Source organism: Pseudoalteromonas sp. MMG010, from assembly GCF_018100905.1.
Taxonomy (GTDB): Bacteria; Pseudomonadota; Gammaproteobacteria; order Enterobacterales; family Alteromonadaceae; genus Pseudoalteromonas.
In genome coordinates this window covers 57672-108970 of sequence record NZ_JAGJEG010000012.1, presented here as the reverse complement: position 1 = coordinate 108970, position 51299 = coordinate 57672, and the positions used below count along the sequence as shown (strand labels likewise).

At 38.1% G+C, this 51299-nt stretch carries 40 protein-coding genes (1 of these 40 only partly in view); 23 read left to right on the top strand and 17 right to left on the bottom strand.

What is annotated here, in order from left to right; translation table 11 throughout:
• Positions 1 to 88 precede the first annotated feature (88 nt).
• The gene (gene gppA, locus J8L70_RS12805; RefSeq protein ID WP_211055986.1) at positions 89 to 1585 is read right to left on the bottom strand and encodes a guanosine-5'-triphosphate,3'-diphosphate diphosphatase; all 1497 of its coding nucleotides are present in this window, start codon (positions 1583 to 1585) and stop codon (positions 89 to 91) included.
• Positions 1586 to 1630: 45 nt separating this feature from the next.
• On the bottom strand, positions 1631 to 2908 hold the full coding sequence (rhlB, locus tag J8L70_RS12800; RefSeq protein ID WP_211055985.1) for an ATP-dependent RNA helicase RhlB: 1278 nt from the start codon (positions 2906 to 2908) through the stop codon (positions 1631 to 1633).
• A gap of 91 nt (positions 2909 to 2999) precedes the next feature.
• Here rhlB and trxA point away from each other — a divergent pair, with 91 nt between their 5' ends.
• Positions 3000 to 3326, top strand: a complete 327-nt coding sequence (gene trxA / locus J8L70_RS12795; RefSeq protein ID WP_211055984.1) for a thioredoxin TrxA — start codon at positions 3000 to 3002, stop codon at positions 3324 to 3326.
• Between the two features lie 181 nt (positions 3327 to 3507).
• Entirely contained in the window at positions 3508 to 4767 is a 1260-nt protein-coding gene (gene rho / locus J8L70_RS12790) for a transcription termination factor Rho (protein WP_211055983.1), read from the top strand.
• Between the two features lie 74 nt (positions 4768 to 4841).
• Here the strand turns inward: rho and J8L70_RS12785 are convergent, their stop codons facing one another.
• Positions 4842 to 7646: a tetratricopeptide repeat protein gene (locus J8L70_RS12785; protein WP_211055982.1), complete on the bottom strand. Its 2805-nt coding sequence runs from the start codon at positions 7644 to 7646 to the stop codon at positions 4842 to 4844.
• A 74-nt stretch (positions 7647 to 7720) separates the two neighbouring features.
• On the opposite strand from J8L70_RS12785, the gene J8L70_RS12780 reads away from it, so the two are divergent.
• Positions 7721 to 8290, top strand: coding sequence for a DNA-J related domain-containing protein (locus J8L70_RS12780; RefSeq protein ID WP_211055981.1), 570 nt, complete (start codon positions 7721 to 7723; stop codon positions 8288 to 8290).
• Positions 8291 to 8292: 2 nt separating this feature from the next.
• Here J8L70_RS12780 and dbpA read toward each other — a convergent pair whose 3' ends face one another.
• Positions 8293 to 9681, bottom strand: coding sequence for an ATP-dependent RNA helicase DbpA (gene dbpA / locus J8L70_RS12775; protein ID WP_211055980.1), 1389 nt, complete (start codon positions 9679 to 9681; stop codon positions 8293 to 8295).
• Between the two features lie 196 nt (positions 9682 to 9877).
• On the opposite strand from dbpA, the gene J8L70_RS12770 reads away from it, so the two are divergent.
• The 3 genes from J8L70_RS12770 (at position 9878) to J8L70_RS12760 (ending at position 14518) form a co-directional block, all read left to right on the top strand.
• Positions 9878 to 11956, top strand: coding sequence for a TonB-dependent receptor (locus tag J8L70_RS12770; protein ID WP_211055979.1), 2079 nt, complete (start codon positions 9878 to 9880; stop codon positions 11954 to 11956).
• Between the two features lie 127 nt (positions 11957 to 12083).
• Positions 12084 to 13481, top strand: coding sequence for a M20/M25/M40 family metallo-hydrolase (locus J8L70_RS12765; protein ID WP_211055978.1), 1398 nt, complete (start codon positions 12084 to 12086; stop codon positions 13479 to 13481).
• Positions 13482 to 13573: 92 nt separating this feature from the next.
• Entirely contained in the window at positions 13574 to 14518 is a 945-nt protein-coding gene (locus tag J8L70_RS12760; RefSeq protein ID WP_211055977.1) for a tetratricopeptide repeat protein, read from the top strand.
• 43 nt (positions 14519 to 14561) lie between these two features.
• Here the strand turns inward: J8L70_RS12760 and J8L70_RS12755 are convergent, their stop codons facing one another.
• Both J8L70_RS12755 and J8L70_RS12750 read right to left on the bottom strand, forming a co-directional pair.
• Positions 14562 to 16523, bottom strand: coding sequence for a S9 family peptidase (locus J8L70_RS12755; protein WP_211055976.1), 1962 nt, complete (start codon positions 16521 to 16523; stop codon positions 14562 to 14564).
• A gap of 99 nt (positions 16524 to 16622) precedes the next feature.
• Positions 16623 to 17531: a DUF808 domain-containing protein gene (locus J8L70_RS12750; RefSeq protein ID WP_211055975.1), complete on the bottom strand. Its 909-nt coding sequence runs from the start codon at positions 17529 to 17531 to the stop codon at positions 16623 to 16625.
• Positions 17532 to 17647: 116 nt separating this feature from the next.
• Here J8L70_RS12750 and J8L70_RS12745 point away from each other — a divergent pair, with 116 nt between their 5' ends.
• From J8L70_RS12745 to J8L70_RS12725, 5 genes are all read left to right on the top strand, one after another.
• Positions 17648 to 17938, top strand: coding sequence for an MliC family protein (locus J8L70_RS12745; protein ID WP_211055974.1), 291 nt, complete (start codon positions 17648 to 17650; stop codon positions 17936 to 17938).
• A gap of 60 nt (positions 17939 to 17998) precedes the next feature.
• On the top strand, positions 17999 to 20026 hold the full coding sequence (locus tag J8L70_RS12740) for a methyl-accepting chemotaxis protein (protein ID WP_211055973.1): 2028 nt from the start codon (positions 17999 to 18001) through the stop codon (positions 20024 to 20026).
• A 61-nt stretch (positions 20027 to 20087) separates the two neighbouring features.
• Positions 20088 to 21554, top strand: coding sequence for a 4-hydroxy-3-polyprenylbenzoate decarboxylase (ubiD, locus tag J8L70_RS12735; RefSeq protein WP_211055972.1), 1467 nt, complete (start codon positions 20088 to 20090; stop codon positions 21552 to 21554).
• Between the two features lie 97 nt (positions 21555 to 21651).
• Positions 21652 to 22365: an NAD(P)H-flavin reductase gene (gene fre / locus J8L70_RS12730; RefSeq protein ID WP_211055971.1), complete on the top strand. Its 714-nt coding sequence runs from the start codon at positions 21652 to 21654 to the stop codon at positions 22363 to 22365.
• A gap of 349 nt (positions 22366 to 22714) precedes the next feature.
• A complete protein-coding gene (locus J8L70_RS12725; RefSeq protein ID WP_211055970.1) occupies positions 22715 to 23128 on the top strand; it encodes a CBS domain-containing protein in 414 nt (137 codons plus the stop codon).
• Positions 23129 to 23188: 60 nt separating this feature from the next.
• On the opposite strand, the gene add is transcribed toward J8L70_RS12725, so the two are convergent.
• The 8 genes from add to cyaY form a co-directional block, all read right to left on the bottom strand.
• Positions 23189 to 24190, bottom strand: coding sequence for an adenosine deaminase (gene add, locus J8L70_RS12720; protein ID WP_211055969.1), 1002 nt, complete (start codon positions 24188 to 24190; stop codon positions 23189 to 23191).
• Positions 24191 to 24267: 77 nt separating this feature from the next.
• A complete protein-coding gene (locus J8L70_RS12715; RefSeq protein WP_211055968.1) occupies positions 24268 to 26970 on the bottom strand; it encodes an ATP-binding protein in 2703 nt (900 codons plus the stop codon).
• A gap of 27 nt (positions 26971 to 26997) precedes the next feature.
• Positions 26998 to 28107 (bottom strand): heme biosynthesis HemY N-terminal domain-containing protein, encoded by a 1110-nt coding sequence (locus J8L70_RS12710; RefSeq protein ID WP_211055967.1) that lies wholly within the window; start codon positions 28105 to 28107, stop codon positions 26998 to 27000.
• Complete coding sequence (locus tag J8L70_RS12705) at positions 28104 to 29984, bottom strand: uroporphyrinogen-III synthase (protein WP_211055966.1); 1881 nt, start codon at positions 29982 to 29984, stop codon at positions 28104 to 28106. Before J8L70_RS12705 ends, J8L70_RS12710 begins: the two co-directional genes overlap by 4 nt.
• Positions 29984 to 30922, bottom strand: a complete 939-nt coding sequence (gene hemC, locus J8L70_RS12700) for a hydroxymethylbilane synthase (protein WP_211055965.1) — start codon at positions 30920 to 30922, stop codon at positions 29984 to 29986. Before hemC ends, J8L70_RS12705 begins: the two co-directional genes overlap by 1 nt.
• 37 nt (positions 30923 to 30959) lie before the next feature.
• On the bottom strand, positions 30960 to 31874 hold the full coding sequence (locus J8L70_RS12695; protein WP_211055964.1) for a DUF2914 domain-containing protein: 915 nt from the start codon (positions 31872 to 31874) through the stop codon (positions 30960 to 30962).
• Between the two features lie 19 nt (positions 31875 to 31893).
• Entirely contained in the window at positions 31894 to 32550 is a 657-nt protein-coding gene (locus tag J8L70_RS12690) for a carboxylesterase (RefSeq protein WP_211055989.1), read from the bottom strand.
• Positions 32547 to 32870 carry an iron donor protein CyaY gene (gene cyaY, locus J8L70_RS12685; protein ID WP_211055963.1) on the bottom strand — a complete coding sequence of 108 codons (324 nt, stop codon included), beginning with the start codon at positions 32868 to 32870 and terminating at the stop codon, positions 32547 to 32549. Before cyaY ends, J8L70_RS12690 begins: the two co-directional genes overlap by 4 nt.
• 135 nt (positions 32871 to 33005) lie before the next feature.
• Between cyaY and J8L70_RS12680 the strand changes: the two genes are divergently transcribed.
• The 6 genes from J8L70_RS12680 to J8L70_RS12655 all read left to right on the top strand — a co-directional run bounded on the left by J8L70_RS12680 (position 33006) and on the right by J8L70_RS12655 (position 37618).
• Positions 33006 to 33197, top strand: a complete 192-nt coding sequence (locus tag J8L70_RS12680) for a lipoprotein (protein WP_211055962.1) — start codon at positions 33006 to 33008, stop codon at positions 33195 to 33197.
• Entirely contained in the window at positions 33198 to 34451 is a 1254-nt protein-coding gene (lysA, locus tag J8L70_RS12675) for a diaminopimelate decarboxylase (protein ID WP_211055961.1), read from the top strand.
• 64 nt (positions 34452 to 34515) lie between these two features.
• The gene (gene dapF, locus J8L70_RS12670; protein WP_211055960.1) at positions 34516 to 35346 is read left to right on the top strand and encodes a diaminopimelate epimerase; all 831 of its coding nucleotides are present in this window, start codon (positions 34516 to 34518) and stop codon (positions 35344 to 35346) included.
• A complete protein-coding gene (locus J8L70_RS12665) occupies positions 35343 to 35954 on the top strand; it encodes a DUF484 family protein (protein WP_211055959.1) in 612 nt (203 codons plus the stop codon). Before dapF ends, J8L70_RS12665 begins: the two co-directional genes overlap by 4 nt.
• Entirely contained in the window at positions 35951 to 36898 is a 948-nt protein-coding gene (locus tag J8L70_RS12660; RefSeq protein ID WP_211055958.1) for a tyrosine recombinase XerC, read from the top strand. Before J8L70_RS12665 ends, J8L70_RS12660 begins: the two co-directional genes overlap by 4 nt.
• Positions 36899 to 36907: 9 nt before the next feature.
• Entirely contained in the window at positions 36908 to 37618 is a 711-nt protein-coding gene (locus J8L70_RS12655; protein WP_211055957.1) for an HAD-IA family hydrolase, read from the top strand.
• On the opposite strand, the gene J8L70_RS12650 is transcribed toward J8L70_RS12655, so the two are convergent.
• Positions 37605 to 38645 carry a hypothetical protein gene (locus J8L70_RS12650; RefSeq protein WP_211055956.1) on the bottom strand — a complete coding sequence of 347 codons (1041 nt, stop codon included), beginning with the start codon at positions 38643 to 38645 and terminating at the stop codon, positions 37605 to 37607. The two genes, J8L70_RS12655 and J8L70_RS12650, sit on opposite strands and share 14 nt — an antisense overlap.
• A 256-nt stretch (positions 38646 to 38901) precedes the next feature.
• On the opposite strand from J8L70_RS12650, the gene J8L70_RS12645 reads away from it, so the two are divergent.
• From J8L70_RS12645 to J8L70_RS12635, 3 genes are all read left to right on the top strand, one after another.
• Positions 38902 to 40197 carry a hypothetical protein gene (locus J8L70_RS12645; RefSeq protein WP_211055955.1) on the top strand — a complete coding sequence of 432 codons (1296 nt, stop codon included), beginning with the start codon at positions 38902 to 38904 and terminating at the stop codon, positions 40195 to 40197.
• Positions 40198 to 40217: 20 nt separating this feature from the next.
• A complete protein-coding gene (locus tag J8L70_RS12640; RefSeq protein ID WP_211055954.1) occupies positions 40218 to 40574 on the top strand; it encodes a HopJ type III effector protein in 357 nt (118 codons plus the stop codon).
• A 198-nt stretch (positions 40575 to 40772) separates the two neighbouring features.
• The gene (locus J8L70_RS12635) at positions 40773 to 41465 is read left to right on the top strand and encodes a pseudouridine synthase (protein WP_211055953.1); all 693 of its coding nucleotides are present in this window, start codon (positions 40773 to 40775) and stop codon (positions 41463 to 41465) included.
• A gap of 70 nt (positions 41466 to 41535) precedes the next feature.
• On the opposite strand, the gene J8L70_RS12630 is transcribed toward J8L70_RS12635, so the two are convergent.
• Entirely contained in the window at positions 41536 to 44175 is a 2640-nt protein-coding gene (locus tag J8L70_RS12630) for a TonB-dependent receptor (protein ID WP_247664814.1), read from the bottom strand.
• A gap of 180 nt (positions 44176 to 44355) precedes the next feature.
• Positions 44356 to 45885 (bottom strand): carbon-nitrogen hydrolase family protein, encoded by a 1530-nt coding sequence (locus J8L70_RS12625; protein ID WP_211055952.1) that lies wholly within the window; start codon positions 45883 to 45885, stop codon positions 44356 to 44358.
• A 292-nt stretch (positions 45886 to 46177) separates the two neighbouring features.
• Between J8L70_RS12625 and J8L70_RS12620 the strand changes: the two genes are divergently transcribed.
• From J8L70_RS12620 to J8L70_RS12610, 3 genes are all read left to right on the top strand, one after another.
• Positions 46178 to 47233 (top strand): GGDEF domain-containing protein, encoded by a 1056-nt coding sequence (locus tag J8L70_RS12620; protein WP_211055951.1) that lies wholly within the window; start codon positions 46178 to 46180, stop codon positions 47231 to 47233.
• A 317-nt stretch (positions 47234 to 47550) separates the two neighbouring features.
• Positions 47551 to 49314, top strand: coding sequence for a 30S ribosomal protein S12 methylthiotransferase accessory factor YcaO (ycaO, locus tag J8L70_RS12615; protein ID WP_211055950.1), 1764 nt, complete (start codon positions 47551 to 47553; stop codon positions 49312 to 49314).
• Positions 49315 to 49429: 115 nt separating this feature from the next.
• Positions 49430 to 51299, top strand: partial view of a response regulator gene (locus tag J8L70_RS12610; protein WP_211055949.1) — the 5' portion only. The gene runs 1532 nt beyond the window's last position; 1870 of the gene's 3402 nt are visible here — the first part of the coding sequence; its start codon is at positions 49430 to 49432; its stop codon lies off the right edge, out of view.

Sequence of the window (51299 nt, the reverse complement as noted above, 5' to 3'; positions counted from 1 at the left end):
GATTTTTTTATAAATAAAATGCGTTTAGATTGTTTTTCAATCTAAACGGTTACTTTAACAACTAAATTAACCAAATTAGTCCTTCATTTCACTGAACAACTAATTTCCAGCCAGCTCTTTCTTGTTGTTTTGACTCTTGATAAAGCTCACTTGCCATTAAAGGATGCTCTTTTAGCCAGTTTGTAGCAAATTTTAAGTTTAACTCGTCATTTTGTGCTGTTAATTCAAAACTCGGTAATACGTCATCTTGTCTACGCATCGATAGAATCACAGCAAGACGTAATATTCTTACTAAGTATTGAGCTAATAAACTATTGGCACCCAAATCAGCAAAGCAATTTGGTGTAATATCTTCTCGGTGGGTTTTTGCCACGGCGGCTATTAACTTATGTTCAGATTGAGAAAAGCCAGGCATTTCTGTTTTTTCTAAAATATAAGCAGTGTGCTGATGATACTGTTTATATTCTATAATCAAACCAAGTTCGTGTAATTTAGAGGTCGCTTTTAATAAAGCTAATCCTTGCATTTCTTTAATTGGCCAATCAACAGAAACACTTTCGGCTAATTGTAACGCTAAACAACAGACTCGATTCGCCTGTTTTTGGTCAACGTGATAGCGGGTCATAAAACCATCTACAGTTCGCTTACGAATATCTTTGCTATTAAGCTGCGGCACCATGCTATATAAAACACCTTCTCGAAGTGCTCCACCCGCGAGTCCCATTTTTTTAATTTCAAGTGATTTAAATAAAGCAATTAATATGGCTAAACCAGAAACAAAGACCAACCTTCGATCTTCACTTAAGCCAGGCAAAGCTAACGCAGAAATAGTGTTATAAGCAATCGCCTGTTCTTTTATTATATTTAATTTTTCTAGTGTTAATAAATCACTTTTATTTTGCGCCACCATGATTTCTTGAATTGCTTGCACAGTACCGGAAGCACCTGAAGCAACTTCCCATCCAGTTGCTTTGTATTCACAGGCAATATCATCAACTATTTCTTGTGCGGCATTGATCGCATTATTGAAATTTATATGATTTAACAGCTGATCTTTAAAGTAACGCTCTAGGAAAGTAACACACCCCATATTTAGGCTTGTGTAATGTAATGCATCAAAGCTTTTACCGATAACGACTTCGGTACTCGCTCCACCGATATCTATTACTAACTGATTACCAGAGCAAGATGATGTATGCGCAACGCCTTTATATATAGTTCGCGCTTCTAGCTCGCCACTTATTACATTTATTTTATGGCCAAGTATTTTTTCTGCTTTTTGTTTAAATACATCTGCATTCGTTGCCAAACGTAAAGTGGCAGTTGCAACGATAGTGACATTTTTTTTAGGGATATCTTGTAAGCGCTCTGCAAATAGCGCTAAGCATTCCCAACCTCGCTGCATAGCTTCACAGCTTAAAACATTATTATCGTCAAGCCCGGCTGCTAACCTTACCTTTCGCTTAACACGGCCAATCGTTTGTATGCCATCAGCAATTGATTTGGCAATTAGCATGTGAAAGCTATTTGAACCTAAATCAATTACTGCATATACATTTTTTTGCGGTATTAGTTGTTGCCCCACCGTTCAAAAACCTCGCGTTACTACGACTAAATACTAACGGCCAATTTACGACCGTCCTTTTTGGTAACTATTGTTAGGGCGACGTCCGTTGTTATTACTACGATTTCGAGGTCCATTAGAATAGTTGCGCTTTCTATGAATAGTAGGCTTTGTTAAGTCATCAAGCAATGCTGTTTTATCGTAATGAGATAATGGAATGCTATGCTCAATATATTCTTCGATTTCATGAAGATTATAAGCATATTGCTCACACGCAAAACTAATTGCATGCCCTGATGCACCAGCACGACCTGTCCGACCTATTCGGTGAACATAATCTTCGCAATCATCGGGTAAATCAAAATTAAACACGTGACTTACTTCTGGAATATGCAGGCCGCGAGCAGCAACATCTGTTGCAACCAATATATCAAGATCACCTTTGGTGAATTGCGATAAGATCGCTTGACGTTTTTTCTGATTTACATCACCGGTTAATAACCCTACACGATGTCCATCTGCTTTTAACCAGGCATATACTGTTTCACAACTGTGCTTAGTATTTGCAAATACAATTGCTTTTTCTGGCCACTCTTCTTCAATTAATGTAAGCAATAGCTTTGTTTTGTCATCTTGAGAAGGATGAAATAACTCTTCTTTAATTCGCTTACCGGTTTTAACGTCAGGTTCGATTTGCACATGCTCTGGGTTAGTCATATGCTCAAAAGCAAGCTCTTGTACACGATAAGATAAAGTCGCAGAGAAAAGTAAGTTAAGTCGCTGTGCTGTATCTGGCATACGACTAAACATGTAACGTATGTCTTTAATAAAGCCTAAATCAAACATACGATCGGCTTCGTCTAATACAACAACTTCAATTTCGTTAAGGGTATAATACCCTTGTTTATACAAGTCGATAAGGCGACCTGTTGTGCCAATTAAAATATCAACGCCTTTTTCTAGCTGTGCGCGTTGTTTTTCATAGTCTTCGCCACCATATACTAAACCTAAGTTAAGATTACAGTGTGGCGCTAAAATTTTTGCATCGTTGTGGATCTGAATCGCAAGCTCCCGAGTGGGGGCCATGATCAGGGCTCTTGGATGTTTACTAGATGCTTTGCTAGTTTGTAGTAACCTATGGCAAGTGGCTGTTAAAAAAGCCATTGTTTTGCCTGTACCCGTTTGTGCTTGGCCCGCAATATCGCGTCCATCACAAATAAAAGGTAGGCATTTAGCTTGAATGGGTGTGCAATATTCGAACCCACTCGCGGTTAATCCGGCAACCACTTCCGGTGCTATAGCAAAGTCTGAAAACTTTTTATCGGTCAAATGTGTCTTAGTCATAGCGTTTAAGCATAACGTTTAAACTTGCAATAAGAAACAAGAGTGTTTAAATACGCATTAAATAATTTTCCAAACTAAACCGGAGAGCGCAATGAGCGAAAAAATAATCCAAATTACTGACGATAGCTTTGAAGCAGATGTATTACAGTCGGGACAACCTGTACTTGTTGATTTTTGGGCTGAGTGGTGTGGACCTTGTAAAATGATTGCACCGATTCTTCAAGAAGTAGCTGAAGAGTTTGATGGGCGCGTTACAATTGCTAAATTAAACATCGACCAAAATGCAGGCACACCACCAAAATTTGGTATTCGTGGCATCCCTACATTACTTCTTTTTAAAGATGGTCAGGTAGCAGCAACTAAAGTTGGTGCACTTTCTAAAACACAATTAGTTGAGTTTTTAGAGAACAACATTTAATAAAAAAGTAAAAAAAGGGCCTTTTTGCCCTTTTTTTACGTTTATTTTGTATTAATACTGGACGACCTGCCAGTGACCTGCTAGTTTATTAAACCAACTAATCCTTAGTTATATTCAACAAACCTCACTCAACGATCAAAATGATTATGAGTATGACAATTGTAATAAAGAACCCACCAATATGCATTTACGCGAATTAAAAGACAAGTCTATAAAAGAACTTGTAAACTTAGCTGAGTCCATGGGGCTCGAAAACGTAGCCCGCCTGAGAAAGCAAGATATTATCTTTGCTATTTTAAAGGCCCACGCCAAAAGTGGAGAAAATATCTTTGGCGGCGGTGTATTAGAAATTTTACAAGACGGTTTTGGCTTTCTTAGATCGTCAGAAGCCTCTTACTTAGCTGGCCCAGATGACATCTATGTATCACCGAGCCAAATTCGCCGCTTTAGTATGCGTACTGGCGATTCAATTGCTGGTCTTATTCGTCCACCAAAAGATGGCGAACGTTACTTTGCTTTATTAAAAGTTAACGAAGTGAATTTTGATAGACCTGAAAATTCACGTACTAAAATTCTGTTTGAAAACTTAACCCCTTTACATGCAAACGAACGCTTTCGCATGGAACGTGGTAACGGTAGTACAGAAGATATTACAGCGCGTGTACTTGACCTTGCATCACCAATCGGTCGTGGTCAACGTGCGCTAATTGTTGCTCCGCCTAAAGCGGGTAAAACAATGTTATTACAAAACATTGCGCAATCAATTTCTTATAACCACCCTGATGCAACTTTAATGGTTTTGCTTATTGATGAGCGCCCAGAAGAAGTGACTGAAATGCAACGCCTAGTTAAAGGCGAAGTGATTGCGTCAACGTTTGATGAACCAGCCTCACGCCATGTTCAAGTAGCCGAAATGGTTATAGAAAAAGCAAAACGCTTAGTTGAGCATAAAAAAGATGTGGTCATTTTACTCGATTCAATTACACGTTTAGCACGTGCTTATAACACGGTAATTCCATCATCAGGTAAAGTACTTACTGGTGGTGTGGATGCAAACGCACTACATAAACCAAAGCGTTTCTTTGGTGCTGCACGTAATGTAGAAGAAGGCGGCAGCTTAACGATTATTGCAACAGCGCTTATCGATACCGGCTCTAAAATGGATGAAGTTATCTACGAAGAGTTTAAAGGTACAGGTAATATGGAATTGCACCTTAATCGTAAAATTGCTGAAAAACGTGTATTCCCTGCTATCGACTTTAACCGTTCAGGCACTCGTCGTGAAGAGCTACTTACAAAACCGGATGAACTACAAAAACTGTGGATTTTACGTAAGATAGTCCACGAAATGCCTGAAATTGATGCGATGGAATTTTTAATTGATAAGCTTGGTATGAGCAAAACCAATGATGAATTTTTTGACTCAATGAAAAGAAAATAAAGTTAGACTGCAAAGCGCCTGTGTGAAAAGTACTTAATATGAACTTTCATACAGGCAATTTTTTTGTCATTCGTTTAACGTTCGTACTTTAATAAAACGGATAAAAGCTTATTAGTTAACACGTTTATTTGATGTACATCCTTTCTCTGTAATCCCTTTTCAAGATCGTTAGCAGCTTCGCTTACATCTATTACACCAAACATTTTTGCCGCACCTAATAATCTATGGGCATCTTTTTTTAGGTTATCAAAGTCATTTTGCTCTGCATGGCGGGCGATTTTACTTCTTTCTACGGTGAAGCTTTGCTTAAAACTTTGCACAAGATCGCTAATATCGACATTTTTTATTTCGCTTTGCTTTGTAGCATCAAGTTTTAAGTACTTTGCCAGCGCGTTATAAAACAACTCTTTATCTATTGGCTTAGATAAATAATCGGTAAAACCCAATGCAAGGTAATGATCAATTTCATGACTCATCACATTCGCTGTTAACGCAAAAATAGGCTGCTGATACGCACATTCTTTTAATAACTGTAATGCTTTAATGCCATCCATAACAGGCATTTGAATATCTAATAAAACAAGGTCTGGGTATTCTTTTAAGCATACCTCTACCGCTTGCTCGCCATTTTCAACTACAATAACATCCAAGCCTAAAGAGCGCAGATAACGACTTATTAAACGGCGATTATCATCATGATCTTCTGCTAATAAAACCTTACCTGATAAGCTTTTTTTATTAAACGCTGTTGTTTCATGGGGTAATTCAATCGACTCTACCGGCAATTCGGTACAAGGAACATAAAACGAAAACTGGCTTCCTTTTTTATATTCACTTTTAACGCTAATATAGCCTCCCATCATAGTAGCCAGTTGCTGTGATAAGCTTAACCCAAGCCCGGTCCCGCCAAAGCGTCTACTAATACTATTATCTGCTTGCTTAAAATATTCAAAAATTAATTTCAATTGTTCATTGTTCATACCAATACCCGTGTCTTTGACTACACAAACAATTCCATGGTCGGTACGATCAAGCACTAAAGTAATGCTGCCTTGCGCTGTAAACTTTAACGCATTAGCGTATAAGTTTATTAAAATTTGCTTAATCCGTATAGCGTCTAACTGAGTATAAAAATGCTCGCTTATATTATTATTTAAAATTAATTTTAAGCCTTTACTGTTAGCTTGCGAAATAAACATATTATGAATATCTGTTACTAATTGCACAAAATCAAATCGTGATGCATTGAGCTCTAATCGATTAGCTTCTATTTTACTAAGATCGAGTACATCATTAATTAAGCTTTTTAGGTGCTCCCCCTGGCGATGAATAACTTGTAGTTCACTTTGCAATTGTTCTGGTTTATACAAGCCCTTCATTAAATCATCTGCTTGACCTAATATAGCAGTGAGAGGGGTACGAATTTCATGACTTATATTTGCTAGAAACTGACTTTTCACCTCATTCGCTTTACGTAATTCTTTAGCAACATTTTGTAATTCAATGGTTCGTTGTTCAACTTGTTCTGCTAATTGTTGTTTCGCGCGTTTTTCACTATTTCTGCGATAAATTGCCACGCCTAACGTTCCTAATAAAATTAATACAAGGAATACAAATACAGTAGATTGATTACGTTGCGACATTTTTAAAGACTGTACTTGGCGCTCTTGTTTTAATTGTTCAATTTCTTGATTTAATTGCGTCGCTTTAAATTCGTTTTGTAATAAAGCAAGTCCTTTTACAATTGCCTGGCTACGTAAACGCTTTTGCTCATCAGCAAAGTGTTTATTTGAAACAATGGCATCTACATATTCACCTGAACCGGCCTGAATTAAACTTTTTATGGCTAAGCCATCTATCAGTAAGCGTTCATTATCATATTTTTTTGCGAGTAAAGTAGAGCGTGAGTTATTGACTTTAGCTTGTGCTAAATCGCCTTGCATAAACTGTATCTGTGCCAAAGTGTGTAAGGCAGCAAGCTCTAGACTATGATTTGATATTTTTTTTGCATAATCCAGTGCTAATTGTGCCTGTTCATATGCAGTACTCACATTGTTAAGGATTAAATTAACCGTTGCCAAATTATTATATTGGGTAGAGAGTTTATTATCGTTGTTTGCTGATATATAAAATCGTAACGCTAATTGATAATAATGAAGAGCAAAGTCATATTTATTAGTCTCATAATAAGCAACCCCCATATTATTGTATACTTGTGCAATACCCGACTCATCATTGAGTAATTGATATACGCCAAGTACCTCTTTATAAATGATCAGTGCCCTATCATAACGAGATAAACGGATATACACGCCAGCAATATTTAATAAAATATCACTTTGGTCTTGCTTCGAACCTACTGCTTGATATAACTCTTTAGCATCTAAATAATGTTTAAGGGTTAGCTCCATATTCCCCATTTGAAAATAAGATAGGCCAATATTACTGAGTAGGTTTGCTTGCTCTATTTTTTTAAATTCTTGATTGGCAATGTGCATTGCCCGTGAATACTCAAAAATTGCTTTTTGAAAATGCCCCTGATAATAGAAGATCACACCTTGCATTTTTATAGCTCTAAAATGCTGATCAGGGAGAAATTTTTTATCCGTTATACGCTCTAATGCTTTAAAATAATTAATCGCATTAGTGTAATCATTTTTTTTAAAGGACAAGTCCGCAAGACTAATATAGATCTCGGCTTTTTGTTTATTAGTCGTCGTACTATTATTGAGTAGTGTATTAGCCAGTTCAAGTTTCGATTCAAACGTTTTTGCTTGTTCAAACTCAAAGAACAATTCATTACTCCCTAACGCTAAGGTCGGGGAAAAAAGTACACTATAAAAAACAATAATCAGGCAACGTTTAAGCTTGCCTTGCATAATACTCATCCTTCGGCTAATACTTCTTTTTAGTTAAACTATATTGAAGATACACAACTACTTAAGTGCAAACAATGATAAACCCACTACTCGAAGTGATTTTTGAAATTATAATTACCAAAAAAGTATACAAAGTACATACTTTACTTTCAGAGCTAGAAAAAAAGCTAACGCTGCCTTTGTTAGACCCCCAACCAAAGCAAAATCTATTTAAGAAAAACTTTTTAATAATGAATGCGCTTTATCAATTACAGCAACAAATTACGCCAAATTACTTGCGCGTTTCTGCAATGCATATTGAATTATTAAACGATGCAAACATGCCATTAATTCATGGCAATGACTCTTTAAGAGATTACTATTTGAACTGGGAAAACTATCAGGCCTCGACTGCAGATATTAACGAACTGCTTGCGAGTTTTTGGCAAAAAATGAATAACCAAACGCTTTTTACTAATAGCGAACATCAACAGGTAATTATTCACCGCTGGCAATTACCAGCAAAATTTACAATTAAAGAGCTGCAAAAACGCTGGCGTAAATTAGCTATCCAGGCGCACCCAGATAAAAGTAAAGGCAGTGATGATAAATTTAAACAATTAAAGCAAGAATATGAGCAGCTAAAAACATGCTGCTCAAATTAACATTAACGATTTAACCGACGAGCACGTATTTTACGCCCTTTAATATTACCCTCGGTTAATTTTCGTAAAGCAGGCTTAGAGGAGTTACGCTCTACCGCAACAAAGGCTACATTATCAAGCACATTAATTTTCCCAACCTGACGACCGGCAATGCCTTCTTTACCTGTTAAAGCCCCTAAAATATCACCCGCACGTACTTTTTGTTTTTTACCAGCATCGATCATTAAGGTGACCATTTCAGGTTTGTAAGGTGGTTTTTCTAATAAACTAAAGGCTGGCATCGGCTCAGGTAAAAAATCTCTCTCATAGTGATCACCAATTTGAGCAACTTTAAATTGCTCTGCATCACCATAAATAGAACAGGCAACGCCTTTTTTACCAGCACGACCGGTACGACCAACACGATGAACATGAGTTTGAGGGTCATGTGCTAAATGATAGTTAATAACCATATCCATATCATCAATATCTAATCCACGGGCAGCAACATCGGTGGCCACTAAAATTGATGCACTTTTATTAGCAAAATGGATAAGTGTGCGCTCACGATCGCGCTGTTCTAAATCACCATGCAATGCAACTGCACTAAAACCTTCACTCGCTAAATCATCACATACTTGCTGCGTTTCGACTTTGGTGTTACAAAAAACCACACAACTTTGAGGCGTAAATTTAAGTAATAAAAGCTTTAAAGTGGAATAACGCTGCTTATTGTTATCCATTTTATAAAAATATTGCTTAATCGTGCTTTTTTCTTGCTCTTCTTCTACTTTAACCATTTCTGGGTTTTTAAGTACACGTTTTGCAATTGCTTCGATAGCCCGTGGGAAAGTTGCACTAAACAATAACGTTTGGCGTTGTTGTGGAATACGTTCAATAATGGCATCTAAGGTATCTTGAAAACCCATATCAAGCATTTGATCTGCTTCATCGAGTACAAGCGTCTCTACATCGTCTAAACGAAGTGTGCCTTTGCGAATGTGATCATCAACACGACCAGGTGTACCAACTATAATGTGGGCGCCATGCTCTAATGAGCCAATCTGGGGACCAATCGACACGCCGCCGCATAAAGTAAGTATTTTAATATTATGAATACCACGTGCTAACTTTCGCATTTCTACGGCAACTTGCTCGGCAAGCTCTCGAGTTGGACACAACACCAACGATTGAATTCTAAAGCGCTTAACATTTAATTTAGCTAAAACACCTAAGCTAAACGCAGCTGTTTTCCCTGAACCTGTTTTTGCCTGAGCAATAATATCTTTTCCCTGCAATACAGGCGGCAAGCTTTGCGCCTGCACTGGTGTCATCGTGTTATAACCAAGCGTTGACAAGTTATCGACAAGCCCAGCAGGTAAAGATAAAGAAGAAAAAGCGGTTGCAGTCACAAGTAAGTCCCATTGCAATAAATAACATGGGGTAACCCCCAACGAATAAAGGTAATAATAGCAGAATTCGTTATTAGCAACCATTCACAAACACAGAATAGAGTATGAATTACATTAAAGCACTGTAAATGAGACTGGTTTGCATTAACATCTGCATCAAAATTTTATACTGTATTAACATTTTGGGTAAAAAATAATGAAACGGAACTCTATTTATATAGCACTACTAGCAAGTTACTCATTAACTGCGCAAGCCAATACTAAAGATATCGAGCGTATTGAAGTAAAAGGTAGCTTTTTTAACGACTATAAAGTCGATAACGCAAATGGTGCAATGAGAACATCTGCTTCACTATTAGAAACAGCCCAATCTGTTACAGTTATCAGCGATACAATAATTAGCGAGCAACTAGCCACTACATTAGGTGAAGTACTAACTAATGATGCCAGCTTAACAGCGGGCTCACAGCAGCGTAACCGTGAAGTATTTAACCTTCGTGGTTTTGAACTAAGCTCAGGCACTGGCTATTTACGTGATGGCCACCAACATTGGTCTCACTATCAACAGCCAATCGAAATTCTTCAACAGGTTGAAGTCATTAAAGGACCATCAAGTATTTTGTATGGCCAATCGGGTCCTGGTGGCTTGGTAAACATGGTTACAAAAAAACCGACAGCACAAACCTTGTTAAATGCCAGTGCTGATGTTGATCAGCATGGTTCAACACGCTTTATGGTTGATGCTAGCGGTGCTCTTACTGAAGCTGAAGATTTACGTGCCCGAGGTATATTAGTAAAACAAGATGTTGAATATTGGCGTGAATATCAAAATGGTGAAAACCGTGAGCGTGATCGCTTTTTAGGTGCCTTAGTTGTTGATTACGATATTAGCGACAACGCGCTTGTTCGTGTACATTATGACCGTACTGATGATAAAGCAGGCTTAGATACGGGTGCATGGATTGACGATAATGCAAATGTTATTGGCGATGACAAAACCATCCGTGATATGTCATGGGCATTTACTGATATTACGGTAGAAAATGTAGGAATAGATTTTAATGTATTTCTATCAGATAACTGGCAAGTAAACCTAGGCTACAACGAACAAACGTTTGAACGTCAACGTTTTGAATCAGCCCCGAGTAGAAATTCTTACAACGAACAAGAGAATACATACACTTCAAGCCCGTACGATCGTTTCGATGACTGGCAGTTTACCACTGCATTTATCGATTTTATCGGTGAGTTTGAAACAGCAGGTATCCACCACCAATTTTTAATTGGTGCAAATTCTTTAGATTACTATTATGGTCAACTGCGTACATCTGGTGAGTCGTTTAGTTTATCACCGGGACAAAGTGAGCCTACTCGCCCTGATATTAGCTATGTTACCGATCTAACTATAAGTGAAACCGAATACGATTATTATGGTATTTACGCTCAAGACTTAATCACTTTTTCTCCACAGTGGCAAGTATCCGTTGGCGGACGTTTCGATAAACAAACTCGTGAAGGTCAAAATAACGAATCTTTCTTACCTAAATTCGGTGTGCTTTATCATCCAAATGTATCAGCGACTATTTATGCTAGTTACACCGAAGGATTTGAGCCACAAAATGAAACGATTACTGACGAAGAAGATATTAATTTCGGTATGGAAATCGATGCGGTGACTTCTGAACAAAAAGAAGTCGGTATTAAATGGCAACTATTTGATGACCGTTTAATGCTAAGTGGTGCTGTTTTCGATATAAGTAAAGAAGGTACGTTGGTAACCGAAAACCTTGAAATACCGATTGGTACAATCACAACTGAAACTAATCAAGTAGGTGAGCAGCGCCACAAAGGTTTTGAGCTAGCAGCACAAGGCGCAGCAACAGATCGCTTATTTGTAATGGCGTCTACAATGTATTTAGATGCTAATTACGAAAAAGCTAACGAAGATCTACAAGGCAAGCGCCCTGTCGATGCGCCAAAATGGTCTGCATCATTATGGACCCGCTATGAGCTAAACGACGCAATTGCTTTTAATGCTGGTGCTTTTTATGAAGGCGAGCGTTTTGCCGACAGCGACAATTTAATTACAAAAGATGCTTATACGCGTGTAGATGTAGGTGCTACGTATAAATTTAACCTAAGCAAAACAGATGTAAACTTACGCCTTAACGTTGAAAACCTATTTGATACTGATTACTTAGGCGGTGGCGGTAATGGTAATGTAACTATTGGCGAGGGAACTAACTTTCGTATAGCAGCACAGTTTAACTTTTAATATACGTTAACGTATTAAAAGCCCGCATTTTATAATGCGGGCTTTTTGCTTTTCATCTCATCGTGTTTTTATACGTCTCTTTTTAATGTTTTAATAGTCATATACCAACATATAATTAAGGTAAATTATGAAAAAACTAATAACAGGGTTACTGCTTGCAAGTAGCTTTTTAGCATCTGCTGCACAAACAGAATTCACGCCAAAACAGCTAAAGCAAGTTGAGCAATTAAAAGAAAACATTAGCAAAAGTAATTTAAGCTTTAATATTCTTGAGTCGCTTACAACAGAAATTGGTCCTCGCCTACCGGGTAGTAAAAATGATGCATTAGCGGTGGCTTGGGCTCAAGCTAAGTTTAAAGAGCTTGGCTTTGATAAAGTATGGATAGAAAAAGCAACATTCCCTAAATGGCAACGTTTTAGTGAAAGCGGAAAAATTCTCACCCCCAGTGAGCAACCGCTTCATTTAACAGCATTAGGTAATAGTGTGAGTACTCCAAAAGAAGGAATTACTGCTGCGGTCGTATTATTTGAAACCCTTGATGAACTCATTGCAGCACCAAAAGACAGCTTAAAAGGTAAGATTGCTTATATTAATTATAAAATGAACCGTCATATCGATGGCAACGGTTATGGTCCCGCAGTAAAAGCTCGCTCAAACGGGGCTGTAGAAGCAGCAAAAAAAGGCGCCATAGCATACATGATGCGCTCAGTGAGTACCGCTCACCACCGATTTGCTCATACCGGAGGGAGTCATTATCAGGCGGGTGTAAAAAAAATACCTAACGTGACAATCGCTAACCCAGATGCAGATCAAATCGCACGCTTAGTCGCGCTTAATAAAAACGTTACCGTCAATATTAATGTGCAAACTAAAAATTATGGTGAAGGCACAAGTTACAACGTAATCGGCCAATTTAACGGTAGCGAAAACCCAGAACAATATGTATTGATTGGGGGTCACTTAGATTCATGGGATTTAGGCACAGGCGCACTCGATGATGGCGCGGGTGTTGCCCTAACCATGGCAGCAGCAAAACATATTAGTGACATAAAACGCCCTAAGCGTAGCATCCGTGTGGTGTTATTTGCAGCCGAAGAGCTTGGCCTTTGGGGAGCAAAAGCTTACTTTAAACAACATGAAACTGAGTTAGATAAAATTGTTGCCGCCGCTGAATCTGATTTTGGTGCTGATGTGGTATATGGTTTTGAGTCGAATGTAAATGCAGCATCATTACCGGTCGTTAGAGCAATAGCAAAACAACTCGCATCGTTAAATGTACAGTATATTGGTAAAAATAGTGCTAAAGGAGGTCCGGATCTTATTCCGTTAAAAAATACCACAAACGCACCTATTTTTGAGCTTCATCAAGATGGTACTGATTACTTTGATTATCACCATACTGCCGATGATACTCTTGATAAGGTAAACCCTGACAAGTTACGCCAAAACACAGCAAGCTATGCCGTTTTTGCATTAATGGCAGCCGACGCAAAAACCACGATAAAAGCAAAACCAACGCAGTAAAAAATATCGACATACTTACTTACAGTTTGTTGCTTTAAATAACACCTATCTTAATTTACCTTATTAATAACTAAATTAAGGTAGGTGTCACTATGTTACTGTTTAACGTTAGCCAATCAATGGCAAACTTTTCATGTGTCCGAGAGTGCCCACATTGCCAACACAATACCTACCACTTAGTTAATCAAAGCCGCTTTTTGCGTTTTATAATTTTACCTATCATCCCACTAAAATTACGTTATCTTTTTGAATGCTATCAATGTGGACAATCCGAGCGAACATCACTAATAAAACAGCCTTTTTTAGAGCTTATAAGCTTACCTAAATATGTTATTGGCCTTATTTTTAGTGTGCTGCTTGCGCTTTATGGTTACCAACAATACATTGAAAATCTACAATTACAGCAAAGCTATGTTGATAACCCCAAAGCATATGATACTTATTTAATTGTTGCTGATAAATTTACTGGGGAGGCGTGGACACTTACTAACTTAAAAGTGGCTCAAGTTATAAAGTTTAATAAAGATACCATTACTTTTCAGGTGAGTAATTACAGTTACAAACGTAATAATGGGATCACGATGGCAATGCGCACCAGTTTACTGGTTCAATCGGGTTACTTTTCTCACTCTCACCTCACCCTGCCACGAAAACAAGTACATACATTATATAATCAAGGGGTTATTTACGAGGTATTAAGGCCAAAGGCTTATAGCTTGTATGGTGGCTTTGTTATGTTTCCACCCAAACCAAAGCCTTTATACCAAGGGCTTAAACTTGATGATAATAATCAACAAGGGGTTAATTATTATAAAGCAGGCTTATATATCCAAGCAGCTAAAAGCTTTACTTTAGCTGCAGAGTCGGGTTCTCAGTGGGGACAACTTAACTTAGCGCAAATGTATCGAGATGGACAAGGCGTTGCTAAAAATAATAAAACTGCATTATTTTGGTATAAAAAATCGATGGCGCAAGGCAATAAAAAAGCACGCCACGAATTAGCTCTACTATGTAAAGAAAGTACCGATTGTAAATAAAAATGGCCAGCAAAAGCTGGCCATATATTTATCTCAATCTATTTTAAAATGTCATATGTTGCTCTAAGAAACTAAGCACTTTTTTATAATAACTCGCTCTGTGCTCCGAGTTATAAAAACCGTGTCCTTCATCCTCTAAAAGCATATATTCATATGGATGCGTCTGTTTTTTTAATGCTTTAATTAAAGACTCTGCTTGTTCTATAGGTGCCCTTTCATCTTGCCCACCATGAACGATTAAAACAGGTGCTTTTAACTTATCAATATTATAACTAGGTGAAAATGCCTTTAATTGCTGTTCATCCGTGCCTAAAACTTGTGTTAGGTAGCGCTGCCCGCTATCTCGATCAGCTACATCACCTACTTTAAACATAAGTGGTAAATCATAAATACCTATAACCCCTATAGCACACTTAAACATATCAGGTTCAATAATTGAACTTTGCAATGCAGAGTAACCACCAAAGCTAGCCCCCATAATACACATATTATCTTTATTTACAGTCCCTTGTGCAATTAAGTGTTTTACACCATCAATAATATCAAATTGAATTTCGCTGCCCCATTTCAAATGCCCAGCATGTTCAAAGTTACGACCAAAGCCGCCAGAACCTCTAAAATTAACCTTCAGCACTGCGATACCACGACTTGCTAATACTTGGGCATCAGAATCAAATCCCCACCAATCACGTGGACCGTGAGGGCCACCATGTGGCATAACCACTAATGGTAAATTCTTTTCTTGTGCATTATTTGGGATAGTTAAATAGCCATGTATGGTTAACCCATCTCTCGCTTTAAAGTTAATTGGTTTTGTTATAGCCATCTGTTCGGGGTTTAACCAACTTCGCGATGAAAATAAAAAATTTAGCTTATTATTTAACGCATTAAATAAATAGTAGCTTCCTGGGTTACTATCACTCGAGCTATAAATAACGCTCATATTACCATCTAACGTACTACTCACTAATTGCACCTGATTACCTTGCAATACTTGTAATAGTGCTTTTAATCTATCACTTTTATGTGATTCTCCATCAATAAAAGCGTAAGTTGGGTACCCCAGTTCACTTTCTATTGCAAACAACTCTTTTGAGACTTCATCTACCCATACTCTTTTAGGTGAAACACCTGGCTCTTTATGAATAAGATCAAATGCTTTGGTTGTTAGGTTCAGTTTATATAAACCTTCTTCTTCACCACTTAAAGATGCAGTGATAAATACCGATTCACCAGTACTATCAAATGCTCTTAAATTCACATTACTTAAAGCTAAATCACCTAAATTAAGTTCGACCCACTGCCCGCCAGACAGCTCTTTTGTGTAAATACTCGATTTAATATAATCATCTGTAGATACAGCAACACGAACATTGCCTTCGTGGTCAGTTAAAAAACGAGCCATTCTTGTTGGAGAGCGGGTAATTCTTTTTCTTTTCCCTGAATAAACGTCAACTTTATAAACGTCAGTATGAGGCTCATTTGCAGCTGTCCAAGGATAGGTAACGATTAACATTTTTCGATCATCATTGATTAATGGATCTAGAATATATGATGTGCCATTTAGTGGTGTTGCTTTTTTGATTCGGCTCCCCGTTTGCATTTCGCCTTGATAGCCGACTAAATATTTACTCTGACTACCATCTGCATTCACACCAAACAGCTCGCCACGATACTCAGGGTGATCTTGCCAACCTTTTAAGTACTCTTTGGCTAACACAATACGCTTATTATTTACCCATGAATATCCACCCACCTGTGCATTTCCAGGAAAACTGACTGTATGATGCACAGTAAATTTTTGTGCATCTAAAATCATAAGTACATTTTTACCTTCTGGTTTTGCTATGACCGCTAGGTACTTTCCATCAGGTGATATTTTTACTGATACAAACTCAGCTCCTTTACTAAAGCTATCGATAGGAACCAATGTATTTATTGCAAAACTCTTGCAACATACCAACAATAGTACTAAAAAAAGCACGATCACCTTTTTATTATTCATAAAATTTCCCTTTATTTACCATTTTTATAACAAACAGATAGTAACAAAAAAAAATCTATAAAAAACATTACACAAGCATACTGTTTACAATAGTTAACATTATTTTTTCATTGTTTTTTGCCAACCTAGATGTATTAAGACTATGCATAAGCCAGCAAGCATACCTGATATGCCATCAAACAAAAGAGGCGCTAATGTCTGGCCAATTGCACCTAATAACTCTTGGGAAAAATTAACAAAGCTAATTTGTAAATGATGTAGAAACTCAAGACCATGAGTAAGTATGCCTCCTCCGACTAAAAACATCGCTACTGTACCGGCAAAAGCTAAAAACTGCATTAACCGCGGGGCTGTGGCTAATAACCCTTTCCCTAGGAATTCTTTAAATTTATTCGCATTTAGCTTCGACTGATTTAATAAATAAACTCCTGCATCATCGAGCTTAACAATAACTGCCACAAGCCCATAAACCCCGACAGTCATTAATATTGCAATAACACATAATACTAATGCTTGATTTATTAAACTGGCCCCAGCAACCGTACCTAAAGTAATTACAATTATTTCGGCCGATAAAATAAAGTCTGTACGAACGGCCCCTTTAATTTTTTGTTGTTCGAACTTAACGAGATCTTGCTGACTTTTTTGTTCGTCAGATTCTTCTTGCTCATGAGGTAAAAACTTAGCAAAGACTTTTTCTGCCCCTTCAAAACATAAAAACAGCCCCCCCATTATTAATAACGGAGTGATCAACCAAGGCATCCACACACTGATCATTAATGCAGCAGGTACTAATAAAGCTTTATTTAACAATGACCCTTTAGCTACAGCCCATACCACAGGTAACTCTCTATCTGCCGCGACTCCTGTTACTTGCTGTGCATTTAATGCTAAATCATCGCCTAAAACCCCCGCGGTTTTTTTAGTGGCCACTTTACTCATTGCAGCAATATCATCAAGTAATGTTGTTATGTCATCTAAGAGGGTTAAAAGGTTAGTACCAGCCATGATGCTTCCTAGCTAAAAAAATTTAATGCCCCCAACATAACGTAAAGTTATATTTTAACCAAAGGTTAATTTAACTTAAGGTATGCTCACACCATGTATTTTAATAGGTAAGCACGATGACTAAGTTACTAACGCTACTTCTTACTTTATTAGCATTAATAGGGTGCGAACAATCCAGCATTAAGCAAAGTTACCTATGTGATGGAACAATTAAAATAACAACACTTATAAAAAACAATACTTTATCACTAATCATGCATAATAAAACATATTATTTAACGAGAGAGAGAAGCGCATCAGGAGAAAAGTTTACAAATAAACAGATATTATTTTGGCAAAAAGGCAATGAATCTATGCTCATAAAAGCGGGTAATAAATATCATTGTGGATTAATAAAATCACCATAAAAAACACTTTATTAAAACAAATGCTACAATTAATAAACACACACATTTATTAATGTCATTATGCGTTCAATAGCTATTAAACATAAAATAATTATCGCGTTTACCACAATTGGCTTACTCATGCTTGTTAGTTGTGCCTTTTTTTATTGGTCTTTAATACAAATTAAAGGCACCAATACTAAAATAGAAACACTTGCTGTACCGGTACAACAGTTTAGTAAAGACTTACAACTGTCACTGTTATTTATTACTAAGTTCAATGCCGTTGCTTTTAGCCAAACAGATCTGACCCCGTTAAAACATAGCCAAGATCAATCACAAATAGAACAAAAAAACTTTATAACCATGCTGCATTCATTAAATACCGAGCTCGGTTCCCAATCAGCTATGAAAGCAATTTTACAAAAGGTTAAAAGTGATTTTACTTCCCTAAGCCAAACCAGTGAGTCTTTGTTTTCAGAAAAAACATCTATCCATTTTGCCAATAAAAAAGCGACTGAGCTATTAATTATATTTAATGAGCAACTTAAATCACTGAGTAACGCATTACTTGATATAGAGCTACTCGAAGTAAATCCGAATCAGCAAAGGCAACTCGATGCATTATTCGGTACAGCCACCCGAATAGACGATTTATTATTTACCTTAGAAAATAATACGAAAAGCATAAAACAGCTAAAAACCAGTGAGGAAGTGGCAGAGCACCAACAAGAAACCCGCTTTTTACTCGACAATATTAAATCTAACTTTACTTACCTTAAACAACAAGGTCATGCACTTAAAGCATTTAATGCACAGCAACTTAGCGATCAATTTACTCAATTAAGTGGGTTGTTAAATAACAACACTGGCATTTATGCACATTATAAAAACGCACTTAAAAACACTCAACTAGCCCAACAAAACTTTAATTTATTTCAACAACAATTCGCTGCAATAGAGCTGCAATTAATAGAGCTAAGTAAGCTTGCCGATCAACGCTTTGTCATATTGCAAAACAATGCAAAGTCAGCCATAGCGACAGGCTCTCGTTCAGTATTTATTATTGCTATTATTATGATTGCTTTTGCTACAACAATATCGTTCTTTACTGTGCGATCAATGATAAAGCCATTAAATGCACTCAACCGAGATTTAGCACGGATTGCGTCGGGTGATTTTTCACAGCGAAGAAAGCCCCACAATAATGATGAATTTGGTACCGTGTTAAAAAATATAAATACACTGAGTGATGACTTATCACAGCTGATAAAAGTGATCAGTAATGATGCCCATTCATTAGATAGTTCAGCAGTAAAAACCAATGAAAAAAGCCATCAAATGATGACTATTGCGCAGCAACAAGTTAGTAAAATAGACGATGCCAGCACAATTTCGGATAATATGCTTAGTAATGCAAAAGAAGTATCAAACCAGGCTGATAGTACATCAACAGAAATCACTAACGCCTCTGTGCTAGCAAATGATGTGAATGATATTGCCAATTTAAATAGCGAACGTATTAAAGACTTATTACAACGACTCGACACAGCCGTTAATAGCACAGAAGAATTGGCGCAATTTACCCAACAAATTGGCGCAATTGTAGATACAATCAGTAGTATTGCAGAACAAACGAATCTACTAGCACTTAATGCAGCCATTGAAGCAGCAAGAGCAGGTGAAAACGGCAGAGGTTTTGCTGTTGTTGCCGATGAAGTTCGTTCATTAGCCGGGAGAACACAAAACTCGACTAACGAAATAAATGCCATGATCCAAACTCTACAACAGCATACGCAAGCGACACAAAATCAAATAAACGACGGACAACATCCCGCACAAAGCTGTGTCGATAATAGTACTGAGCTCACACACGCTGTCGAAAAGATTAAAGAAGCCCTCCTTTGCGTCAATAAAATGAGTCAACATATAGCCAACGTTTCGCATCAGCAGCTGAACAATAGTAGCGATATACAAGGAATCATGACGAACCTAACAACACAAGCATCTTCAAACGCCAAAAACGCCTGTGCGTTAGCGGAACAAAGTGAAGATGTAAACCAGCTTGCTCACTCACTAAAAAGCTCAGTAGAGAACTTTAAGTTTTAATGACTTGCTGGGCAGTAACTGGGTATAATGAAGGCATATTTAAGCTTTAAAGTAGCCGAAAATGAAATATACAGACCTTCGCGATTTTATCGATTTACTAGAGAAACAAGGCGAGCTTAAGCGCATTAGCCAAGAAATCGATACCTATTTAGAAATGACAGAAATTGCCGACCGCACGCTCCGTGCTGAAGGCCCTGCGCTACTATTTGAAAACCCAAAAGGCTTTGATATGCCGGTGCTAGCTAACTTATTTGGCACCCCCAAACGCGTAGCAATGGGAATGGGACAAAAAGATGTAAGCGAACTGCGTGAAGTAGGTAAGTTGCTCGCCTTTTTAAAAGAACCTGAGCCTCCAAAGGGCATAAAAGAAGCCTTAGGCCAACTGCCTGTATATAAGCAAGTACTTAATATGCCTGCTAAAGAAGTAAAAAAAGCTCCCTGCCAACAGGTTGTTTTGCAAGGCGATGATGTAGATTTAACAAAACTCCCCATTCAACATTGCTGGCCAGGCGATGCCGCGCCATTAATTACTTGGGGTTTAACTATTACCAAAGGGCCTTACAAAAAGCGTCAAAATTTAGGTATTTATCGTCAACAACTCTTAGGTAAAAATAAAATTATTATGCGCTGGCTATCGCATCGTGGCGGGGCACTTGATTTTCAAGAATGGTGTAAAGAGCATCCAGGTGAACCCTACCCGGTATCGGTTGCACTTGGTGCAGATCCCGCCACCATATTGGGAGCGGTTACACCGGTACCAGATACATTAAGTGAATATGCCTTTGCAGGGTTATTACGTGGTAGCAAAACACAGGTTGTGAAGTCTATATCTAACGATTTACAGGTTCCGGCCACGGCCGAAATTGTGTTAGAGGGTCATATCATGCCTGGTGAAATGGCACCCGAAGGCCCTTATGGTGATCACACAGGTTATTATAACGAAGTTGATGAATTTCCTGTTATGACAGTCACTCATATCACACAGCGTAAAGATCCAATCTATCACAGCACGTTTACCGGTCGTCCACCTGACGAACCCGCAATACTTGGTGTGGCATTAAACGAAGTATTTGTACCTATATTACAAAAACAATTTCCTGAAATTGAAGATTTTTATTTACCTCCTGAAGGGTGTTCGTATCGCATGGCCGTTGTTACCATGAAAAAACAATATCCCGGACATGCCAAGCGGGTCATGATGGGAGTATGGTCATTTTTACGTCAGTTTATGTACACTAAATTTGTAATTGTATGCGATGACGATATCAATGCCCGCGATTGGAATGATGTGATCTGGGCAATAACCACACGCATGGACCCTGCTCGCGACACTACTTTAATAGAAAACACTCCGATTGATTACCTCGACTTTGCCTCGCCAGTTTCGGGATTAGGCTCAAAAATGGGAATGGATGCAACCAATAAATGGCCTGGTGAAACTGACCGTGAATGGGGTGAACCTATCGTAATGGATAAAGCGGTAAAAGATCGTGTAGATGAAATTTGGCAAAGTCTCGATATTCTATAAATTGAGTAATTAACACACTGTAAACTCATCTTGCAGATATGCTAGAATCGAGCTATTCGAGTGCGTATCTGCAAAAGTGCAGCTAAAAAGGTAAAACATGCAAACATTACATGCTGAAGTTGTTGCTATCAGCCCGCTTACTGAATTTGTTCATAAAGTGATTTTAAAACCGATTGAAAGTGTTACATTTGAAGCCGGACAATACTTACAAGTCGTCCTAGGCGAAAAAGATAAACGTGCATTTTCGATTGCAAGTCGCCCCTCTCAATGTGATGAACTTGAACTACATATTGGCGCATCAGCAGCGGATTCATACGCTATGCAAACGCTTGAACATTTACGCAGCGCACACCAAAACGGTGAAAAAGTAACGATTGAAACCGGCTTAGGTATTTCTCAACTTCGTCTGCAATGCCAGCGCCCTATTATATTATTAGCAGGCGGCACTGGTTTTTCTTATGCTAAGTCTATGGCTGATCATTTAAGTGAAATAAACTGCGAACGCCCAGTCCTTTTTTATTGGGGTGTACGTGATGAATCGGCTTTATATGCGCATAACGAAATGCAAACATGGGCAAACAGCCATGAAAATTTTCAATTTGTTCCTGTAGTAGAAAACCCTACAGATACATGGCAAGGAAAAACGGGCTTTGTGCACAAAGCAGTGATGACAGATATTGCATCGCTAGCACCTTATGATATTTACATGGCTGGACGTTTTGACATGATAGGTATTGTACGTGATGACTTTATTGCTCATGGCGCTATTCGCGAAAATATGTACGCCGATGCATTTGCCTTTATAAAATAAAAGTCGCTTCAACAGTAACCAGGTTAACATTAAACTGGTTACTCACATTCTCAACTCTCATTTATGATTTCCTAAGCGCCTTTAAATAAGAGCATTAACATAGGTCATAACCCCACATAAATAATGTACCTAACACACTCTAAAACACTGCAATAACGCTCTTTTTCCATACAGCTTACTATAGGTTATTTACGCCCTTGCGAATAAAATGTGGTTTTTACTATTGATAGAAATAACTTTAACCTTATTCTTAATAGATATTACCTATCGTTATTATCAATATAAACAATTTCCTAAATCAATATAATTAACCCATACTTTGTTTAGACATTCAGCGGGAGAGACCCACATGCTAAACACAAAAGTAAAAGACTTTATGCAACGTAAGTTGCCAACCATTACTCCAGAAACAGAAATGACCGTGGCCATTACTGAATTACAAAAGTTTGATTTAATTGGTGCACCGGTATTTAATGAAGATAAATGCTTGGTCGGATTTATTTCTGAGCAAGAGTTATTGCAACCTTTAATGCAAAATAGTTATTTTTGTGAAGGGGTAGTGAAAGTTAAGCAACTAATGCAAACTGACGTTGTAACGGTAAGTAGTGACACCAATATTATAGAATTAGCAGAGAATATGAAAACCAACAAACCCAAAAACTACCCTGTCGTTGATGGCACAAAAGTAGTGGGTTTAATTAATCGTAGTGATATTTTAAAAGCGCTATTTGAGCACTATCTTAGCTGCCAATCTCATTCATAATATGAAAAGCCCATAACCTGTTTTTTGTTGATATAAAGCACGCTTTGCGTGCTTTATTATTTAACGAGCAGCCGCGGTTTCCTTTAATTGCTGCTTGTCTGTTTCACTTAAATAGGCTATTTCTAAAGCATTTTTCTGTGCTAATTCAATTTCGCTAGCTGATAACCCAGCAGCAGGTGCCGCTACGGTATATTCATGCGCTATTTCAATACCTTCAACCGCAGGGTCATCGGTATTTATACACGCTAAAATGCCATGTTCTAAAAAGCGTTTAAGTGGGTGGTTTACTAAATTATCAACAGTACTTGTTTGAATATTACTGGTTAAACACGACTCAATACCAATGCGGTTATCGCGTAAGTAGTCCATAAGTGCAGGGTCTTCAATGGCTTTTACCCCGTGACCAATTCTGCTGGCGCCTAACTCATTAATCGCTTGCCAAATACTTTGCGCCCCGAGTGCCTCGCCGGCATGAATCGTTGCGGCTAAGTACGCATCACGTACTTGCTTAAAGTGCTCAACAAATAACGGTCCTGGGAACCCGACCTCATTACCTGCTAAATCAACAGCCACTAAATCGTTTTTAAATGCTAATAAAGCATCAAGCTCTTGCTGACATACTTTAACACCATAAGTGCGCGATAAAATCCCTATCAGGTTTGCTTTCACTTTACTGTCTTTGGTGGCACTTCGAATACCATCAACCACAGCTTCTACAACACCTTGAGGATGCAGTCCCTGGCTTTGTGCCATGTAATAAGGACTAAAACGCAGCTCCACATAATCTAATCCTTGAGCTTGTGCATCTTCAATATTTTCGATTGCTATGCGTCTACATGCATCGTAATCGCCTAGCACTGCCACGCCCCAATCGAGCTTTTGTAAAAAAGCCATTAAATCGGGTTCAGGGTCAATTACTTGTACATGCTTAATTAAGTCTTCAACATTATTAGCAGGTAATTCAATATTAAACTGACGCCCTAAATCTAAAATAGTTTGCGCACGAACGTTACCATCAAGGTGACGATGTATATCTAACAAAGGGAGCTTTTTATTGATCATTTTTGTTCTCAGTTAGTTAATTTGAGCGCATAAAACGCAGATACAGTGATTAGAGTCTAATACGTTTAAAATTAAATTTAGCGGTCATATGTCTGCTTTTCTTCTGATAAATAGGACCAAAGTGTTTTAAATAAGATATTTGCCTCTATTGGCTTAGTTATATAGCAATTCATACCGCAAGCTAATGCTTTATCAATGTCTTCATCATGGGCATTTGCCGATAAGCCAATAATTATTAAATCTGTAAAACCAAGTTCATTTCTGATTACTTTTGTCGCTTGTAAACCATCCATATTCGGCATTTGAATATCCATTAATACAGCATCATAATTTTCTGTCGTTAATTTTTTTATTGCTTCAGCCCCATCACTAGCAATATCTGGAACACACTGTTTTGTTTTCAAAATTGCACTGGCGACATGCTGGTTTAATGGATTGTCTTCTACTAATAAAACTTTATACTGCGCAAAAGATATATTACTAATATCAATATCTTGGTGAGGTATACCTGCAAACTCAGCAGGTGGTAATGGAGAATCCATAGGAATACTAAATGTAAATGTAGCGCCCTCTCCTTTGCGGCTAGTTACTTCAATGGTGCCGCCCATTAATTCAACCAACTTTTTACAAATACTTAAACCTAGGCCCGTTCCGCCAAATTGACGAGATGTTGAACTATCTTCTTGTGAAAAAGGTTGAAACAACTTATTTTGTACTTTTTTATCTATACCAATCCCCGTATCTGCCACACTAAACCAAGTCATTTTGTCTTCTTGCCACACTTTTAATGTAATACTGCCGGTATTGGTAAACTTTATAGCATTATTGAGTAAGTTAAGGAGTATCTGCTTCAACCGAATTGGATCGGTATCAATTAAAGTACCTGGTTGGGTGTCATTCTTAATATCAAAAGACAAGGATTTAATATCTATTTCAAATTGAGTTAAACTCGAAACCTCAGTCATTAAATGGGTTAAATTGATGGGCTCTTGTATTAAGTCTAATTTTCCTGCTTCCATCTTAGAAAAGTCGAGTACGTCGTTAAGCACTCTGAGCAATACACTTAATGCGCCATCAGCTTGCTCAATATAATGTTTAGCTTGTTGCCAATTATTTTGTTGTAAAGCTAAATAATGCAACCCCTTAATCCCGTTTATAGGGGTGCGCACCTCGTGACTCATATTCGCTAAAAACTGGCTTTTAATTTTACTCGCTTGATCAGATTTTTGTTTTTCTAAGCGTAAATTATGTGTTTGCTTAGCTACTTGTTCTCTAATTCTTATATTTGTACTGGTTACTGAAATTAAAAACGTAATTAATAACCACACAAATAACATACCTGCAATCTGTGCAATCCAGAAAATAAACCACGATACTTGAGTTAATGGCTCATATAGCTCAATTTTCCAGACACGCTTACCTAAAGAAAGTTTATCGCTTTTTAAGTGGGTTTTACCTTCTGTACTGGTTTTATAAATTGTACGAGTATGATCACTGTCGGTTACATCGTAAATGCTGACGGTTATATTTGTATTTTCATTTAAACGTAAGAAATTTGCTAATTTATTGGCGCTAACAACAGCAACTGTAAATCCTTTAAACTCACGCCCCGCTGGCGAACGTCTAAATACAGGGCGTAAAAATAGTACCCCTACTTCACCCATTTTTTGCACTAATGTTATCGGCTCACTTAACACCAACTCATTTAACGATTTTGCTTTTAATAAGGCATCTCGTCTTGTCAAATTCGATGCTAAATCAAACCCGAGTGCATTTTCATTCCCTTCTAGCGGGTGAACATAGTAAACCGGAAAGTAAAAGTCTCTTTTCGTTACAGCTTGCCAATCACCACTCGTATTTTTTTCTTTCACATAAAACTTATTCGGCTCTTCAATGCCTTGCAATTGCTTTATGTCATTTAAACCTTGTGCAGTAATATAAGGAACCCATTCAAAGGCAATAATCTCTTTACTATAATTAAGCTGTGTAGCCGTAAATTGCTTAAATTCTTGATAGCTTACTCCCTCACTACTTTCAAAAAAGCTCGTTAATAACGCTAAATGAGTTTGGATTTCTTTTATTTTATTAATAACATTTACGTGTGCATTGAGTGCTTTAGCTTCTTTTTTTTGCAAGTCCTTTTCTTTTTTTATGCTCGACACTCCATAAAAACTAACACTAATAATTAAATAAATAACTAATGAGGGAATAATTACCTGCACTCGGTGTCGCATTTTTTTATATTTAAAAGCCGCTAACATTAATGTAGTAAAGATTAATACACCGATACTGTCACCAATCCACCAAGCAAAGAAGTTGTCAAAAGCGGCTTCTATCGGGATAACATTATTTGCGACTAATAAACAGCTTCCAACCAATGCGCTAATGACACAACAAAGCGGGCCTGCGACTAATAAACTTTGTATGCTGTGCTTTAATGAGGAGAGGTTTAAAGGTGATTTAATCACGTTAATGATAAGATAAGCGCCCAACCAAGCTTGTAATGTGGCCGCAAGCGCAACGCCTAATGCTTGAAAAAAAGTAGGCCAATAAAAAATATCGGCAGCGGCCTCTAAGTGAAGGAAGTTTGTAACAAAAGCGCCAATTAAGACACCCAAAATAGCATGCCTTCCCCACAATAACATTCCTCCTAATGCAATCCCTGAAGGAGGCCACGATGCGACTGCATAGCCATCAATTGCAAGTAATTCAATACTACTGAAACCCGTAATGAAATAGCTGCAGGATAAACAAAGTGTGAGTAGTATGTGCTTTTTCAACCTTGTACTCCTGCATGAAATGAAGTGTTACTTATTGTATAAAATGAGTGCTTTCTCGGGTTGCGAGCTTTGTTTATAGCTAAGTGTTGCTTGCTGTATATAGCGCTCTTTATTATCGCTATTTAATGCCTTATCAAACACCCTTGCAGCTAAGTCATAATCACCTTGTGCATTCGCTAGACAAGCTAATGAAAGTAATAACGCTGTATTGCTATCATCTTTTTTTAAGCTCTCTTGTAGGCACATATATAACTTAGTGGCTTCACCACTGGGGATACTAATTAATAATGTAGCCAGTTGTTTATATTGCTGTTGTTTAAATAGCTTAATGAGTGCGGGTTCTATTTCAGCAATTAACCCTGCATTAATCATAGTTTGCCAGTAAGCGGTTTCGGCCAACGGTTGTAATTTTTTTGGTAAAGCACGAAATTTAGTAGTTTTATCTAGGCTATCAATACTTGAAAAATATTGTGTAAATATCGCGTCCCACTGATTTTCAACAAATACCTTTTTTCGTACTAAGCGAGGTAATAATGCGTCTAATTTATCCCAATGCTGTTGTTGAACTAATACCTCACTGTATAGCTTTAGCTCTAACACACTGGCTTTTTTATGTTCGGCTAAAACCTTCAATTGCGGTTCTATCATGCCACTTTCGCCACTTGCTAACCACAGCTTAGCGACTTTCAATTGCTGTTTTGGCGATATCTCAGTTAGGTAACTTAATGCTTTTTCTACCTTTTGGTTAGCTAATGCAGCCTTTGCTAATAACGCTAATCTAATATCTTTATATTCGCTTGGCACACGACTATTCGCTAATACATGCTCTAAAGCTTCGTAGTCATCATTGATTGCACTATATAGTGCGTTTTCTATTGTGGCTTGCTTGCGTTCTTCACCTTTGGCAAAAAAGCGATGTTTAGACTTACTGTAAATAGACCACAAATATCGCCCTAATTTATATAATAAGTACATAAATATTAAGACAAGAATTACCGTGCCACAAAAGCCAATAATAGTCCCCTCTATAGTGGTATGATTAAACGAAATAAGTACATAGCCTTTCTCATCTAATATATACGGTGCCACGGCCATTACGAGCACTAACGCCACTATAAATAGTATTAAACCAATCATTTCATCCACTCCTTCACTTGCTCAGTACTTTGCAAGGTCACTTGTGGGTTAAAGTTAAGCGGTTCTTGTGATAATGCATCAAGTGATTTAATAACCGCCTGAGTCGTATTGTCATCTTTCTTAAAGTATTCGGCGACTAAACGCTTAGTTTGATCAATGGCATTAAAATAAATGCTGGCTTGCTTACTCATTAAAGCATCTTGCGCTTGAGTAATATAAAGCTTAATTCGCTGACTGATTAAATGACGCTGCTGATCAGTTAATAAAGGAGCAACGACTTCACCTTCATGGTGGCGAATAGTTAAAAAACTGTCTAAGATTTTCTGCCAACTGTTATCTAAATTTTGTTGCCAGTCCGCAATATCTTCACTAAGAGCGGTTTCATCTTCAAGTGTAGCTTCTTTAGGTAAATTTACCGCATTAAACACTAAGCGATCGATATTTTTTTGCACGCTATTTAACTCAAAATAAATCGCCTCAACAGGCACCGCTGCTATTGCATCTAACAATTGAATATCTTGACTGATCGCTTGGCGTAACTCTACTGTGCCTGGATATTCATTTAACAAACTGGTCAAACGCTTCAGTACTGCGCTCGCTCCTTGATAGTCTTTTTCAGCCCATAGTTTAAATTCAGCCATACGCTGTAAACTATTTACCTCCTGCGGGTTCAGTGCAGAGTCGAGCTGTTTTGCTTGCTGTAATGCAGCGGATAACTGCTGCTGAGTATGGAGTGAATTTTCGTTTAAGGCTTGCGTGACATTTTGCTCACTTTCACTTAAAGCACGTTGTAATTTAATTTGTGCAGCTTTTAATTCTGTTACTTCTTGCGCTAACTGTTGATTCGTTTCACTTAGGTTATTTAATACTAGGTTTTGTGTTTTACCTGCTTGCAACTTTTGATAAAACTCAAATCCGACTCCAGAGGCAACAATTAACGAAATTAATAACGCTAAGGTGGCAACTTTGCTTACTTTTTGATTTTTACTCTCAGTCATATTATTAGCCTTTGGTGACTTCTTATTTGGTACTGTTTTTTCTGTTTGAGGAGCTGATGAAGAAGTAGGTGAACGGGTAGTATCTGCTTTAGTGGTCGCTGTGACCGGTGTATTTATTTTCGGTGTATTGTGTTTATCATTCATATTACAACCTTGCGCCTTAATACAGTTAAACATCGCATTATCGCTTGCACCTGCTGCAACAAAGATATTCGCTGAGCTTATATTTTGTTGTTGTAAAAATGCAGAAATTCGCTCACTGGCAACGTAAAATTGGCAGCTCGCTAACCATTGTCGTTGAGCCATACTTACATTATCAAAAATAGCATCAACGGCAGCATTACTGGTAATGACTATACCGTCAACTTGTTCACTTTTCCAGAGGTCCGTCCAGTTGGTATTTTCTGACTCAATAGCTTGGCGTTTATAAACGATTAAATTATTTAAAAAGGCACCACGGCGCTTTAATACTTTGCCGATTTCAGGGCGTCCCTTTTGCCCTTTTACTAATACAACGTTTGTTTGCTCAACACTATTTAATGACTTTAATGCGAGCAAACCTTCTGAGTCAAACTGCTTAGGCAAGGTGGCTTTTATACCAAAGTGTTCATAAATAGCATCTGCAGTTTGCTGGCCAACAGCATAAAATTGCGCGTTTGTATTCATATCGGGCTTAAGCTTTGCCAGTGCAGCAACGGCATCTTGCGAAATAAAAATAATTTTATCGGCGTTAATAAGTACACTTAGCTCACTGCTAGAGACACTGAGATGCGTTAATGTTAATACTGGGAACAAAGTAGCCTGATAACCTGCCTGCTCAAGTTGCTGCGCAAGGGCTATTCCTTTTCCTTCTGGGCGAGTTATCAGTATATGCGTCATTAAGCGTCTCTATAAACCTCTGCAAGTATCTTATCTGCACCTTGCAGTAATAATCGTTTAGCCAATTCAACACCTAGCTTTTCGGCATCATTTGTATGGCCCGACACTTCATCGCGCAAAATAGTACTACCATCAATGGCACCTACTAAACCGCGCAAATGCACTTGTTCATCATTAACAACAGCATAGGCTCCAATAGGCACTTGGCAGCCCCCTTCTAAATGACGGTTCATTGCTCTTTCAGCATTGACACGAATACGCGTTTCATTGTGCTCAAGTGGTGCTAATAATGCTTTGGTTGCTTCATCATCAATGCGGCACTCAATCCCCACCGCTCCCTGACCATTAGCAGGTAATGACGTTTCAGGTGCAATAAACTCACGAATACGATCGTGCATTTTTAAACGAATAAGTCCTGCCGCAGCTAAAATAATGGCATCGTATTGACCATCATCTAATTTGGCTAAACGGGTATTTACATTACCGCGCAAATCTTTAATTTCCAAATCTGGACGTAAAGCCCTAATTTGACACTGGCGACGTAAACTCGATGTTCCTACAACCGCACCTTTAGGCAGAGCTGATAAGCTAGCAAATGAATTTGATACCAATGCATCGCGTGGGTCTTCTCGCTCGCAAATAGTATGCAAAGCAAGGCCTTGTGGAAAATCAACAGGTACATCTTTCATTGAATGTACTGCAATATCAGCACGGCCATCAAGCATGGCTTGTTCAAGCTCTTTTACAAATAACCCTTTACCACCAATTTTGGCTAAAGGGGTATCTAAAATAATATCGCCTTGGGTCGTCATTGGCACCAACTCTACAGTGACATCACTGTGGAAGTGTTCAAGTTGTGCTTTTACAAATTCTGCCTGCCATAAAGCTAAAGCACTTTTACGCGTAGCGATACGGACTAATTTAGTTTTTTCGGTCATACTTTTTCCAATAATATATTTTTAATTTAGCGTGTGTTTAATCAGCTAATATTCTAAATTCTTTTTGTGCTATCAAATTACCCATTTCGTCTATTACATCAACTCGCCAATGCCCAAGCTGAGAAGCCATAATGTGTTTTTTCGAAAACGTACGATAACGGGGAGTCGTTATATTTAAGGGGATTTCGGCAACCACGTTACCCTCATATTGCCATAGGTGTTTAATTTTTTGGCCTTGCATATTTTTGAGTTCACTAAAAAAGGACAGCGAATCATCAAACTGCTTTAATCGTATGTCTGCAGAAAATACATTGGTTGGCTCTCGGTTAGATACGCTTCGGGTTAATACCGCACGACTCACTTTATTCGTATCAATTTTAGCCCCTAATGCCACACTTGCAATATGCGCTGTGCCTGAAAATAAATCTGATGCCGTTTCTGTGTTCGATGCATCTTCAGCCGGTGCTGACTCTTGTTTTTGTTCCTGTACTTCTTCTTGAGAAGGGGCTACTTGAGCAGTCACTTGTGCTATTTCGGGCTCACTTAACTCTAATGTAGGTTCATCATTAAGGGTGGCCGGCTCAACATGGGTTGTCTTTTGTGTCGCTACCTCACCAACCATTAACGCGGCATCGGGTGTGTCGTACGATAACTCAACCAACTCAATATCATCCTGCTCGGGCTTTTCTACCAAGGTGGTGTCATCTAATACCACAAGCTCAGTCCCGCGTGATGATACAGGCTCAATGTTATTTAAAGTTAGTGCTTCAACTTGAGGGCTTTGCTCCGCACTCACCGACATACTTAGGCCATAAAAAACAGCAGCCGAGGTCATTAAAACAAACATAATAACACTAATAATTCTATGCCAATGCCATTGATAGCTTACTGCTTTGCTATTCAATGTTGCCTCTTTTATAACATTGGCTTTAATAACTATTTTCTGATTCATATGACCTCGCGGTTAAAAACTAGCTTAAGCGGGTAACTAGCCACTGGGCAATTGCTTGTAGCTCTTGCATGCACACTTGGTGCGCCATTGGGTAGTCTTGCCAACTTACTTCCATGTTGTGCGTGCTTAACACATCAAAAGCATGCTTACCTGCTTCAAAAGGGACTACATTATCTTGACGGCCATGTGCCATAAAAATATTTAGATCACGCTGAACCGCTTCATTTGCAAGCTTTTCAGGTACACACATGTAAGTCGACAAAGCCATTACTCCAGCCAACTTGTGCTTATACCTAGGTGCTAAGTGTAACGAAATAACGCCACCTTGCGAAAAACCAGCGAGTATAATTTTATTGGCAGGAATACCGCTTTCAACTTCCTGATCAATTAGCTGCTCGACTAAATAAGCCGACTCTCTCACCCCTTGCTCATCCGCTCTCTTATCTAAATCCAATGATTTGATATCGTACCAAGAGCGCATCTCCATCCCACCATTTATAGTGACCGGTTGTACTGGCGCATGAGGAAATATAAATTTTACACCCAGCTCGGCCGGCAAACCTAATTGACTTGCAACAGGTAAAAAGCCATCGCCTGAGTCACCTAAGCCATGTAACCAAATAACCGTTGCTTTATGCTCACCTTGTGCAGGGTATTGAACAAACTCTAAGCTCATAGTGACGACTGCCATTGTATTGTTTGACCTGCTTGGCGTGTAGAAGCTTCGTTAATAAATGCCCAAAATTCAGCACCTGAACGATTATCTATCCATTTATCGTCACGTAATTCAAAATGATGACCATTAAATTTTGTAGCTACCCACACTTGATGTAAAGGCGCTTGTTTATTAATAACAATTTTACTTTTATCGGGAAAAATAATTTCTAAAATACCTTGTGCTGATTCATAGTCTAAATCGGCATCTAACTCATCAACTTGCTCTTCTATAGTAAACATAAGTGCTTCAGCTAATTGGTGATATTCGTGATCAGTCATTATTAATTTCCTTTACGGCAATAGGGTCAATTTATAAGCAGCTAGTGTAACAGGAATAAAATCATCCGCGAATAGCTGCATTTTTTAGATATTCTGTTACTCTGCGATTATAAAGCCAGCAACACTATTAATCTAATGAAAGCGACATATAAGTTACAATTAAAACAACTATTAGCAAGTACCCTACTATTAACAATGCTAGTTGGCTGTGGCCAAAGTGGTCCACTGTATTTACCAGATGAAAATCCGCGCGTAAATAAACTCAATACACAGAGCATCACGCAACAACAAAAAACACCTACTATAAGTCAACAGCAGGAGCAATAAGTGGACTTTTTTAATTACAAAAACAACCAGCTTTTTGCTGAAGATGTAGCGGTTACAGCACTTGCGCAACATTATGGTACACCTTGTTATGTATACTCTCGTGCCACCTTTGAGCGTCATTACTTAGCCTTTGCCAATGCCACTAAAAATCATAAAAGTTTGGTATGTTATGCCGTAAAAGCGAACTCTAATATTGCAGTATTAAATATATTAGCGCGATTAGGTGCTGGCTTTGACATTGTTTCTAAAGGAGAGCTTGCTCGGGTAATAAAAGCCGGTGGCGATGCCAGTAAAGTGGTGTTTTCTGGGGTAGCTAAAACTGCCGACGAAATAGCATATGCTTTAAAGTTAGGAATTAAGTGCTTTAATGTAGAATCGGCTTGCGAACTTGAACGAATTTCGCAAGTAGCCACAGACCTTAATCTAATCGCTCCAATTTCGATTCGTGTTAACCCTGATATCGACGCTAAAACTCACCCTTATATTTCTACTGGATTAAAAGAGAATAAATTTGGTATTGGAATTCAAAATGCACTGGCCGTTTACCAACAAGCCGCGGCATTACCTGGGCTTAAAATCACAGGGGTCGATTGTCATATCGGCTCACAGCTCACCGAAACAACACCTTTTTTAGCGGCTTTAGATAAACTGCTTGCCTTAATTGATGATTTAAAAGAAATAGGCATTGAATTGAATCACTTAGATATTGGCGGCGGTTTAGGTGTTCCCTATAACGATGAAAAACCACCGCATCCAAGTGAATATGCTGAGCAAGTAACGGCACAATTGGGTAATTACCGCCATTTAGAGCTTATTTTCGAACCCGGTAGAGCAATTGCAGCCAATGCGGGGATTTTAGTCACACAAGTCGAGTTTATAAAACAAAATCAAGATAAGTATTTTGCTATTGTTGATGCTGGTATGAACGATATGCTACGCCCTTCTTTATACCAAGCTTGGCAAAATATTATTGCGGTATCGCCACGTAATGACGACACCCCCCTTCATAATTTTGATATTGTTGGCCCGGTCTGTGAAACAGGTGACTTTTTAGGTAAAGACCGTACGCTTGCGCTTAAGCAAGGTGATTTATTAGCTCAACGCAGTGCTGGAGCGTATGGTTTTACAATGAGCTCTAATTACAATTCACGGCCTCGTGTAGCTGAGATAATGGTCGATGGAGAACACCATCATCTAATTCGTGAACGCGAAACCATTGAAAGCTTATATCAAGGTGAAAAACTTTTACCATAAACGTTTTTGCTACTCTCTCGCTCTGTGGCATGATTAGCGCAGAGCAAAATCGAATAAGAGCGCTATGTTAGTTAATTTCTCAAAAATGCACGGCTTAGGTAATGACTTTGTAGTCATTGATAACATTACACAAAATGTTTTTTTGTCACGCGATCAAATCAAAAAATTAGCCGACCGAAATTTTGGTATTGGCTTTGATCAGCTATTAATGGTGGAAGCGCCATACTCTCCCGATCTCGACTTTCACTATCGTATTTTTAATGCCGATGGCACCGAAGTGGAACAATGTGGTAATGGTGCACGATGTTTTGCACGTTTTGTGCGTATGAAAGGGCTGACAAACAAACATAAAATTTCAGTTTCTACAAAATCGGGAAATTTAACGCTTTATATTGAAAAAGATGGCCAAGTAACCGTTAATATGGGACACCCAAATTTTGAGCCTAGCAAAGTACCGCTCAAAGCCACCAAACGTGAACTAACTTATATTATACGTACTGGCGAGCACACCGTTTTTACTGGTGCCGTATCAATGGGCAACCCTCACTGTGTACTTGAAGTAGACGATATTGCCAGTGCCAAAGTCAATGAGCTAGGCCCGTTACTTGAAACTCATGAACGCTTTCCTCAGCGCGCTAACATTGGTTTTATGCAAGTTATTTCGCCGGCGCATATCAAACTCAGAGTATGGGAACGTGGCGTTAGTGAAACACTTGCCTGTGGCACTGGCGCATGTGCAGCAATGGTTATAGGCCACATGCAAAAGAAATTAAGTACCACAGTACAAGTTGATTTACCCGGTGGGCGTTTAGAGATTCGTTGGAGTGGTGAAGGTCACCCGGTCAGAATGACGGGGCCTGCAGAGCATGTATTTGATGGCCAAGTTGCTTTATGAATGAGCTAACACCACAACAAGTAGCTGAATTTCTGCAGCAACACCCTGATTTTTTAGTTCAACGACCTGCATTACTCGCTGAACTTGAACTGCAGCAACAGGCAAAAGGTGCAACGTCGTTAGTGCATATTCAACAACGCCAATTGCGCGAGCACAATACGGCTTTAAAAAATAAAATAGAGCAATTAACACAGCATGCAGCACAAAATGAGTTGATATATCGTTTATTTAGCCAATGCCATAAGCAACTATCAACACACAGCGACTTTAACGCGCTAGCCAGTAGTTTAAGCCAGGTTATATGCAGTAACTCAGGTATTGATGAATGCCAGTTAGTTAAGTATTCAACTAAATTTGATAAATTGATAAACCACCGCTTGAGTAATTCAAGTTATTATCTTGGACGTATGAATAGCGATGAACATGCGTTATTTTTTCAACCAACAACCCGCTCTTGTGCTGTGTTTTTAATTGGTGAAAAAACAAAGCCAGTGGCATTTTTAGCCCTTGGTAGCCATAACGAAAATCACTTTGACCCTGCGCAAGATACTTTATTTGCGATGGATTTTGTTCACTCATTAGCGCTACGTTTACAGGCACTCGCATGAGTGATGAACCCGCGCCAAGTATTTCACAATTAAGCGAAAATTGGCGCACACCGATCACCTTATTTAGCGACTACCTGCGTTTTGAAAAACAATATTCAGTACACACGGTAAATCAATATGTGAGCCAACTTAATTTTGCCGCATTATATTTTAGCCAACTATGTGATGACTGGTTTGTTGTACAAGCAGAGCAAATTAGACGATACAGTATGGCATTACGCGCCAATCAACTTAGTGGGCGGACAATTAGTTTAAAGCTCAGCTGTATACGTAGTTTGTATAAGTTTTTAAAAGCCAAAAACATTGCCGAATCAAGTCAGTATCATAACCCTGCACAAGATATTAAAGGCCCTAAATTTGCTAAGCCCTTGCCCAGAAATCTCGATGTCGATCAGATGGCAAAGCTACTTGAAATAACCGATGACAGTCCTCTTGCTATTCGAGACAAAGCAATTATGGAGTTAATGTACTCATCAGGATTAAGGGTTAGCGAGTTAGTTGGTGCAAACTTACAGGATGTAAATGCACATTCAGGTGAAATTCGAGTAACAGGTAAAGGAAATAAAGAGCGATTAATCCCTGTAGGCAACAAAGCGCTTGTGGCTTTACAAGCGTGGTTAAAAATACGCCCCATGTTTTCCCTCAATGAAGAACCGGCGCTTTTTTTAAGCAGTAAAAAAAACCGTATTTCTATACGCCAAGTTCGGTTGCGAATGAAAGAGTGGGGTGAAAAACAAGGTATTAGCTCTCAGGTTCACCCACATAAGTTACGCCATTCATTTGCATCACATATATTAGAATCATCTGGTGATTTACGAGCCGTTCAAGAGCTACTTGGCCATAGTAGTTTATCAGCGACACAAGTATACACCCACTTAGATTTTCAGCATTTAGCCAAAGTGTACGACAACACTCATCCGCGCGCTAAAAAACATACCGATTAGGAAAATAAAATGATCCGATTTAATCGTGCTATTCGCCCTTTTTCTGTTATGAGTTTTGATTTAGACGACACCTTATATAACAATCATCCAATCATAAAAGCAGCCGTTAGTGCTCAGCAAAACTATCTAAATGCATTACCTCGTTACCAAGAGCAAGGCACACAATACTGGCAGCAATGTCGCCAACTGGCAGTCAAGCAAACACCTGCGCTGGCCGATAATGTCACTCAATGGCGTAAACACACATTACATTTAGCCCTAACAAAACTGGGGTTTAATGAAGAAGAAGTAATACGTCATGCCAATAACGCCTATAATGCCTTTGCCGAAGCACGCAGTAATATTGTTGTCGATGATAGCGTACTGGCCCTTCTTCAGAACTTAGCACAGCATTTTACTTTAATCGCCATTACCAATGGTAACGTTGAAATAGAACGCTTTAACTTAAACAACCAGTTTGCGCTCGTTTTACAAGCCGGTATGCACGGTAAAGCAAAACCCCACACTGCCTTATTTGATAAAGCAGCTGCACATTTAAAGGTTGAAAAAAACGACATACTACACATTGGTGATAGCCTAGATACCGACGTACAAGGCGCTCATAATGCGGGGTGCCAATCAGTTTGGTTAAACAATCAACGTGCTCAATATGCTTATAAAGGCCTTGCCGATGTAGAAATAACTAACATCCATGCCTTAACGCATTTTATTCGTTCATAAACTGCTGCAAATCGTTATGAAATGCCCAAAGCAATGGTGCTTCGTATACATTTAGATTTGTAGTTAAGTGCTTATAAGACTTTGCTTTTTCGGCTTTATTGAGTAACTCAGAATGCTTTTGGCTTATTATATTTTCATAATTTTTATAGCTTTTTGGTGGATTTGATAACACGTTATAAAGTGTATAAAACTCAAACATATCAATAAATCCCTTATAGTTATTTTGGAAAGTAACTAAATGGATATTTTCAACTAAATCGGTATATTGCTGATTATCTGCATTAAACTTTTTATAGTATGAAGCCATCATACTCGGTACATTTTCATCAGGAAAATGATTAAGATTTAAAATAGTTTGCTCAGATACTGAGTCACTAAACGATATCAGTGTGCTACTCACTGGTATCACTATTTTAGACAATAACCGATTAATTAAATTATCTAAGGCCATTAACTGATTCGTTGTGATTTTATTTGCCTCAATAAAAATATCACTTTTATTTACATCGCTTTCAAGCTTAGGTTTTAATTTTGCGAAAACACGTCTTTTGTCAATTAAATCAACTAGAAAAGAGTTAAACTCAATGATATTCCAACTTTTTACATCTTGCTTATAAAAGGCTTCAACGCGCTGATTAACAGACTCTTTTTGGCTTTCTAATGTGTTTAATGCGGTATATACCGCATTTAAATTAATCGCTTTTTTATTTACCTCACTCACAATATGGCCCGCTTGTTTGCTGTAAAAAGCATGTGATGAGGTTTTGGCATAATTTAATGCATCATGGAGATTACCTGCGTTAAGCGCTTCTTTAGCTAACTGTAAATTTTTCGCCGCGCGGACGATATTTGTGTACTCAACTTGCCAAGTATCTGGTTCGAGTGCATTTAAGCGATTAAGGGCGTTTTCGAGCTTTACTATATCTTTTTCTTTTTTAGCCGTGTTATATACCCCTTTTAATACATCGGTTTTACTTGGAGTACAGCCGAGAATTAATAGTGATAATAAAAAAAGTATTTTTTTCATTTTATTTATTTTTTATCAATAGTTTACAAATACCGTACCTGTATATTTTTTAAAAGGCAAATCCTAAAGAAAAAGACTTTACTGACTGTTTTTGTAGCAAAGAAATCGATACCCTCTCTTAAGTTAAATAACCTAGTGTCTTTTACCTTTAAATAACCAACATCGAATAAAATCTATTTATCCAACAATTTTAATTACCTATAAATTGTAAAAAAAATGCGTTAAGGTTATCCGTAAAATATAAAAAAGGATTTATATGCGCTTTATCTTATTTACTCTACTTTTTCTTTGCCATTGGAACGCTTTTGCCATTAACTACTTTGTCAAAGATGAGAGCTGTGAGCCAACATCTGACACTATCCAAATAAAAATGAGCAGCAAACTTTCCAACTTAAATGAGAAAACAGCTGAAAAAAAACGACTCAGAAGCAAGGCCATTGAAGAATATTCAGCCAAAGGTGTTCATGCAGAAAATGTACAGGTGGTAGAGCAATTTCAACTGGAGGTACTGTCTCGAAAAATGAATTCCGCCATGAGTAAAGTGACTAGGAATTTAGATTACGTAGTGCGATTTACGCCCTCCACTCATTGCAATCAACAAAAAGCGATTACTGAAGATATGTTTATTGCCGGTACTCATAAACAAGGTAAAACACTCTTAATCAAAGGGAAAACCGTCGAGTTTACTGTAAATACAAGCAATACTCCTAAATTCACTGAGTTTAAAAATACAAGTGTGACTCCTTCTTCATTTGTTGGCCAAACATTGGGACAAAGTATTGAGCGCACACTCTCGTCATTAGGTTTAGCAAGCTTAGAGTTTGGTAATGGCAATAAAAAGATACTTGTCTACGGAAGAAATCACGCACTGCATTTTATTGATAACAAGCTCGTAGGTTATCAATTTCATATCAATTTATTACCCATGTTGTTAAATAATGAACTTTCTTTAGAAAATAAAGAATTAGAAATACGCCTAGATGCGCAAGATCCTATTTACTTAAATACCCCTTTAACAGCTCAACATATCACTCAGTTAAAAAAGCATTTCACACATATAGACACGGCTATATATAAAGAGAGTATTAATGAAACAAATCACCACTTAGCAGGAATTTCTCAAGGTACGCTTATAGAAAATATTGATAGTAATAGTAAATGCTATGGGGGTGTGGGTTCTGTTAATGACTTTATGAATAAACATCAAGATCATTTACCGCTTAAATTATTAAACGAAAACCTTAAAAGTATTATAATCACACGCTGCAATGAGCTTTTATATGAACGTGCAGGCTACATATCAAAAATAAAATTAATCGAACCGTTTTCAACAAAAAATATTAAACTTGTAGCGCTCGCTAATTACTTTAATAAAAGCTCGGCGTGGCAGTTTGCCAGTGCTAAATATGAAAGCCCAACAGACACACTCTCTGCTATCGGAGAGTATGATGAATTTTTAGACAAAGCAGAGTTTTCATCTGAGCTATGGGACGGTTATTTTTATACTTACGATGGTCTATTAATTAGCGCAGAACTTACAAACAATAACTAACAACTTTTATAGGAATACGCATGTCATTACTCGAATTTTTACAGAAACTGGCTAACACTCCGCACAGCATTCAGTTTACTGATTCAATGGCTGTCATCGAAGAGCACTACGATTTTACCGCCTGTGCTTTTAATAACCACGGTTTACTTAGCTCGGCGAGTGAAAATAACGGTTCGTGTAAAATTTTTGCTTTTGCCAAGTTAAACGAATTAACGAAACAAAATACCTTAGATTGTTTTGGTCAGTTTTATCGTGAAGATGTAATGCAAAACCCTGATGGCGATGATCACATGAATATTCGTACGTTTATGCTAGCGCCAAAGGCGACCCCATTTTTAGGGCTTACCTTTGAGGGTGAGCCGTTAAAAGCCAAATAAGCAACTTAATTTATCGTCTGATTTACTATGTGCGGCTGTGTAAATACATCTGCACTTTTTAATAACTTATACTGTTTTAACTATTAAACTTTCATACCTATCATCGCGAATAACATTGGCCTACTTAACAGCCTTGGGTATAGATACGCACCTTTGCTATAATGGCTTAAAACTAATTCATCAATCACTTTTAAGCTTATGAGCAATAAGATTCGACTCGCTAAATATATTGCTCACGCTGGTGTGTGCTCTCGCAAACAAGCATCGCGACTGATTGATGAAGGCTTAGTTGTCGTCAATAATCGCCCTGCTAATCATATCGATCACGTTAATGAGCACGATGCTGTCATCGTGGACGGGAAACATATAAAAGGAGCTGCCGATTTAGTTTATTACGCTTATCACAAACCTGTAGGGGTTGACTGTAAACTTAATCAACACGACTCTCATAGCTTGATCCACCAATTACCAAAGCTCACACGGGTTTACCCCATTGGCCGGTTAGATAAAGACTCTCGAGGGCTACTAATACTCACCAACGATGGTGATTTTTGTAACCAACTTATTCACCCTGATTTTCACCAACCAAAACAATACTTAGTCACGGTAGATAAACCGATACATAATGAGTTTTGTAAACAGATGGCTGCGGGCGTGCCTGTCGATAAAAAAATAACATTGCCATGTGAGGTAACACGGGTAAATGAAACGCAGTTTATTATTGTGTTAAAGCAGGGATTAAATAGACAAATAAGAAAAATGGCACATTTTTGCGGTTATAAGGTGGTTGATTTACTACGCACCCATATTAGCGATCTTGCACTTGCTGAACTCGATTTAGCACCAGGGCAGTACCTCAAAATTCAAAAGAGCCATATTGTAAGAAATTAAAACAACCACTGAACGTGGCTGTTTTAATTTATAAAGGCCTTAATAAAATAAGGCCTTAACGTCGTTTACTTTAAAACTTATACGTTACTGTAAGTTTTGCATTTCTGCTTTCACCAGGTAATCCACCTGCGTACATCGCTTTGCTGTAGTAGGTTTTATCAGCTAAGTTATCAACATTCAATTGTACATTCCAATTATCAACGCCATAGCTTACGGCTGCATCCCATAGTTGGTAAGAGTTAATGTATGCATACGGTACTCCATAAGCTGAAGCATATAAGCTACGCTCATCTTCATACGATAAACCTAAGCTAAATTTAATCGGCGCTGGCAATGCAGCAAATGTATGCTCATAGCTTGTCCACACACGGGCGTATTTTAATGGAACCCCTTTAGATTGACCTTCAGAGATGTCGCCTTGTACTGTAGTCGCATCCATATATGTCGCATTAAAGTTCATGCTCCACTGATCGTTTAACGCCAAGTTTAAATCAAGCTCAGCTCCTCGGCTTCGATCTTCTTCATCGTAAAAATATTGCGCTACCGAGATATTGTATTCAGCATCATCAACGTTATCGTTATACTCTTCGTTACTATATCTAAGATTAGTTCTGCTGGTTTCGAACAACACAAATGACATTAATAAGTTTTCATCAAATGCCGTCATTCTAAACCCTAAATCGATAGAGATAGACTCTGAATTAGGTCTGTCATCACCATCGGCCTCTAAACTTCCTAGCAGGCTGTATGCAGTTGTGCCCTTTGAGTAGTTTACAAAGGTCGCAAATTGCTCTGTAAATTTATAATTTAAGCCTAAGTTATAGGTTAAGCCATTATCATCAGTATCTAGCTCTTTACCAATATCTGGTGTGCTTACCGTGCCTTTGTGCTGGTAATCTTGGCTAATGCCCGTGTACGCTAACCCAAATCGACCAGTAAACGAATCATCAAAATAGATAACCTCTTGAGCACTTACACCCCATGCAGTTACGCTTTTATCGTAATTTGTTTTAAGTATTGGATCGTAATCATCAAAGTCGCCTGTAGGCCAGTTAGGACTTCTAATATCTAAAATGTAAGGTAATGAACCCCCTCCATCTGCATCATAAATAGAAGATGACTGTACCGAAGCATCTCGAGATTCATAGTTTGCACTAATTAAATGCTCACCTGAGAAGTTACCTGATGACCAAGTACTCGTTAAGTCAACAAAGTATTGCCATGTAGTTTCTTCTGCCGTTTGATGACGATATTCTTGACGACGTGCAGCATAAGGATATAACACATCATCAATTACTAATGGCGCACGTGGATCGGCATTTATCTCACCGTTACGATTCCAATAAATAAAGTTAAGGCCACCTGTTTGACGTGTAAACTCTGAAGAGTAGTCACGGTACTGAATTTGTTGTGTTAATTTTAAATTATCAGAAATATTCAGATCTTGACGTAATTTAAAACGTAACTCTTTACCTTCATTTGGTTCAGATAAAGGTGAAATTAGTCCACCACTGCCCAATGAATAAGGCTGTAATCCATCACTTGCTAATACCGTGCTTGCTAGCTCATCACGTTGTGCTTGTGTTAGTTGCACACCAGAAATGCCATCGCCATCAGCATCGGTATCATTCACTAAATCATCACCGGTTAATTCACTAGGGTCAACGTTGATATCATCGACGCTAAGAATACGTACTGGGTCACCTACCGAATCAATTTGGATAGAGTCATCAATATAAGCCGCTGAAAATAAAATAGCGTTGTCGTCTGAGAAGTCATAGCTTAGTGACGCATATAGCTCTGCACGCTCGGTACTTAAATCACGGTATCCGTCTGATTTTTCATAGTTAGCGACTACACGATATGCGGCTTTATCAGTTAAACCGGCTGTTGCATCTAACATTACGGCAGTGTTATTCCACTGGCCAATTAGTGCTTTAATCTCGTATTGCTCTTTTTGCTGTGGTTTTTTCTCAATTAAATTAATAACACCACCAGCAGCACCCATACCATATAAGCCTGTTGCAGGACCTTTAAGTACTTCAACGCTTTCCACATTGGTCATTGAACGAGTGGGGTTATAGTTATTACCTAAATCGGCACCACCATAAATACCATCATAAGTATAATTAGCCTCTAAACCACGAATAATTAAATTATCACCAATACCATAGTTATTACCCGCTTGCGTTACACCACTGATATTACGAATGCTATCTTGTAATGTTTCGCTTGATTGTTCACTCAGTATTCGCTTATCTACGACAACGACCGCAGCAGGGGTTTGCATCAATGTCATATTAGATTTTGTTGCAGTGCCAGAGTCTAATATTAGTTGGTTATGTAACCCGTATACGCTAATTCTTTCAACCGTATTTACATTATTACTTGCTATAGCAAGGCTAGCCGCTGATTCAGTGTTGGTTTTACGCTTAATAACAACGGTATCTGTATCTAGCCAAACAGCTTGCAGATCGCTACCTGCAATTAATTGACTAATCGTGTTTTTAGCGGTTCCGGTTTGATCAACATCTTTTGCTAACCCAGTAATAATTGATGGCTTAGCATAAATAGTAATATTTTGATTATTTGAAACTTTATTAAGTGTTTGCGATAAAGTTTCTTCAGCTATAGTTGCTGTAGAAAAAGAAGCTAAAATAGCACACGTAAGTAATGATAACGGTGTCATTGTTTTGTACTTTGAAGACATTTGATATCCAGATTTCATGTTGATTGGGGAGTGTTTACTTAAACGAAACAAATGATAACCATTATCATTAACATTGTCAATATATATACCGCTTGTTCAGCCCAATTTATCCCCTCTCATCACGCAGATAAAACCGGCTAGTTAACTTTAACTAGCCGTGTGACACACTTATTTAGTTTATCATGTCTCTTTTTTTAAAATCACGTCATATAAATCTTCACGACGGTCTTTTAAGTTACGCACGGTTCCTTCACTGTGTAATATTTTTAACTTATCCATATCTAAGTCACTAAATAACAACATTTCAGTATTGGGCGTTGCCTCGTTTAATGTGGCATCGTGCGGAAACGAAAAGTCAGAAGGCGTTAATACCGCAGATTGTGAATATTGCACATCCAGACTCTCTACCTCAGGTAAATTACCGACAGACCCAGCAATAACAACATAACATTCGTTTTCAATTGCGCGTGCTTGCGCACAATGTCGAACGCGTAAGTAACTGTTTTTTGTATCTGTCCAAAATGGTACAAACAGAATATCGAGTCCTTGTTTGGCTAAAATGCGTGAAAGCTCAGGAAATTCTACGTCGTAACAAATTTGAATCCCAACACGCCCGGCATCTGTTTCAAATACAGCAATCTTATCGCCGCCTTGAATCACCCAGTCGTTTTGTTCGTGAGGGGTAATATGTATCTTTCGTTGTTCATCAATTTTGCCACTGCGATGGCATAAATAACTGACGTTATAAATTTTATCACCCTCTGCCAGAGGCATAGAACCGGTAATAATATTGGCGTTATATTCTACCGCCATACGCGACATTGCATTTTTAAATGTGTCGGTATATTCGGCTAAAAAGCGAATCGCTTCGGTTTGGTTACTTTGTTCGCCCAACCCCATTATGGGGGCATTAAAAAACTCAGGAAATAAAATAAAATCACTTTTATAATCCGATACGGTATCAACAAAGTACTCAACTTGTTTAAGCATTTCATCTACCGATTCGACACAACGCATCTGCCACTGTACTGCACCGACCCTAACAATCGATTTAGTTGACTCAAGCACGGTATCGGTCGGTTCATACATGATATTATTCCACTCAAGTAAAGTGGCATAACCTACAGACTCCTGATCTTCAGGTAAGTACTTTTTAAGTAGTCGTTTTACCTGAAAGTCATTCGATAATTGAAAACTTAAAATAGGGTCGTACAGCTCTTTTTGATCAACTTTTGCAATGTACTCCATAGGCGACATTTCTGCACTATGGTTGTAATAACAAGGTATACGTCCACCAGCCAAAATAGCCCGCAGGTTATATTGTCGGCACAGCTCTTTACGTGCATCATATAACCGCCGGCCTAAACGCATGCCACGATGAGTGTCGCTAATGGCCACATCAAGACCATATAATGCATCACCTTCAGCATCGCTAAATACCCGGTCGTGCCCATCAGCAATATCTTCGTAAGTATGGGGGTTTGAAAAACGGGTATAATCAACTTGCACACTTAATGCAATACCAACCAGTACTCCATCGTCAACAATGCCTATTTGCCCTTCTGGAAATTGGTCTATTAATCTAAATATAGTATGTGTTGGCCATGCCCCACCTAAATCAGGGTAAGCCTGATCCATTAACGTTTTTATTTGCGGGTACTGGTCTTTGCTTAAATTACAAATCTCCAGGTGGGTTTTCTCTACACTCATACCTAACTCCATCAAGATAATATAAAAGACTAAACATATTTATTTGAATACCTTGAACTTTGTATCATGTTTTTTAATCATCCGCCTGCTATTTCCTGCTATCACGGTATTGTTTAGCTAATAAAAAGACGTGGAGTGGAGGCATACACAAACTGTGCATTAATTAATCGGATTTATGTGCAAAGTCTTTGGTAGTCTTGGTCAGATTTGTTATTCTTTATAGGCTAGCTGTATCTTTTATATTCTTTCGCCGAACAGGTTGCCTTTATTTCACCCCAAAAAGAGCCTAACAATGAGTAAAAGTAATAAAACACTTTTTTATGATAGTGAAAATAAAAAAATAAATGCCCACATTATTAGTAAAGTGGCAGTTTACGCATTAGTGGTACATTGTTTACTTATTTTTGGATTTGCTCACATTGGCGTTAATGCCTTGGCCATTGCCAATGTTTTTAGTGTCATAATGTGGTCTATCGGCCTGGTATTATTAAATAAAAAGCCCACTTTAGCATTTTACTTATTTTGTATAGAAGTCACCTTACATTCTATTTTAGTGTGCTCCATTTTAGGAATGCAGTTAGGGTTTCAATTTTACCTGTGGACCGTTGCATGCTTACTAGCCTTAATAATTGATTTTAAATTTCAATTTAGAACCGCCTTAATGATTGGGTGTATGTGGGTCATTCTGTTTGCAGCTTTGTACTTTCTATTTGGTGATATTAACTATCCATATGCATACAGTGATTACTTACCCTACGTCCATTTTATTAATATTCTCATTGCAGGCTTTCCCATGGTGTATATCGTCACTATGGTAAGAGCTGCGGCAATTACTCAACGCATAGAACTAACCAAACAAGCATCCCTTGATTACTTAACCCATTTATATAATCGTCGCTTCACCCACACTTGGTTGGCCAATAAACAAAAGCACATGGCTAAAAAACCAAGCCATCATTTTATTATTATTGCTGATATCGATTTTTTTAAACGCATAAATGATAACCATGGCCACGATATAGGCGACATTGTGTTAGCTAAAACGGCCAAAACAATTAAATCATCCATAACCCCTTTAGATATAGCTGCTCGTTGGGGGGGCGAAGAATTTTTATTTACACTGTCAGATCTTGACCAACAACAAGCTTATGAGCAAGTAGAGCAGCTACGTTTACAAATTGCTAAACAACATAATCCAGAAACAGAACTAAATTTAAAAATCACCATGAGTTTTGGCATGGCGCCTTGGCTAGCAGATGTGAGCTTAGAGCACACATTAAAAAAAGCAGATGAGGCACTTTATCTCAGTAAAACCAGTGGCAAAAATAAAACCACGGTAGCCAAATAATCGTTAGCGGCTTAAATTACTCCCTTCTGTGTAGCAGAGAATTTACTAAGCCGCGAACCCGTTTATTATCGAATGCTCGCAATGTTAAATGCAGTGCGTCGTAACTCATTGCGATAACAATAACTGTAACTTCATTATAAAAAGCCCTAATCCCTTGATTAGTCTGTTTATTGATATATTTTTCATCGTCATTCCTCCCTCCACTATGACCCGTAGATTATTAAATAATAACGATATTGCTTGCAAAGGATGAAATAAACATCAAAATCCACGATAATAACTAATCAATGCCCTGTCCAATTCTAGTTGAGAGTAATATGACTGAAAAAACTTTTATCAAAGGTAAAGATCGCGACTTAGAGTCGTCTATCTCTACAATGCAAAACAAACTAAGCGCCCTAAATATAAATGTTGAAGAAGCACTTTGGTTAAATCCTGTAGCAAACTGCTATTCAGTCCATATTAAAGACAGTGATTGCCCTGTTATGTTTACCAATGGTAAAGGTGCAACCGACAAAGCATCACTTGCCTCAGCATTAGGCGAGTACTTTGAACGATTAAGTTGTAACTATTTTTTTGCTGATTTTTACCTAGGCCAAGAATTTGCTAACGCCGACTTTACTCATTACCCTTCTGAGAAATGGTTTAAAGTAGAAGACGAAAATCAAGTACCTCAGGGAATTATGGATGAACGTTTATGGGATTACTTTGACCCTGAACGTGAATTACTACCAACCCATTTATACGACTTTAACTCTGGCAACAACGAACGCGGAATTTGTACATTGCCGTATATTCGTCAGCGCGATAACGAAACGCTGTATATCCCAGTCAATGTTATTGGTAATATTTTTGTTTCAAATGGCATGAGTGCCGGTAATACCAAATTTGAAGCACGTGTACAGGGGCTATCTGAAGTATTTGAACGCGCTATTAAAAATCGCATTATTGCCGAAGGCATTTGTTTACCAGAAATCCCTGAAGATGTCGTAAAACAATATCCTAAAATACACCAAGCTTGTGAAGAACTTCGCAGCCATGGTTTTCATTTACGTATAGCTGATGCCTCTTTAGGGGGTGTTTACCCTGTAATGAGTGTGACATTGATTAACCCAACCGATGGCTCTGTATTTGCATCGTTTGGTGCTCACCCTTCATTTGAAGTGGCTCTTGAGCGTACTGTTACAGAGCTACTGCAAGGTCGTCGTTTAGATCAACTAGATGTATTCCAACCCGCTACTTTTGACAACGATGAAGTCGCGTCTTCTGAAAATATTGAACTGCACTTTATCGACTCTAGCGGCCTAATTTCTCATGATTTCTTCCGCGCTGAAGCCGATTACGACTTTGTACATTGGGACTTTAGTGGCACCACAGAACAAGAGTATAATTTTTGTGTCGATTTAATTCATAGCATGGATCACGATATCTACATCATGGATTACACTCACTTAAATGTTTATGCATGTCGTATTTTAGTGCCTGGTATGTCAGATATTTACCCTACCGATGAGCTTATATGGCGTAATAATAACGAGGGAGCGAAATACCGCGAAGCGTTTTTATCACTTGATCAATACAATAATGAACAATTAATGGATATCTACGATAGCCTAGAAGAAGCCGGCCATAGCGATATTATTCGCGCGGCTGAATTTATTGGCCTTGTAACCGATGCCGATACCCCTTGGCACACCCTGCGTATTGGTGAGTTAAAAGCGCATTTATGCTTAGCCACTGGCAATGAAGAAGCAATTGATTGGGTTGATTGGATACTTCATACCGGCCAAGTAAGTGAAGATGCAATGCGTCATTTTCGCTGTTTAAAAGCCATCTTAGAAATAAAATATGATGATGAGCGCCAATACAGCGATTACCAAGACGCTTTAGGGTTAATGTTTGGCTCAAACAACGTTGCGCTAAGTATTGAAATAGCCGAAGGCCGTACATTATTTAATGGATTAACTTTCCCGGGTTTATCACTAAATGGCTTTAAAAAGCACGCCGCACTGCTTGATGGTTATCGTAAGCTGCATGTTGCAAAAGAACAGCATTGGAATCGTGAAATTGCTGATTCATAAAAGTTACTTGTAAGCACATAATAATAAAAACGGTATACATTTTATGTGTACCGTTTTTATTTACTTATAAATTAGCTATAGTTAAACAGCCTAATAAAATAGTATGCTGTTTCTAATGCCCGATAAAATAAAAATTAATTATTCAAAAGTGTATAACTTTAAACGCACCTTTTGGCTTTCCTTTGTTATCATCTCAATGATCAGTATTATTCTTGATCATATTAATTTTACTCGTGCAGAAGAAGCGCATCGTCTACAAATACAATCCGAAGTAAGTATTTATAAAACACGCCTTGAATCAATATTACTTGCTAACATGCAATTAGTCAGAGGCCTTGCTGCGGCAGTGGCCGCTGAGCCTGATTTAGATCAAGATCGCTTTGCACAAATTTCAGCATCATTATTTAAAACCTCACCCGAAATCCGTCACTTGGCCGGTGCACCGAATATGGTTATATCCATGATCTACCCGCTAAAAGGTAATGAATCTGTACTTGGTTTAAATTTTTTAGAAACCGAGCATTTAAAAAGTGACGTAATTAAAGCCCGCGATAATAACGCTATTATTATGGCCGGCCCTGTAAACCTATTACAAGAAGGCAGTTCAGCTTTAATTGCTCGTATCCCGGTATTTTTACCTACCGACAACTCATTTTGGGGGATTCTATCTCTCGTTTTAAGTCCTCAAAAAGTCTATCAATCAGCAGGGATAGATACATTAGAAAAAAACTATCATGTCGCCATTCAAGGGCGAAATGGGACCGGTGAAAATGGCGATTTTTTTTATGGCAGCCAAGGTATTTTAGATAGAAACCCACTTAAATTTACTAGCGCTTTTCCCGGTGGTACTTGGAAATTATATGTTGCCCCGAAGGCAGGTTGGAGCCCTAAGCAATCTACAATCTGGCCTTTTAGAATCGCTCTCATTACTATTTTTGGTATCTTAATTTGGTCATTCCAGTTTTTTTTACGCATGCTAAACCGCCAACAAAAAAACGAAAAAATGTTAGAAACAATGAGTAACTTAGCAAAAGTAGGTGCTTGGTCTTTTAACTTTAAAACAAAAAAAGCGTATTGGTCTGATGCCATAAAAGAAATTTTCAAATACCCATTAGATACACAGCCTGATTGGCCTGTAGATTTAAGCTACTTTAAACCTGGGTTTAGTAGAAACAAAGTAAAAACCCTAATAGAGCGCGCAATTAAAGACGATGAAAACTTTGTCGCAGAGTTAGAAATAATGAATGCGCAAGGTCAACCTGTTTGGGTATTAGTACATGGTGAAACTGAGCGCATAAATGGTCGCTGTGTTAAATTATTTGGCTCTTTGCAAAACATTAATACACGAAAGAAAATAGAACTCGAAAATAAAAAAATTGCATTACATAACGAGGTATTAGCATCACTAACCGTTAATGTACAAGTTTTAAACGGCCAGTTGAGCCAATCAAAAGAGGTTATTACACAAGCAATTTGTCAGGCTTTACACGCGCAACGCTCAAGCCTGTGGTTTTATAACGACGATAAATCTCATCTTGAATGTTTTGCATCACACAGCAACAATAGCACCCCCTTAAATAACAACGTTATTTGGCAACAAGCGTTTCTTCCAGAACTTTTTTCACGCCTAGCAAACAGTGCGATATTTAACGCTAAAAATGCGCAAGAAAATAGCGCGTTAGCACCTTTAAGAGCTTTATACCTTAAGCCTTTGGGAATAAATGATATGTTGTGCGTATCAATCCCCGCTCCTTCTGGCTCAATAGGTATGGTATGTGTTGAGCAGTGTGGTAATACAGACAACTGGTCAGGTAATGAAGAAAGCTTTTTAATTGCCGTTGCCGCACTCATTAGTAGCTTATACTCTAGCCAACAACGTATTGAAACAGAGCAGCAATTAGTAAAAGCTAAAGAAACTGCTGAGCAAGCCGTAAAAGCGAAAGGTGAATTTTTAGCGAGTATGAGCCATGAAATTCGCACTCCGA

Excerpts from the sequence above, each read along its gene's own strand:
- rhlB (WP_211055985.1), bottom strand. The coding sequence starts at position 2,908 with ATGACTAAGACACATTTGACCGATAAAAAGTTTTCAGACTTTGCTATA.
- trxA (WP_211055984.1), top strand. The coding sequence starts at position 3,000 with ATGAGCGAAAAAATAATCCAAATTACTGACGATAGCTTTGAAGCAGAT.
- rho (WP_211055983.1), top strand. The coding sequence starts at position 3,508 with ATGCATTTACGCGAATTAAAAGACAAGTCTATAAAAGAACTTGTAAAC.
- J8L70_RS12785 (WP_211055982.1), bottom strand. The coding sequence starts at position 7,646 with ATGCAAGGCAAGCTTAAACGTTGCCTGATTATTGTTTTTTATAGTGTA.
- J8L70_RS12780 (WP_211055981.1), top strand. The coding sequence starts at position 7,721 with ATGATAAACCCACTACTCGAAGTGATTTTTGAAATTATAATTACCAAA.
- J8L70_RS12770 (WP_211055979.1), top strand. The coding sequence starts at position 9,878 with ATGAAACGGAACTCTATTTATATAGCACTACTAGCAAGTTACTCATTA.
- J8L70_RS12765 (WP_211055978.1), top strand. The coding sequence starts at position 12,084 with ATGAAAAAACTAATAACAGGGTTACTGCTTGCAAGTAGCTTTTTAGCA.
- J8L70_RS12760 (WP_211055977.1), top strand. The coding sequence starts at position 13,574 with ATGTTACTGTTTAACGTTAGCCAATCAATGGCAAACTTTTCATGTGTC.
- J8L70_RS12755 (WP_211055976.1), bottom strand. The coding sequence starts at position 16,523 with ATGAATAATAAAAAGGTGATCGTGCTTTTTTTAGTACTATTGTTGGTA.
- J8L70_RS12750 (WP_211055975.1), bottom strand. The coding sequence starts at position 17,531 with ATGGCTGGTACTAACCTTTTAACCCTCTTAGATGACATAACAACATTA.
- J8L70_RS12745 (WP_211055974.1), top strand. The coding sequence starts at position 17,648 with ATGACTAAGTTACTAACGCTACTTCTTACTTTATTAGCATTAATAGGG.
- J8L70_RS12740 (WP_211055973.1), top strand. The coding sequence starts at position 17,999 with ATGCGTTCAATAGCTATTAAACATAAAATAATTATCGCGTTTACCACA.
- ubiD (WP_211055972.1), top strand. The coding sequence starts at position 20,088 with ATGAAATATACAGACCTTCGCGATTTTATCGATTTACTAGAGAAACAA.
- fre (WP_211055971.1), top strand. The coding sequence starts at position 21,652 with ATGCAAACATTACATGCTGAAGTTGTTGCTATCAGCCCGCTTACTGAA.
- J8L70_RS12725 (WP_211055970.1), top strand. The coding sequence starts at position 22,715 with ATGCTAAACACAAAAGTAAAAGACTTTATGCAACGTAAGTTGCCAACC.
- add (WP_211055969.1), bottom strand. The coding sequence starts at position 24,190 with ATGATCAATAAAAAGCTCCCTTTGTTAGATATACATCGTCACCTTGAT.
- J8L70_RS12710 (WP_211055967.1), bottom strand. The coding sequence starts at position 28,107 with ATGATTGGTTTAATACTATTTATAGTGGCGTTAGTGCTCGTAATGGCC.
- J8L70_RS12705 (WP_211055966.1), bottom strand. The coding sequence starts at position 29,984 with ATGACGCATATACTGATAACTCGCCCAGAAGGAAAAGGAATAGCCCTT.
- hemC (WP_211055965.1), bottom strand. The coding sequence starts at position 30,922 with ATGACCGAAAAAACTAAATTAGTCCGTATCGCTACGCGTAAAAGTGCT.
- J8L70_RS12695 (WP_211055964.1), bottom strand. The coding sequence starts at position 31,874 with ATGAATCAGAAAATAGTTATTAAAGCCAATGTTATAAAAGAGGCAACA.
- J8L70_RS12690 (WP_211055989.1), bottom strand. The coding sequence starts at position 32,550 with ATGAGCTTAGAGTTTGTTCAATACCCTGCACAAGGTGAGCATAAAGCA.
- cyaY (WP_211055963.1), bottom strand. The coding sequence starts at position 32,870 with ATGACTGATCACGAATATCACCAATTAGCTGAAGCACTTATGTTTACT.
- J8L70_RS12680 (WP_211055962.1), top strand. The coding sequence starts at position 33,006 with ATGAAAGCGACATATAAGTTACAATTAAAACAACTATTAGCAAGTACC.
- dapF (WP_211055960.1), top strand. The coding sequence starts at position 34,516 with ATGTTAGTTAATTTCTCAAAAATGCACGGCTTAGGTAATGACTTTGTA.
- J8L70_RS12665 (WP_211055959.1), top strand. The coding sequence starts at position 35,343 with ATGAATGAGCTAACACCACAACAAGTAGCTGAATTTCTGCAGCAACAC.
- J8L70_RS12660 (WP_211055958.1), top strand. The coding sequence starts at position 35,951 with ATGAGTGATGAACCCGCGCCAAGTATTTCACAATTAAGCGAAAATTGG.
- J8L70_RS12655 (WP_211055957.1), top strand. The coding sequence starts at position 36,908 with ATGATCCGATTTAATCGTGCTATTCGCCCTTTTTCTGTTATGAGTTTT.
- J8L70_RS12650 (WP_211055956.1), bottom strand. The coding sequence starts at position 38,645 with ATGAAAAAAATACTTTTTTTATTATCACTATTAATTCTCGGCTGTACT.
- J8L70_RS12645 (WP_211055955.1), top strand. The coding sequence starts at position 38,902 with ATGCGCTTTATCTTATTTACTCTACTTTTTCTTTGCCATTGGAACGCT.
- J8L70_RS12640 (WP_211055954.1), top strand. The coding sequence starts at position 40,218 with ATGTCATTACTCGAATTTTTACAGAAACTGGCTAACACTCCGCACAGC.
- J8L70_RS12635 (WP_211055953.1), top strand. The coding sequence starts at position 40,773 with ATGAGCAATAAGATTCGACTCGCTAAATATATTGCTCACGCTGGTGTG.
- J8L70_RS12630 (WP_247664814.1), bottom strand. The coding sequence starts at position 44,175 with ATGTCTTCAAAGTACAAAACAATGACACCGTTATCATTACTTACGTGT.
- J8L70_RS12625 (WP_211055952.1), bottom strand. The coding sequence starts at position 45,885 with ATGAGTGTAGAGAAAACCCACCTGGAGATTTGTAATTTAAGCAAAGAC.
- J8L70_RS12620 (WP_211055951.1), top strand. The coding sequence starts at position 46,178 with ATGAGTAAAAGTAATAAAACACTTTTTTATGATAGTGAAAATAAAAAA.
- ycaO (WP_211055950.1), top strand. The coding sequence starts at position 47,551 with ATGACTGAAAAAACTTTTATCAAAGGTAAAGATCGCGACTTAGAGTCG.